Consider the following 53,944-nt stretch of genomic DNA (forward strand, 5'->3'; position numbering starts at 1 on the left):
GTGATCGCCGCCGTCAGGGTCGTCTTGCCGTGTGATCGCCGCCGTCAGGGTCGTCTTGCCGTGGTCGACGTGACCGATCGTGCCGATGTTGCAGTGCGGCTTGTTACGTTCGAACTTTTCCTTGGCCATGGCCAAAACTCCTGTGGCCCTGGAGGGCGGTTGGATCAGCTTAAAATCTTGGAGCGGGTAGACGGGATCGAACCGACATCCTCAGCTTGGAAGGCTGCTGCACTACCATTGTGCTATACCCGCGCGGAGAATGCGTCGGGTCTCCCCTTCGCACCCGGTCCTCATCGAGGTCCGTTCGTCCGGTCTTCATCAGCGCGTGGTGGGGGAAGCAGGACTCGAACCTGCGAAGCTTACGCAGCGGATTTACAGTCCGCCCCCTTTGCCGCTCGGGACATTCCCCCTCGCGCGATGTGAAGACCGATCCGGAACGCCCGAAACCGGTCCAAAGACCGTTCTCGAAACAAAAGCCTTCGAAGTCCGGCAAGCCCTGGTTTAGAGGAAGCGCCTGACCCGGAATGCCCTTGGGCCCCAAATCGGAGGGCGTCTTATAGTGTCGTCGAAAACAGAACGCAACGACCGGAAAACCGGTAAAAAGCCGAGCTTCCGCGGAAGGGGTGAAACCCCCAAATCGCCAGGCTGGACGCCGAATCCGCCGCCGCGAGGCGCCGGCGAGTCGGCTCCCCGCGGCGCCAAGAGCAAGGTCGACCCCGACAACTGGCTGTGGGGTAGGCACCCCGTTTTGGCCGCTTTGGCGAATCCCTCCCGCAAGGGCATGGGCCGGCTGCTGGTCACCGAGGACCGCGCGGCGGAGATTGAGCGCGACAAGCTGGCCCCCAACGGCCACCGCCCCGAGATCGTCGACGGGCCGACCCTGGCGCGCATGCTGCCGCCCGGCGCCGTGCACCAGGGCCTGGCCTTCAAGGTCTCTCCGCTGGAAGGCGTGGCGCTCGACGACATCGCCGAGCCGGCTGAAGGCGTCATCGTCATGCTCGACCAACTGACCGATCCGCAGAACGTCGGCGCCATCTTCCGCTCGGCCCTGGCCTTCGGCGCGCGCGGCATCGTCGTGCAGGACCGTCACTCCCCCGCCCTCGCCGGCGCCCTGGCCAAGGCCGCCGCCGGCGCCACCGAACGCCTGCCATGCGCCCGGGTGACGAATCTCAGCCGGGCCCTCGAGCGGCTGTCCGATCTGGGCTGGCAGGCGGTCGGCCTGGACGGCTCGGCCGAGCAGACGCTGGAGCAGGCGTTGGACGCCCGCCCGACCGTGCTGGTGATGGGCTCCGAGGGCGACGGCATCCGCCGCCTGGTGGCCGAGCACTGCGACGTGCTGGGCAAGATCCCCATGCCTGGCGGCTTCGAGAGCCTGAACGTCTCAAATGCCGCGGCGATCGCTCTTTATGAAGTCGCGCGCGCGCAAGGACGGACCTGAACTCACATCCGGGTTCCACCTGAGAACCACTCGCGCTTGCGGAACAGCCCCGCCCTGCCCTAGAGCGCGAGCATGGAATTTCTGAGCAACCCCGAACTCGCCTCCCAGCTCTCGGCGCTGGGCAAGGTGGTCATGATGGATCTGGTGCTGGCGGGCGACAACGCCGTCGCCGTCGGCCTGGCCGCCGCCGCCCTGCCGCAGGAGCAGCGCAAGAAGGCGATCATGATCGGCCTGATCGCGGCCGTGGTCATGCGCATCGGCTTCGCCCTGATCACCGTCCAGCTGCTGGCCATCGTCGGCCTGCTGCTCGCCGGCGGCCTGCTGCTGCTGTGGGTGTGCTGGAAGATGTGGCGTGAGCTGCAGGAGCAGAAGACCCACAACCAGGAAGAAGCCGAACGCGAACTCGAACTGGCGCTCAGCATCGAGCACGGCAAGGGCCCCTCGCCGGAAGAGCTGGGGCTGAAGCGCAAGAGCTTCGGCGCGGCCCTGGTCCAGATCATGATCGCCGACATCACCATGTCGCTCGACAATGTGCTGGCCGTCGCCGGCGCGGCGCACGAGCACCCGTGGATCATGGTGTTCGGCCTGGTGCTGTCGATCGCCCTGATGGGCGTGGCCGCGACCTATATCGCCAAGCTCCTGCACAAGTACCGGTGGATCGGCTACGTCGGCCTCATCGTCGTGCTCTACGTCGCCCTGCACATGATCTGGGACGGCTACCGCTCCACCGTGGTGCGCACCGAGAACGTCGGCCGTCACAACGCCGCCCTGCCGGCCATGCTCTCGATCGGTCAGGAAGAGGTCGACAAATTCTGCAAGGCCGAGCGCGAAGCGACCCGTCAGGCCTGCCTGACCCAGCCGCTGAGCCGCACGACGCCCGCGCCGGTCACCGTGCCGGCGCCGGCGCCGACCGCCCCAATGCCTGCGCCGACGCCCGCTCCCGCCACGAACTGATCCATGCCCCCTATCGATACGCTTACGCGACAGCTGTCGTTCGCCACCGGCGTGGCTGCGGCCCTGGCCCTGAGCGGCTGTGGCCCCCGCCCGGCGCAAGCCAAGCCCGAAGCCCGCGCCTGCGCCAACGATCGCGGCAATCGCATCCCGGACGACGACTGCAATTCCGGCCGCGGCGGCGCTCGCTGGTACTATGGCGGCAACGCCTATGGCTCGAACTACGGCGATAAGCTGAACGGCGGGTCGCATCAGGCGCCACGTGCGGGCGGTTTCGGCTCCTCGGCGCGCGGCTCCAGCGGCGGCTGATCTCATGGAGCGCCTGCCGCTGACGCCCCGACCCGACTGGCGCGAACGGGTCGAGGCGCTCGGCTTCGTCTGGCACACGGCCGACGGCCAGCCCTACTGGAACGAAGCCGCCTGCTACCGCTTCGACCGCGCCCAGGTGCGCGAGATCGAGCAGGCGACAGAAGAGCTGTACCGCCTGTGCCTCGAGGCCGGGCAGCACATCATCGACCGCGACCTGTTTCACCGCTTCGGCATTCCGGATTTCGCCGTCCCGCTGATCCGCAAGGCCTGGGACGAGGAGCCGCCGGCGCTCAACTACGGCCGCTTCGATCTCGGCTACGACGGCGTCTCGCCGCCCAAGATGTTCGAGTTCAACTGCGACACCCCCATCTCCCTGCTCGAGGCGGCGGTGATCCAGTGGGATTGGCTCGAGGCTGTCTTCCCCGGCCGCGACCAGTTCAACCGCATTCACGACGCCCTGATCGCACGCTGGCGCGAGCTGGCCCCGCGCCTGCCGCTGCGGGTCCACTTCACCCACGCCGAGGAAGGCGCAGCCGAGGACGCGGTGACCGTGGCCTATATGCGCGACGTCGCCCGGGAGGGCGGCGTCGACAGCGTGCAACTGCCGATCGAGGCGATCGGCTGGGACGGCCAGTGCTTCGTCGATCCCGAGGGCCGGCGGATCGTGGCCCTGTACCATCTCTATCCGTGGGAGTGGCTGGTCGCCGAAGACTTCGGCCGCCAGATCGCCCAGGCGCCGACGCAGTGGATCGAGCCGATCTGGAAGATGATCTGGTCGAACAAGGCCCTGCTGCCGATCCTGTGGGAGCTGTTCCCTGACCACCCCAATTTGCTCGAAGCCTCGTTCGAACCCATGGCCGGCGATCATGCGCGTAAGCCGATCCTGGCTCGCGAGGGCGCCAACGTCTCGATCGTCAAGGACGGCCGGGTGGTCGAGGCGACCGGCGGCGACTACGGCGACGAGGGCCATGTCTGGCAGCGGCTGTACGACCTGCCCGACTTCGACGGCCATCGGCCGGTGATCGGCAGCTGGGTCGTCGACGGCGAAGCGGTCGGCATGGGCATCCGCGAGGCCGGGCTGATCACCGGAAACGCCGCGCGGTTTGCGCCGCACCTGATCCGCGGCTGAAGTCAGCCGAGGAGATCGGAGAGGTCGTTCTTGCTGAACGGCTCGGGCATGTCCTGCTGGCGGCAGAAGCGGGCGGACCAGGTCGAGCCGTCGTCGGCGACCACCGCAAATCCCATGTCGCTGGTCACGCGGATCGTCTGGATCGAATCCCGCTCGGGCTCGCCCCGGTCGGAGCAGGTCTCGCTCAGGCGGTAGGTGTCAGGCGCCGTCCGCTCGATCGATCGTGTGGTGCAGGTCGCATAGAAGCCGTCGCCCTTGAACAGCGTCGTGGTGCCGTTGGACGCGTCCGCGCAATCGGTGTCGGCGGCGACGTAATAGCCCCGGCGGAGCGGGATGGACTCGACCCGCTCCACCGCCTGTCCCACAGAAAGCGCCCCGGGAGCTGGCGCCGCCGCCAAACAGGCCGCCGCGAAGAGAAACGCGCGCATGGTCCCTCTCCATTAGGGCGGGAGGTCCAGCGATAGTCCCCTTATCCACAGGGCGTCGAGGGCGCCGAAGCGGATAGCCTGTTCGGTCGACAGGGTTTTCCTGAGGCCTCAGCCCTCGGCGCCGCCGAACCGTTCGGACCATTCGGCGACCTGCTCATCCTCGACCTTGGCGAACAGGACGTTGGCGGCGGCGACCGTCTGACCGACCGGCACGGCGGCCATCAGATCTTCATCCGCCGACGGCCAGCTCAGGTCGGTCGAACCCACCGTCGCGGCGATCTTCTCCGCAGAGGCCGGAATGATCGGCGCCGCAAGGCGGGCGAACTGGGCGACCAGGTTCAGGCCCATCCGGGTGGCGGTGGCGGCCCGCTCGGGGTCGGTCTTCATCGCCGTCCAGGGCGCCGCGACCTGCAGATACTCGTTGCCCAGCACCCAGACCGCGCGGATCGACTGCGCCGCCTTGCGGAACTCCATGTCCTCAAGGTTCGCCGTCGCCTCGGCGACGCCCGCCTTGATCTGGTTCAGGAAGTCTTGGTCGACGTCTGTCAGGGCGGCGCCCTCGGGGACGACGCCGCCGAACTTCGACTCCGCGAACTTGACGATGCGATTGACGAAATTGCCCAGCACGTCGGCCAGGTCCTTGTTCGTCGTCGACTGGAACTGCTCCCAGGTGAAGGCCGCATCCGAATGTTCGGGACCGTAGGCCGTCAGGTGCCAGCGCCAGTAGTCGGCGGGCAGCAGCTCCAGCGCCTGGTCCATGAAGACGCCGCGCTTCTGGCTGGTCGAGAATTTGCCGCCGTACCAGTTCAGCCAGTTGAAGGCCTTCAGCGTGTCGACCGTCTTCCACGGCTCGCCCGAGCCCAGGATGGTCGCCGGGAAGCTGACGGTGTGGAAGGCGACATTGTCCTTGCCCATGAACTGGACGTAGCGGACGTCGTCCGCGCCCTCGTCCAGCCGCCACCAGTCCTTCCAGGTCCGGCCGTTGGCCTCGGCCCACTCCTCGGTGGCGCCGATGTATTCGATCGGGGCGTCGAACCAGACGTAGAAGACCTTGCCTTCCATGCCCGGGCGCGGCCCGCCGTCGGCGCCCACCACCGGCACGCCCCACTTCAGGTCGCGGGTGATGCCCCGGTCGATCAGGCCTTCGTCGAGGTGCTTGTAGGCGATCGAGCGGGCCAGGGTCTGCCAGTCGGTCTTGGTCCCGATCCAGTCGCGGATCGGCTGCTCCAGCTTGGTCTGCAATAGGTACAGGTGCCGCGTGTCGCGCACCTCCAGGTTCCTGGAGCCCGAGACCGCCGAATAGGGATCGATCAGGTCGGTCGGGTCCAGCAGTCGCCCGCAGTTGTCGCACTGGTCGCCGCGCGCCTTCTCATAGGCGCAGTGCGGACAGGTGCCCTCGACATACCGGTCCGGCAGGAAGCGGGCGTCGTCGATCGAATAGATCATCCGGTCGACGCGTTCCTCGATCAGGCCGCGCTCCTCCAGCACCTTGGCGAAATGCTGGGTCAGGCGCCGGTTCGGGGCGTTCGAGGAGCGGCCGAACCAGTCGTAGCTGAGACCGAAGCTGTCGCCGGCGCTCTTCTGGATCTCGTGCTGCTCATCGCAGTAGGTTTTCACGTCCTGGCCGGCGGCGGCGGCGGCCAGCTCGGCCGGCGTGCCGTGCTCGTCGGTGGCGCAGATGTAGAGGACCTCATGGCCCTGGGCCCGCTTGAAGCGGGCGTAGACGTCGGCCGGCAGCATCGAGCCCGCCAGGTTCCCCAGGTGCTTGATGCCGTTGATGTAGGGCAGCGCCGAGGTGATGAGGATGCGGGCCATGGTCGTCCGGAGAGTCTTGGGGAGGGGTCGGATATAGAGGCCGCGACGGCGCACGTCACCACAGGCTGTGCGATTGCCGCAGCGAAGCCTAGTCTGCGGCCATGGCGATAATCCCGACCCTGAAGTGCTCGAACATGGCCCGGTCGCTGGCCTTCTACACGGGAGTGCTGGACTTCGAGTTGCGTGGGGCCTGGCCGGACCAGAGCGATCCCTCATTCGCGGAGCTGGCGCGCGACGGCGACCTGCTGTTCTTGTCCAGCCATTCCGGCGACGGCGTGTTCGGGACGGCGGTGGTGGTCGTGGTCGACGAGATCGACGCCCTGTTCGAGACCTTCCGCGCCCGCGGCCTGGACCCCTCGCACAAGCCGGACTCGCCGGTGCACCAGGGACCGCTGCACCAGACCTGGGGCACGCGGGAGTTCTACGCCGACGATCCTGACGGCAATACGCTGCGCTTTACGCAGGCATGACCTTGAGCCGCCGCGCCACGCGTACGAACCGGCCAGTCAACAAAGTTGCCGAGACCAAGCTGGCGATGATCACCGCCCAGGTCAGGCCATTGACGCCGATGCGGTGGGCGAGGAACCAGCCGAGCGGCATCATGATCGCGGTGTAGGCGACGAAATGCATGATCGTCGGCCACCAGACGTCCCCGCCCGCGCGGTTCGCCTGCGCCGCGACCACCTGGATCGCGTCGGCCACGAAGAACAGGGTGGCCAGGGCCAGGGCCGGGGCGGCCACGGCGATCAGGGCCGGGTCGCGGTTGTAGGCCTGGGTCAGCAGGTGGGCGGTCGGCCAGACGAACAGGGCGATGACCGTCGCCAGGACGGCGACCACGCCGATCCCCGCCAGGCCGGCGCGCATCACGCCGCGCCCATCGCCCGCTCCATAGGCACGCCCGACCAGCACAGCCGTCGCCGAAGACAGGCCCATGGGCACCATGAAGACGATCGCAGAGATATTGAGGACGATGGCCCAGGCCGAGGTCTCGACCGCACCCAGCTGGCCGGCAAAGAAGGTCATGGCGGCGAAAGCGCCGACCTCGATGAAGTAGCTGGAGCCGGCGCCGAGCCCGACCTTGATCTGGTCGCGCGCGGTCTCCGGATCCGGCTGGGGCTTGTCGAACAGGCCGAGCGCCCGCGCCTCCGGCAGGCGCAGGATGTAGACCAGCGGGAAGATCGCGAGGGCCGCCCGCGCCCCGAACGTCGCCCAGGCCGAGGCCACCGCGCCGTTCAGGCCGATGCCGAGAAGGTCAGGCACCAGCACCAGGTTGAGCAGCAGGTTGACGATATTGGCGACCCAGATGGCCGCCATGCTCAGCTTCGGCCGGCCCAGCGCCTCGATGAAGAACTGGCCCGTCGCCGACAGCAGGTAGAAGGGCATCGACAGGGAGAAGATGATCAGCGCCGGCGAGGCGCCTTCGGCCAGGCCGTTCTCCAGCCCCATGTGGCGCAGGCCCCAGGGCCCGAGCGCGATCAGCAGCACGGTCGAGACCAGGGCGATCTGCAGGGCGAAGACGACTCCGCGGCGCAGCACCGCGCCGACATCATGCCGCCTGCCCTCCCCCAGCATCCGGGCGGTCATCACCTGTACGCCCAGCATCAGGCCGACGGCGGTGGTCACCACGATCGAGGTCGGGGCCCAGGCCAGGGCGTGGAAGGCCAGCTGCTCGGACGCGTAGTTGCCGACCACGATGGCGTCGGTCAGACCCATGGTCATGATGCCGATGCGCGCCAGCACGACCGGCCACGCAAGGTGCAGCAGGTCTTTCAGGGTGACGCGGGTCTGGGGGCTCAGCAACGACATGGGACCGGCGACAGGCCACGCCGCGGGCTGCCGGTCAACCCGAGTTTCCCCGAGCTTGGCATAAGCGACCCGAGGGGCTGGGCCGATCCGCACGATCATTGCGGTGCTTCGCATAGGCGTGAGCACGAAATCTGTGGAGCCCGCGCGGAGGGCGCCTTAAACCAACCTCATGCCCAAGCTGACGTCCGCCATCGATCCGAACAGCGCAGCCTTCAAGGCGCTGGACGCCCACAACCGCGCCCTGCGCGACGAGCTGTACGCCAAGGTCTCCCAGGCCGCGCTTGGCGGGCCCGAGGCCAGCCGCGAACGCCACGTCAAGCGCGGCAAGCTGCTGCCGCGCGACCGCGTCGAGCGGCTGCTGGATCCGGGCTCGCCCTTCCTGGAGGTCGGCCAGCTGGCCGCGGGTGGCATGTACAATGACGAAGCCCCCGGCGCCGGCATGATCTGCGGCGTCGGCCGGGTCTCGGGCCGCGAGGTCATGATCGTCGCCAACGACCCGACGGTGAAGGGCGGCGCCTACTTCCCCCTGACCGTGAAAAAGCACCTGCGCGCCCAGGAGATCGCCGAGCAGAACAACCTGCCCTGCGTCTATCTGGTGGACTCCGGCGGCGCGAACTTGCCGCATCAGGCCGAGGTCTTCCCCGACCGCGACCACTTCGGCCGCATCTTCTTCAATCAGGCTCGGATGTCGGCGAAGTCGATCCCGCAGATCGCCTGCGTCATGGGCAGCTGCACCGCCGGCGGCGCCTATGTGCCGGCGATGTCGGACGAGACCGTGATCGTCCGCAACCAGGGCACCATCTTCCTGGCCGGCCCGCCCCTGGTGAAGGCCGCCACCGGCGAGGTCATCTCGGCCGAGGAGCTGGGCGGGGCCGAGACCCACGGCCGCAAGTCCGGCGTGGTCGACTATGTCGCCGAAAACGACGAGCACGCGCTCGAAATCGTCCGCAACATCGTCGACGGCCTCAACACGGTGAAAGAGGTCAAGCTGGATGTCCGCGAGCCGCGCGCCCCGGCCTTCGCCGCCGAGGAGCTGTACGGCCTGATCCCCGACGACGTCCGCGCCCCCTATGACGTGCGCGAGGTCATCGCCCGCGTCGTCGACGGCTCCGAGTTCGACGAGTTCAAGCCGCTGTACGGGAACACCCTCGTCTGCGGCTTCGCCCGGATCTGGGGCTATCCGGTCGCCATCCTGGCCAACAACGGGGTGCTGTTCTCGGAGAGCGCGCTTAAGGGCGCCCACTTCATCGAACTGGCCTGCAAGCGGAAGATCCCGCTGGTCTTCCTGCAGAACATCTCGGGCTTCATGGTCGGCGGCAAATACGAGGCCGAAGGCATCGCCAAGAACGGGGCCAAGCTGGTCACCGCCGTCGCCTCGGCCGAGGTGCCCAAATTCACCGTCCTGATCGGCGGCAGCTTCGGGGCCGGAAACTACGGCATGTGCGGTCGCGCCTATTCCCCGCGCTTCCTGTTCACCTGGCCCAACAGCCGCATCTCCGTCATGGGCGGCGAGCAGGCGGCCTCGGTGCTGGCCACCGTCAAGCGCGACGCCCTGGAGGCCAAGGGCGAGACCTGGGTTGTCGAGGACGAGGCCGCCTTCAAGGCCCCGATCCGCCAGCGCTACGAGGACGAGGGCAGCCCCTATTTCGCCTCGGCCCGCCTGTGGGACGACGGCGTCATCGACCCCGTCCAGACCCGCGACGTGCTCGGCCTGGCGATCAGCGCCTCGCTGAACGCCCCGATCCCGGAGACCACCTTCGGCGTCTTCCGGATGTAGACCGGGAGACCTAGCCGGACTGACGCGTTGAGAATTTGAAGGAGCCCCTGATGACCGACCGCACCACGCCCTCCGAGGCCGACCTCAACGCCCTCGACATCACCGACGCCGAGGCGGCGCAGATCAACGCCATCGCCAACCCGCTGCTGGCGGGCGCGGCGCCGGACGCCAACGACCAGTTGGTCCAGATCGACTCGACGACCGACGGGGTCGTGTTCGTCACCATCAACCGGCCCGAGAAGCGCAATGCCTTCGACGCCGCCACCATCGCGGCCCTCTATGAGGCGTTCGAGACCCTGCACGGCGCCGACAGCGTGCGGGTCGTCTTCGTCCGCGGCGCCGGCGGGACCTTCAGCGCCGGCGCGGACCTGTCCTGGATGCGCGACGCCACCGGCTGGAGCGAGGGCGACAACCGCAGCGACGCCATGGGCCTGGCGAAGATGCTCAAGGCCCTGCACGACGTCCCGGCCCTGACCGTGGCCATCGTCGAGGGCTCGGCCATGGGCGGCGGGGCCGGCATCGTCGCCGCCTGCGACATGGCCGTGGCCGTCGAGGGCACGCGCTTCGCCTTCTCCGAGGTCAAGCTGGGCCTGATCCCGGCGACCATCGCCCCCTATGTGGTCGAGGCCATCGGCGCCCGCCGCGCCCGGCAGTTGTTCCTGACCGCCAACATCTTCGACGCCGACTACGCCGCCCATGCGGGCCTGATCGACCTGGTCCTGCCTGAGGGCTCGGTCGACGAGTTCGTCTCGATGCTGTCCGACAGCCTGACCGGCAACGCGCCCGGCGCCATGGGCGACGCCAAGCGGCTGGTTCACGACGTGGCCGGCCACAAGATCGACCACGGCCTTATGGAAGAGACGGCTCGCCGCATCGCCCGCGCCCGCGTCTCCGACGAAGGCCAGGAAGGCGTCCGCGCCTTCCTGGACAAGCGCAAGCCTCGCTGGGCGGAGTAAGCGGCTAGTCGCCAGCCGTCTCGCCGCCGCCGACCGTCCCTCAACTCCCCCCGCCCGAAGACCCAGCCCCCATGTTCAAGTCCGTCCTGGTCGCCAACCGCGGCGAAATCGCCTGCCGGGTCTTCCGGACCGCCCGCCGCATGGGCATCCGCACGATCGCCGTCTACTCGGAGGCCGACGCGAGGGCTCTGCACGTGCGTGAGGCCGACGAGGCGGTGCTGATCGGGCCGGCCCCAGCGCGCGAGAGCTACCTCGACGCCGACAAGGTGCTCGCCGCGGCCAAGGCGACCGGCGCCGAGGCCATCCATCCTGGCTACGGCTTCCTGTCCGAGAACGCCGACTTCGCCGAGGCCGTCGCGGCTGCGGGCATCATCTGGATAGGCCCCAAGCCGTCCTCGATCCGCGCCATGGGCCTGAAGGACGCGGCCAAGAAGCTGATGATCGAGGCCGGCGTGCCGGTCACCCCCGGCTACCAGGGCGAAGACCAGTCCGAGGCGACCCTGACCGCCGAGGCCGCACGCATCGGCTATCCGGTGCTGATCAAGGCGGTCGCCGGCGGCGGCGGCAAGGGCATGAAGAAGGTCGACCGCGCCGAGGATTTCGCCGCCGGCCTGGCCTCGGCCCAGCGCGAGGGCCAGTCCTCCTTCGGCGACCCCCGCGTCCTGATCGAGAGCTACATCACCCGCCCGCGCCACATCGAGGTGCAGGTGTTCGGCGACGGCGAGGGCAACGTCGTCCACCTCTATGAGCGCGACTGCTCGCTGCAGCGCCGCCACCAGAAGGTGATCGAGGAAGCCCCGGCGCCGGGCATGGACGCGGCGACCCGCAAGGCCGTCACCGACGCCGCCGTCCGGGCCGCCAAGGCCGTCGACTACCGCGGCGCCGGCACCATCGAGTTCATCGCCGACGCCTCCGACGGCCTCAAGCCCGACCGCATCTGGTTCATGGAGATGAATACCCGGCTGCAGGTCGAACATCCGGTCACCGAGGCGGTCACCGGCGTCGACCTGGTCGAATGGCAGTTCCGCGTCGCCGCCGGCGAGCCGATCCCGCTGAAGCAGGACCAGATCCCGCTGAACGGCTGGGCCATGGAAGCCCGCCTCTACGCCGAGGACCCCGCCAACGGCTTCCTGCCGAGCATCGGCAAGCTGGAGCATTTCGTCATGCCCGACGACGTCCGCGTCGACACCGGCGTCATGCCGGGCGGCGAGGTCAGCCAGTTCTACGACCCGATGATCGCTAAGCTGATCGTCCACGCCGAGACGCGGGAAGAGGCGGCCGCCATGCTCGCCGACGCCGCCGGCGAGGTCGAGGTGTGGCCGGTCAAGACCAATGCCGGTTTCCTGGTGCGATGCCTGGAGCATCCGCGCTTCGTTGAAGGCGATGTGGACACGGGATTTATCGCAGCGGAGGAAGCCGAGCTCGCGGCGGCGCCGTTGTCCGAGGTCGGCCTCGAGGACTCTGCCTATTATCTGCGTACGAACGTGCCTGAGGCGAGCGGCAACGATGCGGCCGCCCCTTGGGACGGCTTCGGCGGTGCGGTCGGGCTGCGGCTCAATGCCCCGCCGCGACTGACCCAGTCGCTGGTCGTCAACGGCGCCGGCCGCACGGCCCGTCTTCTGGACGGCGACGAATATCCCGTTAGCCGGTACCTCGAGCTCGAAGACGCCCGGGGCATCTGTTTCGAGAACGGGTCGGCCTTCGAGGTCAGCACCTTCCCCCGTCCGGGGCCGGGCTCCGGCGCCGCCTCCGACGGCTCCCTCCGCGCACCCATGCCCGGCAAGATCGTCGCCGCCCCCGCCATGGCCGGCGAGACCGTCGCCAAGGGCGCGCCGATCGTGGTGCTTGAGGCCATGAAGATGGAGCACGCGCTCGTCGCCCCCTTCGACGGCGTGGTCGAGACGGTCAGCGTCGCCGTCGGCGAGCAGGTCGGCGAGGGCACGGTGCTGGCGGTGGTTCGGCCGAGCGAAGGGCTCAGGGATTAGGGACCGGGATCAGAAAATTACTCCGCTCGCGCTTGCCTCTGACAGGCGTGCCGCCATCTCCCCTGTCCCTCCCTCGTCCCCAGTCCCTCCTCCATGCCTCTCCACATGATCAAGCTGTGCGTCGGCGTCTCCGACGTGGAGACCCTCGAGCGTAACGCCGAGCGTAGCGACTGGCGCGTGGTGCACACCCGCATGACGCCTAAGCGCGCCGCCGAGATCGAGGACGGCGGATCGCTCTACTGGGTGATCAAGGGCTCGGTGCTGTGCCGCCAGCCGATCCTCGACATCTCGACCGTCGGCGAGGGGGCAGCGAGCCGCTGCGAGATCAAGCTGGCGTCGCGCGTCATCCGCACCGCGCCCCTGGCCCGCCGCCCCTTCCAGGGCTGGCGCTATTTCGACAAGGACGTGCCGCCGGACCTGACGGTGCTCGAGGACGGCGACCTGCCGGCCGATCTGGCCAAACAGCTTCAGGAAATGGGCGCCTGGTGACTGCGGCCTCGCTTCGGCGAGCGGAGCAGGTATGGTGAGCTAATCCACTGTTTGGGAAGCCCATATGACCGGCCTGATCTTCGCCGCCCTGCTCGTCCTCACGCCGCCGCAGGACAATCTGTCCGGCTCGCGCAATGCACAGACCGAGGCCGACTTCCGCTGCTTCGCGGCCGGACTGGTGATGGCCGAAGTCTCGGGCGACGACGCCGAGATGGTCAATGCGGGCTCGATGGTCGCCTTCTACTATCTCGGACGGCTTGAAGGCCGGGAGCCTTCGATCGACTGGGTCGCGCGCGGCGTCGAGGTGGGGACCGCCAAGGGCGAAGAACTCCTGCCCGAACTGGCCCGCTGCGGCGAGGAGTTCGCGGCCAAGGGCGAGGACATGGTCAAGAAGGCGGGCGTCCAAGGCTCGTGACGCGCTCCCTCGCATGATCTCCGACTCCCGCTAGGCTCCGTCCATGGCCCCTGCCCGCTCCGCCCAACTGGAAGACGCCCTGCACCGCATCTTCGAAGGCGGCAAGAACACCCGCGCCAGCTGGTTCGCCCTGACCGGCGGCGAGACCCTGTTCGCGGAAGGCGATCCGGCCGACACCCTGTACCTGCTCCGCAGCGGGCGCCTCGGCGTGTTCCGGCGCGAAGCCAACGACCAGCCGCCGCAGTTCGTGGGCGTCATCCGGCCCGGCGAACCGGCGGGCGAAATGGCCATGCTGGCCGGCGGCGGCCACACCGCCGACGTGGTCGCCCTGCGCGATTCCGAAATCCTCGCCCTGCCCCGCGACGCCTTCTTCGAGGCCGCGCGCACCGAGCCGGATCTGATGGTCGAACTGTCCCGGCTGATGATCCAGCGCGCGCGTGACCGGCGCTCCGGCGGCGGCGAGCCCAGCGTCTTCGGCTTCATCTCGGCCCGCCCTCGCCCGATCCGCGCCTTTGTGGAGCGTGTCGCAGCGGCCATCGAGGCGGACGGCTTCACCTGCGAGGTCATCGACCATTCGGCCCTCACCTCGGCCAAGGAATGGTTCAGCCGCGTCGAGGACGCGCACGACTTCGTCCTCTATGTCGCCGAGATGGACGAACCGGTCTGGGCCGCCCTGTGCGCGCGCCAGGTCGACCGGGTCTTCGTGGTCGGGCAGTGCCTGCTCGCCCCGCCCAACCGTCCCCTGCCCCACGCCGGGGTCCTGGACGCCCAGCGCCGCACTGACCTGATCCTGCTGCGCGATCCACGCATGGCCCGCCCCGCCAACACCGCTGTGTGGATCGACTCGATCCAACCGGGGCGCTGGCTCCAGGCCGTCGAGGGCGACGCCGCCGACGCCGCCCGCATCGCTCGGGTGGTCACCGGCTCGGCTGTCGGGGTCGTTATGTCGGGCGGCGGGGCGCGGGCCTATTCGCACATCGGGGCCCTGCGCGCCCTGACCGAGGCCGGCGTGCCGATCGACTTCGTCGGCGGCGCCTCCATGGGCGCGATCGTCGCCGCCGGCCCGGCCATGGGCTGGTCGCAGGAAGAGCTGGAAGAGCGCATCCGCAGCTCCTTCGTGAAGAGCGACCCGCTGTCCGACATCACCTTCCCCATGCTGGCCATGAGCCGGGCCCGGAAGGTCGAGCGGCTGCTCAAGGACGCCTATGGCGACGTCGACATGGCCGACCTGGCCCGGCCGTTCTTCGCCGTGTCCACCAATCTGACGACCGGGCGGATCGAGGTGCATCGCCGCGGCCTGATGCGTCAGGCGATGCGCGCCTCGATCGCCATTCCCGGCCTGCTGCCGCCGATCGTTCTGGACCGCCAGGTCCTGGTCGACGGAGCCGTGCTCAAGAATTTCCCGGCCGAGGTCATGCGACAGATGACCAGCGGGCCGATTGTCGGCATCGACATGTCCGAGGCGCGGGGCGTCGATCCCGATCTGATCGAGCATCCGCCGTCGATCTGGCGGTTGATCGCCACGGGCGCCTGGAAGCGCGGTCCGCCGATCGTGTCCATCCTGATGCGCTCAGCGACCCTGACGACCGACGCGGACCTGGAGAGTTCGCGCGCCGCCACCGACCTGTTGGTGCAGCCGACCCCGGACGGCGTCGATATTCGTGACTGGAAGGCTTATGCACCGGCCGTGGACGCCGGTTATCGCTCGATGCGCGAGGCGCTGGCGACCCTCGACGGTCCGGTCACCGGCCTGCGCCGTCAACGCGCCCTCAGCGCCGCCGCGCCACCAGAAACAGCCGTGGGAACGGCATCAGAGTCACTCCGTCCGCACGTCGGGGGAAGGCCTCAGAAAGCCGTGCGCCGAGCGCGTCGAGGTACGCCTGCCGCATGATCGGGTCCTCAAGCGCAGCGAGATAAGGGCGCAGCGCCGTGCCCTTCATCCACTCCAGCACCGCGTTAGGCTGCCTCAGGACCTGCAAATACGTAGTCGTCCAGATGTCGATCGACTCGCAGGTCTCCGACAGCACGGCGTAATAGGCTTCGGCCGACAGCAGGGGCGCGATCCGGTGTACGCCGGCGAGGGCTTTCGCCCAGGGGCCCTCATCGGCCACCTGGCGCATGATCACATGGTGGCGCGTCTCGTGGGCGATCGGCATCTGCACGGCCAGCACGCCGCCCGGCGCAAGGGTTCCCGCCAGTCGACGCAGCAGGGTGTCATGATCCGGGAGCCACTGCAGTGAAGCATTGGCCAGGATAAGATCAACGGGCCGCTCCGGCGTCCAATCCGCAATGCCGCCCAGACGCCAGTCGACCTCGTCCCGACGCGCCTGCGCCTGGGCCAGCATGGCCTCGCTGGAATCGAGACCGTGCACCCGGGCTTCGGGACGCCAACGCTTGAGCCCGGCGGCGTCGCGACCGCCGCCGCAGCCGAGATCCCAGATCTCATCGGGCTCGAAATCCGCAGGCAGACGGCGCAGCAACTCACGCACGGCGCGAAAGCGCTCGGCCTCAAACAGATCGTATTGCTTGGGGTCCCAGGCCGGACGAGTGTCGGTCATGTCGCGTATCGCCCCCTGGAATGGGCGGGGATGGTACAGCCTCTCAGGATTGAACTGAGGACCTCCGGCTCCACAAACCGGCGCTCTAACCAGCTGAGCTAAGGCTGCACATATCCGCGCGAGCGGCGTCTGTAGCGGGGTCGCGTGCGTCGATCAAGCCGGTTTTGCAGATAGTTTGGCGCCGAGGGCCGAGGGGCGAAGGTCGGGGGTCGAGAGACGCGGTGCAGAGCAGTCCAGACCAGACCCGACGTATCGCCGAAACGTCTGGCCCGCCCAATGACCCCGCCCCTCGACCCGTGACCTCACGCCCAGCCGCGGCTGTCGATGTACTGCTGCAGCGCGGCGATCCGACTTTCGTCCGAGGGGTGGGTCGAGGCGAACTCCGGGGTGCCGCCCTGGCGTTGGGTCTGCATCAGGCGCCACAGGGCGATGGCCTCAGACGGCTTGTAGCCGGCGCGCTGCATGTAATCGACGCCGAGACGATCCGCCTCGAGCTCATCACGCCGCGAGAAGGGCAGCAGGACGCCGAACTGGGCCCCCAGGCCGCCTAGAGCGCCTGCGGCCTGGGCGTAGTCGCCGGCGACGCTCTGGACCCCGCTCAGGGCGATGCTCGTGGCCGCCGTGGTCGAATAGCGCTCGGCGGCGTGGCGAGCGACGACGTGGCCGACTTCGTGGCCGAGGACCGCGGCCAGCTGGTCGTCATTCTGGACAAGGGCCAGCAGGCCGGTTGTGACGCCGATCTTGCCCGACGGCAGGACGAAGGCGTTGGGGCTCTTGCTGACGAAGACAGCGTAGTCCCAGCGACGGTCGCCCAGGCTGGCGGCGTCGACGACCCGCTCGCCCACCCGGCGGATCCGGGCGTTGGCGGCCGCGTCCGACGAGGTCGGCTGGGTGCGCAAGGCCTCGGCCCAGGCGGCCTCCGACTGCTGCGTCAGCGAGCTGTCGTCGACGATGAGAAACTGGTTGCGGCCGAGGGTGTCGTTATAGGCGCAGCCCCCCACGAGGGCGGTGAGCGCGACGGCGGCCAGAATGGGCAAACGGAGGTGCATTGAAGTCTCCTTCCAAGGACTGGCCGCACAACGATCCAGACGCGGCTAAGCTCCGTGCAAAGCAAAACGCCCCGGCCAATGGCCGGGGCGCTCGCTTATCAGGTGGTTCCGTCCGTCAGTCCGCGAGGCGGAAGCGGATGGTGAACCGGGCTTGTCCGCCCTCGGCGACGCTGTCCACGGTCCGCGGATTGAACCGCGCCCGGGACATCGAACGGAGCGCCGCCTGGCCGAAGCCGGCTCCATCCGGGTCTTCGGAGACGATGCTGCAGTTCGAGGCCGAGCCGTTGGACTGCACGGTGCAGAGCAGGGTCACGGAACCTTGCTCGATACCGCGCGACTGGGCGCGATCCGGGAACTCCGGCTGCGGCTGGCGCTGCCAGCTCACATTGTTGATCACCGGAGGACGAGCCGGCGGCGGCGGCAGCGGCGGGGTCACAGGACCTTCGACGCGGCTCGGCGGGACGGTCGACTCGATACGGTCGGCGTCCTTGACCGGCGGGATCGGCAGCGGCGGAACCGGGATGTTGGTCGGGACCGACACCGGCGGACGCGGCTGAATCCGCGGCGGCGGCGCCGTTTCCGGCGGCGGAGGCGGCGGCGGCGGAGGCGGCGGCGGCGGAGGGATCGGTTCGATCAGCTCCACATCCACCGACTCGTCCGAGTAGGTCACTTCCTTCAGCTTGAACTGGGCGTTGATGAAGTAGAACGCCAGAAGGCTGAACAGCAGCAACACGACGGCGATGCTGATCAGGAAGATGTGCGGCGGAACCCCGAAGATGCCTTTGGCCTTCGGCGGGTCGTAGAGGCTGCGATGATATTCGACTTCGCTCATATGATCACCGCTCCTACTGTGCCGATTGGTCTTCGCCGACCAGGGCGACGCTGTAGAAACCGCTGTCCTGCAGCGAGTTCATGACATCCATGAAATCGCCGTACAAAGTGTCCTGGTCTGCGCGGATGAAGATCCGCTCGTCCGAAGGCACCTTGTTGCCGATCTGGCTCAGAAGCTCCGTGCCCACGCTTTCGATCGGCACCTCGTCGTCGCCGATGTAGGCGCGCGAGTCGGCTTGGATCGAGACGTAGAACGGCTTGGGCGGATTGACCTGCGGCGGTGCGACCGCGCGCGGCAGTTTGACCTCCACCGACACGGTGGCGAGCGGAGCCGCCACCATGAAGATGATGAGCAGGACAAGCATGATGTCCACGAACGGCGTGACGTTAATCTCGCTGTTCTGCTCGATGGCGTACTTGCCGCCGCCGCCACCGGAAAGTTTGGCGGCCATCGGTCTTACGCCCCCTTGTCGAGGTTACGCGACACGGCGTTCATCAGTTCGGCGTTGAAGCCGTCCGAACGGGTGCCGTACGCGGCGATACGGGTGTTGAAGTAGTTGTAGAAGATAACGGCCGGGATAGCGGCGAACAGGCCGATACCGGTGGCGAGCAGGGCCTCGGCGATACCCGGGGCGACGACGGCCAGGTTGGTCGTGTTGGTGTTCGCGATACCGATGAACGAGTTCATGATGCCGTAAACGGTGCCGAACAGACCGATGAACGGACCGGTCGAACCGACCGACGCCAGGAACTGCTGACCGCCCGAGAGGCGCTTGGCCAGACCCGCCTGAACCGCGTTCACAGCGGCTTGGGCGCGGCCCAGAGCCGAGTCACGGTGATCGCCGGTGACCGAGAGGCCGGCCTGGCGGGACAGTTCGACTTCGTCGGTCGCCGCGGCGGCCATGTCGGCCAGCGGGTTGCCTTCGAACTCTTCCGAGGTGGCGACACGACGCATGTCAGCGATCGTGCGAGCCTGACGGAAGGACTCAAGGAAGCGGTCGGTGGCGCGGTTCAGCGAACCGAACTCGAACAGCTTGATGAGGAGGATCACCCACGAGAACACCGACGCGAGGAGCAGGCCGATCATGACGACCTTAACGACGATGTCCGCTTCCATGAACATGGCGGCGGGGGTGAGCTTGCCGTGGCTTTCAGCGGCCGGAGCCTCAGCTTCAGCGGCCGGAGTGGCAGCGGCGGCCGGAGCGGCAGCGTCAGCGGCCGGGGCCGAAGCGGCGGCCGGAGCGGTCGCGGCCGGAGCCGCAGCATCCTGCGCGAGGACCGGCGTACCGGCCATCAGCACGGCGGCGCCGGCCATGGCCAGGAGGAGGTTGGTCTTCTTGATATCGAGCATAGTTCGCCAGTTCCTGCGTTCTTTGGTCTGACTAGTGGAACCCTGAGATACGAACGCAGACGACGCCCGTACCCCCGATGAAATTCTCGCCCGCAGCGCAGGGGTACAATGAACCCCGGTCTGCGGAACGCCTCCTAACGCTTCCGGTTGCCTGTTGGCTTCCAGAGCGGCGCCGAGGGCTTAGGGAAATAAAATTCCCCTCGGCCCCCGACCGCTCGCGAAGGAAAGCGGTCAAGCTCCCTTTGGCGAACGGTTACCAGAGCGTCAAGTGCGCAACCGCGCTTTTCCCCTCGTGGGGGAGACAACGCGCCCGGAGCCCAAGATTCCGGCCGAAAGCGACAATTTCATGATGCGCGGAAACGAAGTTCCGGGTCCACACGGAGGGGTGGTGCCTGGGGGCGGATTCGAACCACCGACACGCGGATTTTCAATCCGCTGCTCTACCAACTGAGCTACCCAGGCATGCCGTCCGTCGGACGTTCCCGTGACGGAGGACGCTGGCGTCCCTGTCCTTCGAGAAGGTCTTTCGCACCGACCGATCCCGTAGGAGCGGTCTGGGGAGCGGCGTCTATAAGCGAGCCGCTTTCGGGTGTCCAGCGCCAGATTCAGTCTTCTTCGCCGTCCTCGCCGAGGGGCTCATCCGAGCCGCCCGGAATGACGTACGAACCGCTGAACCAACGCTGCAAGTCCACGTCAGCACAGCGCTTTGAGCAGAAGGGGCGGTATTTGTCGGCCGGCGGCTGACGGCGGCAAACGGGGCACATTGCGGCCATGGTCAGAGATCTTCCCAGCGGAGGGTCCCGGCCGCGAGGGCGGGGTCGGCGATCAGATGGGCCCGCGGGCCGAGTCGCGCCACCAGCGGGGCCGCCCGCTCGGCGTCAGCCGGGGCCGCGCGGACGGCGATCCGCGGCGCAGCGGTGTCCGTCAGCAGGCGCAGATTAAGGGCGCGGACCAGATCCTGGGCCCGGCGCGCCGGGCGACGGCGCCCGTCGGCCCCGTCCAGCGCCTCCTCCAGCGGGGTCAGCCGCCACGGCAGGCTGAGCTGGAGCACGCCGAAGCGGTTCACCGGCCCATATACAATGTCAGGATCGTCGCCGAAGGCGCGACGCGCGGCGGCGGTGACCGCTGCACCGTCGTGGACGGTCCCGACGAGATCGACGGCGACCAGCCCGCCCCAGCGACGCAGCCGGATCAGCCGAGCGGCCTCCGTAAGGCCTTGGCGATTCGCGCGAGCCCGGGCAGGCGGCCCGAACGCCACCCCAGGGGCCGGCGAAAGGTCAAGGTCGACCGCCACCAAGGCCCGCGTCCGCTGGACAGCCAGGTCGAGTCCGGTGTCGGTGAAGGCGTGCAGCGTCGTCAGCGCCTCCTCCTCGGCCTCGAGACCGGCGCGGATGGCGGGAGCGCCGGTGACGATTTCTACGCCGGGCGCCTCGCGCGCCAGTTGTTCGGCCACGCTTGGACCAGGACTCAACAGGCGGGGTTCGCCCTCCCCCGCGCCGATCAGACGAAGGGTCGGTCCCTTGGATTCACGCGGTTCGGCGACGATCTCGACCTGAACTTTGTGACCCACATTGAGCCGGTCCTTGCCCGCGAACGGAAGAAATCCGAGCGGAGCCGGAGCGCCGAGGTCGACGAAAGCGCCCTTCAACCCCGGATGAACGTCGACGATCCGGCCAAGGCAGCGCGCGCCGAGGCGGTGCTCGGGGACATCATCCTCACGCTGTATAAGAAGACGATCAAAGCGGCCGTCCCGGACGACCACGCCGCGCACCTCGCCGGGCCCATCGTCCAGAAAGAGCTCGAGCGCGTTCACCGGGTCAGGCGGCGCGCCAGCCGGCGCCGCCCAGAAGGTTCACGGTTTCATAGAGCGGCAGGCCCATGACCGCCGGGTAGCTGCCGACCAGGCGGGTGACGAAGGCCCCTGCCCGGCCCTGGATGCCATAGGCGCCGGCCTTGCCTTGCCATTCGCCGGAGGCGACGTAGGCGGCGATCTCTGCGTCCGACAGGACCTTGAAGCTGACGCGGGTCTCGACGACGCGGACGCTGGTCTTGCCCTTCGCGGCCACGGCGACGCCGGTCAGGACGCGATGGCCGCGGCCGGAGAGAAGTTTGAGGAACCGCGTCGCCTCGGCCTCGTCGGCGGCCTTTTCAAGAAAGCGGCGTCCGACGGCGACGACGGTGTCGGCGGCGAGCACCACGGCGTCGGGCGTCCGGGCGGACACGGCCTCGGCCTTGCCGACAGCCAGCCGCGCGGCAAGCCGCGGCGGCGTCTCGTCCTTCAACGGGGTCTCGTCGATGTCGGCGGGTTCGATGCGATCGGGCGTCACGCCCACGAGCGCCAGCAGTTCGATGCGGCGCGGGCTGGCCGAGGCCAGCACCAGCTCAGGACGGCTCACAGCGAGCCGGTCCTTACTTGAAGCGATAGGTGATGCGGCCCTTGGTCAGGTCGTAGGGCGTCATCTCGACCAGGACCTTGTCGCCGGCCAGCACGCGGATGCGGTTCTTGCGCATCTTGCCTGCCGTGTGGGCGATGATCTCGTGATCGTTCTCGAGCGTCACGCGGAACGTCGCGTTCGGCAGCAGTTCGCTGACGACGCCGGGAAACTCGAGCAGTTCTTCCTTAGCCATGCGGCCTCTCGCGCCCAGTTTCGTCGAATCGAGGGCGCGCGCCGGGCCAGCGCGAACCGTAGGGAGCGGGCATATGCCCCAAAACGCGCCGATAGTCGAGTTCAGCCGCGCCGATAGAGCGCAGTCACCAGCGTGAACAGCCGCCGGGCGGTCTCGTGGTCGATGGCGATCTTGCCATCCAGACGGGTCCGCAGCAGGTCCGCGCCTTCGTTGTGCAGGCCACGACGGCCCATGTCGATCGCCTCGATCTTGCCCGGATCGACCCCGCGCAGGACCTCATAATAGCTGTCGCAGATGGCGATATAGTCCTTCACCACCTTGTTCATCGGCGACATCGACAGGCCGTGCGCCTTGGCGAAACCGGGGCCGGCGACGTCGAAGACCAGCCGGCCGTCCTGGAATGACAGTTTCAGGGCGTAGGGGCCGCCCTCGGCGCCCGCCGGCTCAAAATTGTTCTTTTCGACCAGGTCGAAGATGGCGACTCGCCGCTCATGCTCAATCTCGGCCGTCGCGGCCGGAAGCGTTGCGGCGTCGAGGTCGATGGAGGCCAGGCGGTGCTCGCTCACGCGGGATCGGGCCCTTCCGCCAGATGGGTCGGGGCGACCCGCGCCGGCCAGCGTTCCGAAAGATCTGTCAGGACGGCGTCGAGGCATTCGACGTCGATGCGAAGGTCGCCGCCGCCGGCGAACATCAGAAGTACCCGGCCGCCGGGGGCCTCCCCGGGCTCGAAATCCATGGCCAGCAGTTCGAGAGCATTGTCGGGCGAGCGCGGCAGGCGACGGCTCTTCACCGCCACCACGTCCCCGAATTGCATGCCGGACATCACGCGGGTGCCGCCGCATTCCCAGCAAAAGCGGCTGAGTTGCAAAGTCACTCGGCGGGCCGAGGGCTCCCAGATGATGTCCTTCGGGCGAAGGATCGCATCCTGCAGAGCGGCGGAGATGATGTGCAGATCGTCCGCGTCCTCAGCGAGCAGGCGCAATGGCTCGATGGCCGCGCCCGGCAGCATTTCGTCAGCGGCGGTCGGCTCAGTGTTCATCACCCTCGCCCTTGATACGGCGAATCTTCGCGCCACAGGCGCTGAGCTTCTCTTCGAGACGCTCGAACCCGCGATCCAGATGATACACCCGGCCCACGGTCGTCTCACCCTCGGCGACAAGTCCGGCGATGACGAGGCTGACCGACGCCCGCAGGTCGGTCGCCATCACCTGGGCCCCGTGCAGGACCTCGACGCCCTTCACGGTCGCCTCGCCGGCCTGGACGTGGATATCGGCCCCGAGGCGCGCCAGCTCCGGCGCATGCATGAAGCGGTTCTCGAAGATGTTCTCGTGGATGACGCTGTCGCCGTCGGCCGTGGTCATCAGGGCCATGAACTGGGCCTGCAGGTCGGTGGCGAAGCCCGGATAGACCTCGGTGGCGACGTTGACGGCCTTAAGACGCTTGGCCGGGTCGCGCTTGATGATCACGCCGTCTTCGGTCGGGATCACCTCGACGCCGGCCTCGACCATCTTATCGGTCAGGGCCTGGATCAGCTCGGCCCGGCCCTTGGTCAGCCGGACCTCGCCGCCGGCCATGGCCGCGGCCACGGCGTAGGAGCCCATCTCGATGCGGTCGGGAATCACCGACCAGGTCGCGCCGCCCAGCGACTTCACGCCGGTGATGGTCAGGACGTCGGTGTCGACGCCCTCGATCTTGGCGCCCATGGCGGTCAGGCAGCGGGCCAGGTCGCCGATCTCGGGCTCGCGGGCCGCCCTGCGCAGCACGGTGACGCCCTCGGCCAGCACGGCGGCCAGCAGGGCGTGCTCGGTGGCGCCGACCGAGACGAACGGGAACTCGATCTCGGCGCCCTTGAGGCCGTTCGGGGCGCGGGCGGTGACATAGCCCTCGTCCAGCTCGATCTCGGCCCCAAGCGCGGTCAGCGCCTGCAGATGAAGATCGACCGGGCGCGCGCCGATGGTGCAGCCGCCCGGAAGCGAAACCTTGGCCTCGCCGGTGCGGGCCAGCAGCGGGCCCAGGACGTTGAACGAAGCCCGCATCTGGCGGACCAGGTCGTAGGGGGCGAAGGTCGAGGTGATCTCTGCGGCGTGGAACAGGGTCTCCTGACCGTCGGCGCCGTCACGCTCGGTGACCGCGACGCCGAGCGCCTCCAGCAGCTTGCCGAGGAATTTGGTGTCCGCCAGGCGCGGCATGTTGGTCAGCAGCAACGGCTGATCCGTCAGAATCGACGCGGCCATCAGCTTGAGGGCGGAATTCTTGGCGCCGCTGACGGGAATGATTCCGTTCAGCTTGGCGCCGCCTTGGATGGCGATGCTGTCCATGTCGCTTTCTATCAGCCGCTGGGCGGCGTCGGGGGGGTCGGCTATCTAGCCCGGACCGCCGCTGTTGCGAAAGGCCGCGAGAGAGTCGCGACCGATGACATTCAGTTGCTCGGTTTGACGGGCCGGGCGATGCGGCTGGCGGCCTTGCGGCGCTTGAGGTTGTCGCGCAGGGCCGAGGCCAGGCGCTGGGCCCGCTCAGTCGCGGCGGACCGCGCAGGCGTCGCCGTATTCGGGCTGCCGGAATCCGGCTGGGGCGTGATCGCTTCCGAGTCGTCCATGAGCCGATGATGGCGCGCCAAAAAACTTTTCCGCAAGCGCGCACATTCGGGGCTTGCCCCCGACGCATGCCCTTCGCTATACGGCCGCTTCCTCAGTTTCCGCCGCCGTAGCTCAGTGGTAGAGCGCATCCTTGGTAAGGCTGAGGTCGGCAGTTCAATCCTGCCCGGCGGCACCACTACAGCGAAGGCCCGATCCTCACGGATCGGGCCTTTTGCTTTGCGCATCAGGTCGCGAATCGACAAAGGAGCCCCGCCGCGCGGCCGAGCCGGCGACGGGGCGAGCGCCGGCCCCAAAAGGCGCTCGGCGGACCGAGCCCCCGATCTCGGCCGGCAGCAGTTGGAAAATCTGTGAAGAGCCCGGGAGGTTCCCCGGACGGATCTAGTCGACCAGGCGAGGCGAAGGACGGCGGAAGCCCGGTAGCGCCTCCGGCCGACCGGCGCTCGGTTCGTAGTCAGCCGGAGCGTAGGCTTTGTAGCCGGGCGCGGCATACGCCGGACCGCCATAACCGTAGCCGTAGCCGCCGTAACCGTAGCCGTAATCGTAGGGATAGCCGTTCTCGACCTGGCGGAAGCTGAGATCCAGGCGACCGCTTTCGCCGATCGGCATGGTCACCGCCACGCCGTAGCTGCGGAAGCCGTCGGTGCCGACGCCGACATCGACCATGCCGTGGACCTTGCGATCATCCACGTAAGCTTCGCTGAACGGTTCGGCCGTCGGATCCCGGTCCGATAGCCAACGCTCGATCTGCTGGTCGGTCGTCAATCCGTGAGGCGCCGCGGCCTGGGCGGCGGCGCCGACCGGCGGAGCCACAGGGTGAACGGCATGAGCGTCCAGGACCACGGGGGTCTCCCGCGCGGTAGCCACGACGCCGTCCTGGTCGCTGGCCGGCGCTCCGGTCAGGGCCAAGGTCATCATCAGCGTCGTCAGCAGCATGATCGCCTCCAGTCGCGCTTAGCCTAACGGCAAATGCGGCGGGACCGTGATCGAAATCTCGCGCGTCGCCTCAAGCCGTCCCGTCGCCGCGGCCGAGAGGGTCCGGAAGGGCCTCGCCTTCGGGGACGAAGGTCAGGGCGACGGAGTTGATGCAATAGCGCAGGCCGGTCGGCGGCGGCCCGTCGGGAAAGACGTGCCCCTGGTGGCTGCCGCAGCGGGCGCACTGGGTCTCGGTCCGGACCATGCCGTAGGAGCGGTCGGTGATGGCCGTAACATGCGCCTCATCCACGGGCTGGGTGAAGCTGGGCCAGCCCGTGCCGCTTTCGAACTTGGTTCCGGCGCGGAACAGCGGCAGGCCGCACTCCCGGCAGCAGAACACCCCGGCTCGCTTCTCGCCCAGCAAGACACCGCAGAAGGGCGCCTCGGTGCCGTGAGCGAGCAGGACCCGCTTTTCTTCCGGGGAAAGGTCCGCCTCGAGGGCCTCGCGCTCACGATCGTCGGGGGGCGTCAGGTCGAAGCCGGAGGCGGAGCGAAGGGTCGGGGCAGGATCGGTCATGGGCCCGAAATAGGAAGGGCCGGACGGAGGTTCCACCCCGTCCGGCCCCAAGCCTTGCAGCGCTGTGGCGGGATCAGCCGCCGAACAGGGTGGCGACCCAGGCGCGCACCGCGTTCTCGTCGACCGGGTTGCCCGTGTAGACGAGGCCTTGGCCCGGCGTGAACGGCTGATTGTTGCCGCGCTCGCGCGAGGTCCACGCCTTATGACCGTAGGCCAGGTCGGCGTAAGTCGAAGGCAGGCGCATCGTGGTCTGCTCGATGAAGATCGAGTCGGCGGCCGTGGTGGCGCCGGCGATACGGACGTTCGGCAGACGGGTCAGCAGGTCGACGGTGTCGAGGCAACCGCCCGAGCAGCTGGCGTCGACCAGAACGACGACCGGGCCCTGCACCGGGTTGCCGGCCGACGCGTCGGCGGTCGACGGGGCCAGCGGGCTGGTGAAGGTGGTCTGGCCGGCGGCGGCGGCGGCGTCGAAGGCGGCCACGATCGCCTCGGTCTGGGCGATCACGCCCGGGGCTTCATAGACGAAGCGGGCGTCCTGCTTCATCCGGCCGAGGACGTCGGAATACCACTGCCGGTTCGCGGGCGTGACGCGGTAGGTCAGCTCGCCGCCGCTCGGCTGGCGGCTCTGGGCGAAGCCCGGCGTCCAGATGCGGTTCAGCACGCTGTAGCCGCGAGCGGCCGAACCAAGGTTCGAGGCGCCGCTGCCGCCACGCAGGTCAAGGACAAAGCCCTGCGGGCCCCGGATCGCTTCGACCTGGCCTTCCAGGGCGGTGTTGAAGGCTTCCCAGCCGGCGTCGTCGGCGAAGGAGTGGACGTTGATCCACGGACGGCCGTTGACCGTCTCGATCGAAAGCTGGGTGGCGCCGGGGGTGTAGACCGTAGCGCGGTACGCGGCTTCCAGAGCGGCGGGATCCACCGCCTGCGGCTTGAGCTCGACCTCACGGGTGCGGCGGCCACGCTGGAATTCGCACAGCGACGGCACGCCGGCCGCGTACGGGTTGTTGCGGTTCCACAGGAGGTAGGGCGCGGTGGTGACCCGGCCGGCTTCGGTGTTCAGGTCGCCTTCCCAACGGTCCAGCTTGCCACGGGCGAACTCGTCGATCGGGATGTCATTGCAGCTGACCACCACGTCGCCGATTTGCGGCGCGTTGCGCAGGCCCTGCTGGACGTAGGTCACGACGTATTTGCCGTCGCGCCAGCCGGTGGCGACGCCCGGCCAGTTAATGGCGAAGAAGCGGCTCGACGGCGTGTCGTAGCTGGGGCGGGCGACGATGTTCGAATCCCGGAAGCCAGCGGCGTAATAACGCAGCAGATAGGCGTGGCTCGAGCCGCTGTTGGCCTGGCCGGACTTGGACAGGGCGTCCTGTAGGCCCGAGTCGAGCCAGCCCTGGAACGACTGGCTGGCCGCGCCCGAAATGGCGGGAGCCGGATGGTTGGCGGCCAATTCGTCGTGAGCGGCCTGGAGATCCTGGCGCGCCAACGCCCGCCAATCCTGGGCGAGAACGGAGCCGGCGCTCAGCGCCAGCGTCAGCGCCGCAGTCGCGGCGACGGGGAGGATACGGGACATCAAGGCTGGCTCCGGGCCGATGAACAGGGAGTGGTCAGCGTTAAACTCCAGCGGACAAGCCTTGCCAAGCCCGTATCCCCGTTCAGTAGAACGCCCCCATCCGGTTTACTCCGCAAAGATCGCGGCCTAATCGGGGCGCATGTTCAAGAAGATCCTGATCGCCAACCGCGGCGAGATCGCCGTCCGCATCATCAAGACCTGCCGCCGCATGGGCATCCAGACGGTGCAGGTCTACTCGGAGGCCGACGCCGGTTCGCTGGCCGTCGAGATGGCCGACGAGTCGGTCCTGATCGGCCCCGCCCCGGCGGCGCAGAGCTATCTGCTGGCCGACAAGATCGTCGAGGCGGTGAAGCAGACCGGCGCCGAAGCTGTGCATCCCGGCTTTGGCTTCCTGTCCGAGAACGCGGGCTTCGCCCGGCGTCTCAAGGAAGAGGGCATCGCCTTCATCGGCCCGAACCCCGAGGCGATCGACGCCATGGGCGACAAGATCACCTCCAAGAAGTTCGCGGCGGCGGCCGGAGTCTCGACCGTCCCAGGCCACATGGGGCTGATCGAGTCGACCGAGGAAGCGGTGAAGATCGCGCGCGAGATCGGCTATCCGGTGATGATCAAGGCCTCCGCCGGCGGCGGCGGCAAAGGCATCCGCGTCGCCCACTCCGACGACGACATGGCCGAGGGCTTCGCCGCGGTGAAGGCCGAGGCGCTGAACGCCTTCGGCGACGACCGGGTCTTCCTCGAGAAATTCATCATCGACCCGCGCCACATCGAGATCCAGGTGCTGGGCGACAAGCACGGCAACGTCGTCCATCTGTTCGAGCGCGAATGCTCGATCCAGCGCCGCAACCAGAAGGTCATCGAGGAGGCCCCCTCCCCGCTGCTCGACGACGCCACCCGCGCCGCCATGGGCGCCCAGGCCGTCGCCCTGGCCAAGGCCGTGAGCTATGACTCGGCCGGCACCGTCGAGTTCGTCGCCGGCCAGGACAAGAGCTTCTACTTCCTGGAGATGAACACCCGCCTGCAGGTGGAGCATCCGGTCACCGAACTGATCACCGGCGTCGACCTGGTCGAGCAGATGATCCGCTCGGCCTGGGGCGACAAGCTGGCCTTCGAGCAGACGGACCTGTCGATCAACGGCTGGGCCATCGAGAGCCGCATCTACGCCGAAGACCCTTATCGCGGCTTCCTGCCATCGATCGGCCGCCTGGTCCGCTACGAGCAGCCCGAAGAGGGCGAGCACGAGGACGGCTATGTCGTGCGCAATGACTCCGGCGTCCGCGAGGGCGACGAGATCAGCATGTTCTACGACCCCATGATCGCCAAGCTGTGCGCCTGGGCTCCGACCCGCGAAGAGGCCATCGACGGCATGGCCCGCGCGCTGGAAGACACCCACCTGGCCGGCCTGGGGCACAACGTGCCCTTCCTGGCGGCGGTGATGGACCAGCCGCGCTTCCGCTCGGGCGAACTCTCGACCAGCTATATCAAGGATGAGTTCCCGGACGGCTTCCACGGCCTAAAGCCGGACCTCCGCCAGACTCACATCCTGATCGCCGCCGCCACCGCGATGAACGAGATCATCTCGGAACAGGACGGCGATCCGTCGGACCGCACCGACTGGGTCGTGCTGATCGAGCAGGGCAAGGGATCGGGGGACCCGCACGGCGTCACCCTGTCCTACGACGCCGACGAGGCCCTGCTGCTGGGCCTGACCGGCGGCGGTCACCTGCGCTTGTCGGAGATCGACTGGCGACCGGGCCTGGCCCAGTTCCAGGCTGAGCTGGACGGCGAGGCGTTCACCGCCGAGGTCAAGCGCGTCGCCGACGGCTTCATCATTCGCCACCGCGCCGCCAAGGCCCGGGTCCGCGTCCTGACCCCGCGCCGTGCCGAGCTCTACGCCCGCCTGCCCGAGAAGGTCGCCGCGGACACTTCCAAACTGGTGCTGTCTCCGATGCCGGGCCTTGTCGTCGCCATCCCGGTGGCCGCCGGCCAGGAGGTCAAGTCGGGCGAAACCGTCGCCATCATCGAAGCCATGAAGATGCAGAACATCCTCAAGGCTGAGCGCGACGGGGTGGTGAAGGCCGTCTCGGCCAAGGCCGGCGACCCTGTGGCGGCGGACGACGTGCTGGTCGAGTTCGCCTGAGCGGCGGCCGTCAGGCGCCCGTTCGGGCAGGGGCGCCGCTGGGCGGCCGCCTCTCAGCGCCCCTACGCACCGCCTCCACCACTCGGTGCAGAGGTTCCTGACTCACCTCGACCAGGCCAGTCCTCGGTCGATCCAGGTCGATGATCAGGGCGAAGGCCAGCGCCAGCAGAATGAACTGGATCGATGACGCCACGAAATACCGACGCTTGATTGGGTGGCTGTAGCCCATGAAAGTCACGGCGATTACCGCATAAAGCAGCAGCGCCAGCAGGATGGTGCGCGGAATCACCGCCTCGATGGCTGCCCGTCGCGCCGCCGCAATATTGAACATGGCGTTGAGCGCATCGAGATAGGTGCGCAGAGCGAAATCCGTCGCGTCGGCCTCGCGAGCCGCCGCGGACCAGACCGCCTCCCCGAGTTCGTCGCTGCGCTTTTCGGCGTCATGGAGCTCTGCCGGCGAACTGGCTTGTGAGAAGGCCCAGCGGGTTTCGACATAGGCGGCGAAATCATCGACCAGCACGGCCTTGTCAGCCGTCGGAAGGGCGTCCAACCGCCGCCAGGCGGTGCTGATCAGATTGGCCTCCTCGCGCACCAGCGCCGACCGGCTGTTGTATCGCTCGACTCCCATGCTGAAGCTGAACGCGACCAGCAGGGCTAACAGGCTGAGGCTGGCGGTGAGGTAGCTGCCGCCGACCGCTTCGACCCCGTCGGCGTCAGCGTCGACCGACCGGGTCGTGCGGCGGCGAATCTGGACGCCCGCCTCGTGCCCGATCAGCAGCACCGCTGTGACGATCAGAAAGATCGCCCAAAGCGGAAGGGCCCAGAATAACGGGGGCATCAGACGGTCGCCGCCCGGGCCGACTGGGATCGCATCGCCGCCTCGCCAACTGGAAAGGATCGAGGCGTTCAGCTTGCCAGTCCGCCCGGGCGTCTCCCATCCGGTGCAACCCTGAGCACCGGGCCTTCTCGCGCCTTGGGATGCGACCTAAGCCAGCGCCGCCCTCGCGCGGACTATGACGTCGACCCAGTCATGGAAAGCATCGGCCAGCTTGCCGACCAGGTCCTTGAGCGGACCTTCCTTGAGGCAGCCGTCTTCGCCGAAGCTGTCGTCCGAGACCTGACCCAGATAGGCCTCAGGCTGCTGCATCACAGGCATGTCGAGGAAGACGCAGGCCTGGCGCACCTGATGGTTGGCGCCGAACCCGCCAATCATGCCCGGTGAGGCGCTGACGATCGCGGCGGGCTTCTTGTAGAAGACGCTCTGCCCGTACGGTCGCGAGCCGACATCGATGGCGTTCTTCAGGACGCCGGGCACGCCGCGATTGTATTCCGGCGTGACGAACAGCACGCCGTCTGCGGCCGCGATCGCCTCCCGGAAACGGGTCCATTCCGCCGGCGGCGTCGCCTCCAGATCCTGATTGAACAGCGGCAGGTCGCCGATCTCGACGATGGTGCAGTCCAGGCGATCGCCGGCGAGGCGGCAGATCGACTTGGCGACCCTGCGGTTCAGGCTGTCCTTGCGGAGACTGCCGACGACGATGGCGATGCGATGTGCGGGCATGGGGCCGCAACGCCCGACGCTGCGATCAGTTTCGGTCCCGGCGTCAGCGTCGCCCGCCGGTCAGGTCCGACCACCGCCAGGCGGCTGTGCCGAGAGCGACCCGCGGCGCCCCCGGGGTGTCGGCCAGGGTGATCACAGCAAAGCCGCGCACCGCCTGCGACCGACAGGCCGCCGGGGCGAACGCCACCTCCAGCCCGATCGCCTGACGCACGCCTGCCAGCCCCTTGCCCGCCTGTCCCGGGTTCTGGATCCAGTCGCCGTTCCAGACCAGGAGGGCCCGTCCGGAGCCCTCGGTCCGATGGGCCTGGGTGATGGCGGACCGGACCTCCGGATCAGAGCGCAGAGCCTCCTGGATGCGTTTGACCATGTCGCAAGGGCCGCCGGCGCCCGAACCGCTGCCCGCTCCCCCGGCGCCCGATCCTCCGGAACCGGCAGAGCCGCCGGCGCCCGCGCCGGCGGTCAGGGCACCCGCCAGCTGGGCTTCGCCGAGCGTCGGGAAGCGCGCTGGAACAGCTACCGCCGGGATCGGCAGGGTCGCGACCGCCGGCGGTGGCGGGGTCCGCGGCGGGCGGGGCCGGGTGGCGGCGCGGGCCGGTTCGCGGACGGCGGGAGCCGAAGCCTCCTTCGGCGCCGGCCCGGGGTCAGGGGAAGGCTCAGGCGCCGCCTCGGGTTCGGGCGGGGGCGGCGGCGGCGGCGGGGTGAGACGATGCAGGCTGACGATGACGGGCGCAGGCTCGACAGGCGCCACCACCGGCGCGGGCGCGCTATCGATCGTCAGGGCGCCCAGAACGACGACATGCACGCCCGCGCTGACCGCTGCGGCGACGATGTAGGGATGCCGCGCCAGACGTTTGCGTGAACGTCCCGGCTCACGCCCGGTAACATCGTTCTGATCGATCATTGAAATCCCGACTCGCGACGAAATACGCCGACAGACGTTGAAGATCATCATCAAACGTCAGGATCGTGGCACGCGAAAACAATGTTACAGCAAGCTTGGCTGCAACTAATCGCCGAGCTGTCGATTTCTCACGCAACCGAGGAACCAGTTCGCCGTTCCTGCATCGGCACCAATGTACGGTGCGCGAATACCGGCGTTCGCACCGTCGGCAACTAGGAGAATGGAACTTGACCAGAACGACACTCAGGAGCGCCACCCTCCTCGGAGCCGCCGCCCTCGGCCTTGCCGTCAGCGGCTGCGCTACCGAGCAATATGTGCGCGATCAAACCATGCTGGTGGATTCCCGAGTCAGCCAGGTCGACGCGCGCGTCACCCAGGTCGAAGGCACCGCTGGTCAGGCGTTGGACCGCGCCAACGCGGCCCACAAGCTCGCCGAAGGCAAATTCCTCTATGAGGTCGTGCTTTCGGACGACTCCGTGAAATTCCCGACCGACGTGAATGCGCTGTCGCCGGAAGCCGAGTCCCGTCTGGCGGAGCTGGCGCAGCGGCTGAAGGCCGAGAACCGCAACGTCTTCCTGGAAATCCAGGGCCACACCGACTCCGTCGGCGATGCAGGCCACAACGATCGCCTCGGCGCGGCCCGGGCCGAATCCGTGCGGCGCTTCCTCAGCCGTGACGGCGTCGCGCTGAACCGAATGGCGACGATCTCCTACGGTGAAGAGGCGCCGGTTGCGTCGAACGACACCCCGGAAGGCCGATCGCAGAACCGTCGGGTCTCCATCATCGTCCTGAACTGACGAAAACGGCCGTCCCGGAGGCTCCGGGACGGCCGCGCTTGTCGCAGGTCGAGTGCAAAAACTAAGTCAGCGGCCGTCGTGCGACGCGTCGCCGGGATCAGGCCGCGCCGGCCATGAAGTCGTAAACGTCCGCGGGGCGCGTGACGGTGATGGCGATGCGATCCTCGCGGATCTCGATCTCGCCGCGCGCCACCGGGTGATTGTTGGCCAGGATCCAGACCTCGTCGGACTCCGAGGCGTCCAGCGGAATGACCGCGCCGCGGCCCATGCGCAGCAGCTGGCTCATCGGCAGCACCGAGCGTCCCAGGACGACCGAAATCTCGACTTCGACGGCATCGATCTGTGACAAGGGGGGCTCTGTCGGGGCTGTCTGGACTTGCATGGCGCTTCCAGTCCCCACATTGGGTCCATCATGCTTTCCCAGTCCTTAAGCGAGACCGCCTCCAAGCTGATTCCTGCGGAAGGACGCCCCGTCGAGTGGGCCGTGTCGACCGGCTACGTCGACTACCCGCTTGCCGTGGAGGCGATGGAGGCCCGCGCCGCGGCCATCGCAGCCGGCGACGCCCCGGAACTGGTCTGGCTGCTGGAGCATCCGGCGCTCTACACGGCCGGTGTGTCGTCGAAGGACGAGGACCTGCTGGATGCGGGTCGCTTCCCGGTCCACCGGACCGGTCGCGGCGGCCAGTTCACCTATCACGGGCCCGGCCAGCGAGTGGCCTATGTGATGCTGGACCTGAACCGGCGCGGCAAGGACGTGCGGGCCTTCGTCCGCGGTCTCGAACAGTGGATCATCGGCGCCCTCGGCGAATTCGGCGTCCCGGCCGATGTGCGCGAGGGGCGCGTCGGCGTCTGGGTCGAACGAAAGGGCCCCGGCTGGAGCCGCGAGGACAAGATCGCCGCCATCGGCGTGAAGGTCCGCAAATGGGTCAGCTTCCACGGCATCAGCCTGAACGTTGAGCCGGACCTGAACCATTTCGGCGGCATCGTCCCGTGCGGCATCGCCGAACACGGCGTGACCAGCCTGGTCGACCTGGGCGTGCCGGCGACGATGGACGAGGCGGACGAGGCGCTTCGCACCAGCTTCCGACGGATTTTCGGAGCCGTTGAGACCGGCCGTCCGCCGCTCGCCTGAACCTCAGGGAAAAGTCGGGTTCTTTCCCCTTCCCTTTCTTTCCGACCTCCGCTATCAGCCCCGCTCCGATGCGAGCGGTCGTGGCGGAATTGGTAGACGCGCAGCGTTGAGGTCGCTGTGGGGCAACCCGTGGAAGTTCGAGTCTTCTCGACCGCACCATCGATATTTGCCGTGTGTCCCCCTACCAAGGGACAGGCAGTCACTTCAGACGGGAACGGCTATCGTTTCCAAGGGCGAATCATCGGCTTACAGCTGATCTGACAGATTGAGGGAGGCCGAGCGTGAGCAACACCGCAACCGCCCCCCTGCCGCCTGAAGACGACATCGAACACATCGCGCTGGACGAGGACTACGTCCTGACGCCCGCATTCGTGGAGAAGGTGGTCGACGCCGCCGACGACGGCGACGGCCTGCGCCTGCGCTCCCTGCTGGAAGACCTGCACCCGGCCGACGTGGCCGACCTGATGGGCTTCCTGACGGCCGAGCATCGCGCCGTGGTCACTGTCTGGCTGCCGCCGGACCTGCTGGCCGAGACCCTGCCCGAACTGGACGACGGCATCCGCGAAGAGGTGCTGGAGCGCGTCCCACACCTGACCCTGGCCGAGGCGCTGCAGGAGCTCGACTCCGACGACGCCGCCGCCGTGGTCGAGGACCTTGAAAAGGGCCAGCGGGAAAAGGTGCTCGCGGCCATGCCCGAGGTCGATCGCGCCGCGATCGAAAGCTCGCTGGGCTACGCCGAGGATTCCGCCGGCCGCATGATGCAGCGCGAGGTGATGGCCGCGCCGCAGTTCTGGAACGTCGGCGACACCATCGACCACATCCGCAAGCAGGGCGAAGATCTGCCCGAGCTGTTCTTCGACATCTATGTCGTCGACCCGATCAACAAGCCGGTCGGCGGCGTGGCCATCAGCCGCCTGCTGCGCGCGCCGCGCGCCACGGCCCTGACCGAGATCATGGACCCGGTGAACGAGATCGCCGTCGACCAGGACCAGGAAGAGGTCGCCTACATCTTCGAAAAATACCACCTGATCTCAGCGCCGGTGGTCGATTCCGCCGGCCGCCTGGTGGGCCAGATCACCGTCGACGATATCGTCAACATCATCCAGGAAGAGAACCGCGAGGACATCCTGCGCCTCGCCGGCGTCGCGGATGAGGACCGTGGTTCGTCTGTGCCCGAGATCGTCCGCGGCCGCGTGCCCTGGCTGGCGATCAACCTGGCCACCGCCACCCTGGGCGCCAGCGTCATCGGCTGGTTCGAACCGACCATCCAGGCGATCGTCGCCCTGGCCGTGCTGATGCCGATCGTTTCGGCCATCGGCGGCAACGCCGGCACCCAGGCTCTGACCGTGACCGTGCGCGCCCTGGCCACGCGCGAGCTGAACAGCTCCAACGCCCCGCGCACCTTCTGGCGTGAACTGGCTGTCGGCCTGGCCAACGGCCTGGTTCTGGCTCCGTTGATCGGAATCGCCACCGCTCTGTGGTTCCGCGACGAGGACTGGCGCATCGGCCTGGTCATCGCCGCCTCCATGGTGCTGAACCTGCTCGTGGCCGCCTCTATCGGGGTGCTCACCCCGCTGACTCTCTCGAAGTTCAAATTCGACCCGGCCGTGTCGTCGGCCGTGTTCGTGACTGCGACCACGGACTTCTTCGGCTTCCTCATCTTCCTCGGTCTGGCCACGATCGTCCTGCTCTAGGAACGGGACGCCCGGTTGGTGCGGGCCTTGCTGGCTCTCCCATCGGGCGAGCGCGCCCGTATCGATTTGGGTCAGTCCGTGTCCGAAGCGACCAAGCCAACGCTGAAAGTCTCCCGCGAGGGGGTCATTCTGATCAAGAGCTTCGAGGGATTCCGCCCTCGGGCGATTCGCGGCGACGATGGTCGCTGGGTGATCGGCTACGGCCATAAGCGGTCAGCCCGCGAGGGCCTGACGGTCGGCGAACAGGACGCTGAACTGCTGCTGCAGTACGACCTGCTGCCGGTCGTGAAGGCCCTGAACGAGCAGATCTCGGCCGAGCTGAACCAGCACCAGTTCGACGCCCTGGCCAGTTTCGCCATCTCGATCGGCGTCGAACGCTTCGTGACCTCTGACGTCCTGCACCGCCTGAACGAGGGTCTGGCCCACGAGGCGGCCGAAGCCCTGGTCGGCTGGCCCGAGGCGACGCCCCCCGACGCCCCGCTGCGCCGCCGCGCAGCCGAACGCGCCCTTTTCATCGCCGATCCTGGCTCGCCGGTGCACCTGGCCGAACTGCTGGCCGCGCCGCTTCCTTCGCCCGCCGAGGTCGAAGCCTCCGTGATCCAGCCGGTGTTCAGCCCGCCCGGGGACGCGCGCGCCGCGGCCGTGGCCACCCTGCTGGGCGAGACGCAGGCCGAGAACCCCGCAGCCGAGCCGATGGTCGTCGAAGAGACGCCCGCTCCGCCCGCGTCCGAGCCGCAGCCGGTCCCTCCGCCGTCCGCCGCAGCCATGCAGTTCCAGCGCTACTCGCCCTACGCGGCGGCGCTGATCGGCCCCCTGCCGGGCTTCCCATCCGCCATGCCGAAGAAGTCCGCCGAACCGGCGCCGGCGGCCGCAGAGCCTGTGAGCGAACCTGAACTGGCGGCCGCCCCCACTCCCGAGCCGGCGCCCGCCCCTGCTCCGGCGGCCTTCCCCTCCCCCCTTCCCATCGGCATCGCGGTTCCGGCGGCGTTTCCGCCGGTCGTGCTGGCTGCGCCCGCACCGGTCGCGCCCGTCGCGCCGGTCGCACCCGTCGCGCCTGTCGCGCCTCTGGTGCCGCCTGCTCCCGGCCCGTCACCCTTCCCGCCGATGGACGAACCGTTGGTGCTGACGCCTGCGACCGAGGCCGACTTCCATGAGGTCATCCGGCCGATCTGGGGCGAAACGGACCGCAGCGGCGCACAGGCGCAAGACACGGTCCTGTTCGAGGACGAGCCGGCGCTGTCGGTGCTTCGCCACGAAATCGAGCCGACCGAACCGCGCCGTTTCGACTGGGGCGAAACCGGCGCCTACATGATCATGGGCGGCCTGGGCCTGGCGTCGTGCGCCTTCTCCGCCGGGGCCTTCCGCCTGTCGGTCGAGCAGCCGTCGCCGATGGGCGAGACGACCCTCATCGCCTGGGTCCTGGCCCTGATCGGCGCCATCTGCGTCGGCGTGTCGTCGTGGAACCTCTATGTGCGGTGGGGCAAAGCCCAGTGACTTTGCCCGGGGCGCGGGCGGTGCTACCCCCCTGCCATGAGCATTCCCAACGCCCCCCAATCGATGGAATTCGGCCTCGGCGAGACCGCTGACGCGATCCGTGACACCACCGCCCGCTGGGCCGCGGACCGCCTGGCCCCCTTGGCCGCCGAGATCGACGAGAAGAACCAGTTCCGCCGAGAGCTGTGGCCCGAAATGGGCGAGCTTGGCCTGCACGGCATCACCGTCGAGGAAGAGTTCGGCGGCCTCGGCCTCGGCTACCTCGAGCATGTGGTGGCCATGGAGGAGGTGTCGCGCGCCTCGGCCTCTATCGGCCTGAGCTATGGCGCCCACTCCAACCTCTGCGTCAACCAGATCCGCCGCTGGGGCACAGCTGAGCAGAAGAACCGTTACCTGCCCAAGCTGATCTCGGGCGAGCACGTCGGCTCCCTGGCCATGTCCGAGGCCGGTTCGGGCTCGGACGTCATGTCCATGCGCACCCAGGCGGTGAAAAAGGGCGATCGCTACGTCCTGAACGGCACCAAATTCTGGATCACCAACGCCCCCTCGGCCGACACCCTGGTGGTCTACGCCCGCACCGGCGAAGGCAACGGCGGCGTCACCGCCTTCCTGATCGAGCGCGGCATGAAGGGCTTCAGCGTCTCCAAGAAGCTGGACAAGATGGGCATGCGCGGCTCCGACACCGCCGAACTGGTGTTCGAGGATTGCGAAGTCCCGGAAGAGAACGTCATGGGCCCGGTCGGCGGCGGCGCCGGCGTGCTGATGAGCGGCCTGGACTATGAGCGCGCCGTGCTGTCGGCGGGCCCGCTGGGCATCATGCAGGCGGCGCTCGACGTGGTCCTGCCCTACGTCCGCGAGCGCAAGCAGTTCGGCAAGGCGATCGGCAGCTTCCAATTGATGCAGGCCAAGGTCGCCGACATGTACGTCGCCCTCAACTCGGCCCGCGCCTACGTCTACGCCGTGGCTCGCGCCTGCGACCAGGGCAAGACCACCCGCTACGACGCGGCCGGCGCGATCCTGTTGGCCTCTGAAAACGCGGTGAAGGTCAGCCTTGAGGCCGTTCAGGCCCTCGGCGGCGCCGGCTACACCAAGGAATGGCCGGTCGAGCGGCTGGTGCGCGACGCCAAGCTCTACGACATCGGCGCCGGCACCAACGAGATCCGCCGCTTCCTGATCGGCCGCGAACTACTGGGCTGAGGCCGGGCAATCCCCGAGACGCTCGGCGGTCATCGTCATCGTCATCGAGCCCGACTCGGGCGTCGGCGCCGGCGTCGCCGTCGAGCGGATCTCCATGGTGTAGCGCTTCGAGAGGTCGCCGGTGAGCCGGAAGTCCGCCTCCATCCGCCGCTCGCCCGTGGTGCAGACCGATCGACCGACGATGGCGCCCCCTTCGCGACGGAACGGTTCCTGGGTGCAATCCATGCCTCGCATCCCGGGCAACTCCAGATCTTGGCTCCCGCCCGTCACGCAGGTCTCCGTGACCGGCGCCTGGGCCCCTTCCGGCAGGCCGGCAAATCGGGTCGTGACCCGCCAGAGGCCGGGCCGGGGCCCTTCGATCGCCGCGGCGGCGGCAGTTGGCGTCGGCTCGGCGGTCGGCGCCGGTTCGGCGGCGGGGCCGGCGGCGTCCTTCTTCTCGGCGTCTCCCCCCTGACCGCAGGCGGGCAGCAACAGAACGGCCAGGGCGGCCAGAACGATCTTGGTTCGCATGGAAGTCCCCTCTGTGAGCCCCTCGCCCACCTCGCGAACGGTTTTGACGAACCGCCGTTCCTTGGGCCGTGCGGGGAACCTCCCCGCGGGGCGTTGGTTGCTGGCGCTCGGAAGGAGACCCGTCATGCCCGCAAAGTCCGCAGCCCAGCAGAAGGCCGCCGGCGCCGCCCTGTCCGCCAAGCGCGGCGACACCCCGAAGTCCGAACTGAAGGGCGCCTCGAAGCACATGGTCGAGTCGATGACCGAGAAGCAGCTGGAGGAGTTCGCCCACACCAAACGCAAGGGCAAAGCCGAGCACGTGCGGCATTGAGCGCCGCTACACGGCGGTTTGCGACCATGGACTTTTGTTAAGTGGCGCGGGAGCGTAGCCGTGCCTAGATCAACAAGCCCCGTCGCTCGAGTCCTGCAGGCGCCCATGCCCGACTACGACTACCAGAGCGACACGCGGTCGTTCTCACAGGTGATCGAAGACATCGGACACAAGGCCGACCCGCGCCTGTATCTGGGCGAGTTGGTCAACGCCTTCGGCGAGCGCGGCTTCGGCGCGCTGATGCTGTTCTTCGGCGTACTGAATATCGCCATCGGCATCATTCCCGGAACGACCACCCTCCTGGGCCTGCCCTTGCTGGTGATGGGGTTCCAGCTGGTGATCCGCCAGGACCAGCTGTGGCTGCCTCGCTGGGCGCTGAAGCGCTGGATCGACCGCGAGGCCTACCGGACGGGCGTCGAGAAGGTGATCCCGCGCCTGCGCCGGATGGAGCGCATGTCCCGGCCGCGCCTTGAGGCGATGACCAGCGAGCTGTCCGAAGTCCTCATCGGCCTCGTGACCATGATGCTGGCCTTCATCCTGATTCTGCCGATCTGGGGCGGAAACTTGATCCCTGCCCTGATCATCGCAACCTTCGGCTTCGGCCTGATGCAGCGAGACGGCCTGGCGATTCTGCTGGCGTGGTGCGCCGTCGCCCTTATCGGCGTGGCCGGCCTGGTGGTCTGGCTGGCCTGGACCCAGGTGTCGCCCTACGTCCTGCCGGTGCTCGAATGGGTGCAGGGCCTGCTGCCCCAGGCCTGGGCTTGGCTGACCGGCCTGTTCGGGGGCTGAAACGCGAGACGCCGGAGAGGTCTCCCCCTCCGGCGCCTGCGAGAGCCTGAATAGAATCAGCCGCGGAACAGCGACATGATCAGCTGCGGCGTCTGGTTGGCGATGCCCAGCGCCTGGACCCCGAGCTGCTGCTTCGTCTGCAGAGCCTGGAGCTTGGCGCTTTCCTTCGCCAGATCGGCATCGACCAGATTGCCCACGCCGGCTTCCAGAGCGTCCGACAGCTTGCCGACGAACGTCAGGTGGGTGGTGAGCGCCTTCGACTTGGTGCCCAGACGCGCCAGGGCGCCCGAGACCTTGTCGATGGAGTTGGAAACGGCCGTCAGGGACGCCGTCGCCTTGGTCAGGGTGTCGATCGATTGCGTCGTCGCAACCGAGACGTTCGCCCCGCCCAGCGCCAGCACTTCGCCGCTAACCGTAAGGGTCGCGGTGCCCGCCGCGTTGGCCAGAGCCGTGAAGCCGGTGGCGCCGGTCTTCAGCAGGTTGATCCCGTTGAAGTCAGCGTTGCCGGTCACCGAAGCGATCTGGTCACGAAGGGCCTTGAAGTCCTCGTTCAGGGCGGCGCGGGCCGCGGTCTTGAGCGACGCATCAGTCGCCGCGAGAGCCTTCTCCTTCATCTGGAGCAAGAGGTCAGAGACCGTCTCGCCCGCCGCCAGAGCCACATCCACCGCGGCGACGCCGCGATCGAGCGATTGCTTCACCGCGCTCAGCGCCCCGATGTCGGCACGTTGGCCCTGGGCGATAGCCCAGATGGCCCCGTTGTCCTTTGCGGTCGCCACAGACTTGCCGGTGTTGATCCGGTTCTGCGTGACCGCCAGCTGGGCGTTGGTCGCGTTCAGGTTCTGGAGCGCAACTTGAGCGCCCACGTTGGTGTTGACCGACATAACCATCGGGTAGTTCCTTCCATTCTGGTCGGTTGTGAACGGCCTTCTGGCCGTAGAACCGGTTCTAGGTTCGGAAGGGGCTACGCAAGGAACGGGCCTCGCCGAGATCGACGAGGCCCTATTGTTTTCAATGACTTATAAGGTTAGCGGAGCCGGTAGATCGGCAAGGACTGACGCCTGGCGGTCAGACTTTGCCTACCGGATCAGGCAGCTTGCGCCGGGGCGCCGGCGAGGCCCTGCATGATCATCTTGTTGATGTCGATCAGGGCTTCAAAATCGTCTTCGCCGCGCATCACCGCCGACGAGTGACGGCCCACGAACAGGCTGATCGAGATGATCGATGCCCGCAGGTTCTTGTCCATCTGGTTGTCAGGATTCGAGCAGTCGGTCGCCAGCGTCGACCAGAGTCGACGGTTCCAGTCCAACGCGTCGATACGGGTGGCGATATCCGACGCATCCGCGGTCGAGGCGTGCACCAGCGCCCGGGTCACCTGCCCGAACAACCGATACTCGGCCTCACGCGGGGTCTCAGCCCGCGTGGCTGCGGTCTTGTACGCCTGAAGCGACATTCGCCAGACCTTCCTCGTAATCAACAAGCTTTCGGGCGGCCATCAGCGCCTTGTAGTACTCGCGCGCCATGACGTGACGAGACGCGGCGACGCAATCGGCCAGCACCTCGGGATTGCGGGTCGCCCCCATGAACTCCGTCAGGCGCAGGGCGAACTCGTCGAACACCTTGGGCGCGGAGGCCTCGTCCAGGTACATCATCATGACCGGGAAATAGACGCGCTTGGCAGGGGTGTTGGCGTCCTCCGGCTGGAGGATGTCCTTCTCCCGCAGCACGCTGGCCTTGTTCTGAAGGATCAGGACGCCGCGACGATCGCCATTCTGGACGACAGCGCCGTTGAGAACGAATTTCTCGCCGGGCTTGAGCGACAGCTTCAACGGCATTCAGGGCGACTCCTCAGGCGCCCGGCGACGTTAGGAAGCCGGGGACCAACACAGGCTAAACAGACGTGGTTAACCATCTCTTGTGATCCCGACGGCATGTTCGCCGGATCAACACGGAACCGCTCATGTCCGCCGTCGAACTGTCGCCTGAAGAAATCCACGGGGTCGCCCCCGCCGCCCAGGGTCTCGTCGGCGATTCCGCCTCTCCAGAGGCGATCCGCAAGCTGTCGCACCAGCTCGCCAGCCCCAAGCTGGGGGTCAAGAGCCAACGCAAGGCGCTTGAAAAGCTGAAGGCCGCCCTGATGGCCATCCGCGCCGGCGACTTCGACCTCGGCGGTCGGCGCGCGATGGACGCGCTGAAGATCGACGAAACCAACGGGCTCGGCTGGCACGTGCTCGCGATCTGCCGCGAAAAACAGGGCGAACTCGGCCAGGCCCTGCTGGCCTATGAGGCGGCGCTGAAGCTGCTGCCGAACGAGACCGACGTGGCCCACGACCTGGGCCGCCTGGCGCAACAGATGGGCTATCTCGAGATCGCCGAGAAGCTGCTGATCAAATATCTGGCCGCCGACCCGGGGCACATCGAGGCGACCAACAACCTCGCCTGCGTGCTGCGCGACCAGAAGCGCTACGGCGACGCCATCGAGACGCTGCGGGCCCTGCTGGGCGTCGAACCGGAATCGCCGGTGCTGTGGAACACGCTCGGCACGGTCCTGAGCGATCAGGGCGACATGGGGACGGCCCTGACCTTCTTCGAGGAGGCGCTGCGCCACGATCCGACTTTCGCCAAGGCTCGCTACAACCGCGCCAACGCTCGCCAGCCGTTGGGTGACGCCCTGGGCGCCCTGGAGGACATCGACGCCGCCCTGCCCGGCGCCGAGAGCCCCTACGAACGCGCCATGATGACCATGGCCCGCGCCATGCTGCTGATGACGCTGGGCCGTATTCCCGAAGGCTTCGAGGCCTATGAGGTGCGCCTCGATCCGCACCTGCCGGAAGCCATGCGCGTCGCCGTCGACGCGCCGCGTTGGGATCCCAAGACCGAGGACCTGGCCGGCAAGCGCCTGCTCGTCGTCGGCGAACAGGGCATCGCCGACGAAATGGTCTTCGGGACCTGCATCGGCGACGCCATCGAGGCCGCCGGCCCTGAGGGCAAGGTCTTCGTCGCTGTCGAGCCACGCCTGGTGGGTCTGTTCCAACGCGCCTATCCGAGCGCCATCGTCGGCGGCCACAAGGCAGTCAAGCTGGAGGGCCGGATCACCCGCTACGTCCCCTTCGTCGAGGAGCTGTCGGCGACCGAGGGCAAGATGGACGCCTGGATCCCGATGGCCTCGCTGCTGGCGGCCTATCGCCCTACGGTCGAGAGCTTCCCCGAGCGCCGCGGTTATCTCGTGCCCGACGCGGAAAAGGTGGCCTACTGGAAGGCGGAGCTGGAAAAGCTGGGCCCCGGCCTCAAGGTCGGCCTGCACTGGAAGAGCCTGGTGCTGACCGGCTCGCGGGCTCGCTATTTCTCCAGCTTCGAGCGCTGGAAGCCGGTGCTGACCACGCCGGGCGCCCTCATGGTCAACCTGCAATGCGGCGACGTTTCCGAAGACCTGGCCCAGGCCGAGGCGGCCGGGGTGACCATCTGGACCCCGCCGATCAATCTGAAGGACGATCTGGAGGACGTGGCGGCCCTGTCGGCGGCGCTGGACCTGGTCGTCGGACCAGGCATCGCCGGGACGAACCTGGCGGCGGCGGTCGGCGGAACGACCTGGATGATCACCGCTCCGGACGACTGGCACTACCTGGCGACCGACAAATACCCCTTCTACCCGCACGTCCGCTTCTTCCGCCGCGACAGCTTCGGCGACTGGGAGGGCGTCATCGCCCGCATCCGGACAGCGCTGGACGAAGCGGTCGCACTCGGCCGAGCGGACTAGTCCGTTCCGGGAACACCGGACGGAACCGGGGCGTTGAGCAGCGGACAGGAGGTTCGCAATGCCCGTGCTCGACGACTACTCGGACGATCAGGAACAGTCTGAAACCTTTGACGAAACCCACATCGACGATGAGGGCGACGGCGAGGTCATGCTCGACGAGGCTGACGACGTCCTGGACGTGACCCAAGCCGACGGCGACGCCGACGAGGAAGAGTTCGATGAGGACGCGGATCCCGACCTCGACGAGGAGCTCGGAGCGTCCGGCATAGAGGCCGAGGCGGACGCCCTGCTTGGCGTGGACGGCGAACGTGTCAACGAGATCGACGGCGAGAGCAATGGGGCCCTCGGGCCCGATGAAGTCGAGCTCGTCTATTCCGGGCTGATGCGAAACTCGAAAGGCGCCCAGGCCAGCGCGGCCCACTGGGAAGCCAAACGCCTGTCAGACGACGACATCGCCGACCTGGGCTACGGCCCGGACGGCGATGAAGACCATCCCGCGCACTAAGGAACGCTTATGACCACCCACACCCCCGGCCAGACGGACCACCAGCAGGCCCCGGCCGACGACGCCCCGCACGCCCGTTCGGCGCCCCGCGAAACCGGGAAACCCGATCAACTGTGCGAGGAAGAGCGCCAGGCGGAAGATCGCCAGGAAGCTCTGGTCGACGAAGGGATCGAGGAGACCTTCCCGGCCAGCGACCCGGTCAGCGTCAAGCGGATCACCTGACCGAACTCAGCCTTTCAGGCGCCAGGTCGCGCCCTGGGGTCCGTCCATCACCACGACATTCAGAGCATTGAGCCGATCGCGGATACGGTCGGCCTCAGACCAGTCCTTGGCGGCCCGCGCGGCGGCGCGCTGCTCGAGCAGGGCCTCGACCTCGACGCGCAGGTCGTCGGAGACGTCGCCCTCCAGCCACTCGCCCGCATTGGCCTGCAGCACGCCGAGCAGGGTCGCGGAGGCGATGAGTTGGCCCTTGGCGGTCGCCACGGCGGCATGGTCGCCCGCGGTCATGCCGCGCTCGATCTCGCTGGACAGGCCGAACAGCACGGCCATGGCGCCGGGCGTGTTCAGATCGTCCTCGATCGCCTTGAGGAAGTCGGCCGGCGGCTGGTCGGTCGACGCCTCGACAGCGGCGGCGCGGTGCAGGGCGCCGTAGAGGCGGTCCAGCGATTTGCGGCTTTGATCGAGCAGGCCCTGATTCCAGTCCAGCGGCTGGCGGTAGTGGGCGCTGAGCAGGGCCCAGCGGACCACCTCGCCCGGCATGTTCTGGACCAGGTCGTGCAGCAGCAGGACGTTGCCGATCGACTTTGACATCTTCTCGGCGTCGACGGTCAGGAAGCCGTTGTGCATCCAGTAGCGGCTGTATTCAGCATGCGGCTGGTCGCCGTGGGCGTGGCCGTGAGCGCAGACCCCCTGGGCGATCTCGTTCTCATGGTGCGGGAAGACCAGGTCGATGCCGCCGCCGTGGATGTCGATCGGGAGGCCGAGATTCTCCTCGATCATGGCCGAGCACTCGATGTGCCAGCCCGGACGCCCCTCGCCCCAGGGCGACGGCCACGACGGCTCGCCTTCCTTGGCAGGCTTCCACAGCACGAAATCGTGCGGATTCTTCTTGTAGGGCGCGACCTCCACGCGGGCGCCAGCGATCATGTCGTCCAGGTTCCGTCCCGACAGGCGGCCGTAGTTCTCATAGGCCGAGACATCGAACAGCACATGGCCCTCGGCGGCATAGGCGCAACCGTTGTCGAGGATGGCGGCGATCTGCTGGATAATGGCGTCCATGTGGTCGGTGACGTGCGGGGCCAGATCCGGCGGCGAGACGTTCAGCCGGCCCATGTCCTCGAGATAGGCGGCCTCATAGCGGGCCGTGACCTCGCCGATCGGCGTGCCTTCCTTGGCCGCCTTGGCGTTGATCTTATCGTCCACGTCCGTGACGTTGCGGGCGTAGATCACCTTGTCGGGGCCGTAGGTGCGGCGCAGCAGGCGGACCAGCACGTCGAACACCACCGGCGGGCGCGCATTGCCGATATGGGCGAAGTCATAGACCGTCGGTCCGCAGACATAGAGGGTCACCCGGTTCGGATCGCGCGGTTCGAAGACGCGCTTTTCACGGTGAAGGGTGTCGTGGATCGTCAGCGGCATTGGGCTGCAGTCGCCTCAGTTTTCTTGCGGAACGTACGGGATCGCCCATATAGCCGCCTTGCCGCATACTCGACAGGGTTACGGCCGAGAATAACAAGGGAGAGCGGCGCGCGTCCTTCCGGTGGCCATCGCCCCGGCGCTACTTCGCCGCTTCAGAGATCGAGAATGAGCGTCACCCCCGTCAAGCCCGTCCTGGTCGGCGAGAACGACGAAGTCATCCGTCCCAGCCGCGAGCAGGCGCTCGAGGCCGTGCGCACCCTGCTGGCCTGGGCCGGCGACAACCCGGACCGCCCCGGCCTGATCGACACCCCCAAGCGCGTGGTCGACGCCTATGGCGAATGGTTCGACGGCTATGACGCCGACGCCGCCAAGGAGCTCTCGCGGACCTTCGAGGACGTGCAGGGCTATGACGACATGGTCCTGCTGCGCGACATCGAGGTCGAGAGCCACTGCGAGCACCACATGGCTCCGTTCCTGGGCAAGGCCTACGTCGCCTACATTCCGAATGAGAAGGTGGTCGGCATCTCCAAGCTGGCCCGCGTCGTCGAAATCTATTCGCGCCGCCTGCAGACCCAGGAAGTCCTGACCAACCAGATCGCCGAGGCCATCGAATCGAATCTGCAGCCGCAGGGCGTGGCCATCCTGATCGACGCCGAACACCAGTGCATGACGACCCGCGGCGTCCATCATCGCCACGTTTCGACCATCACGACGCGTTTCACTGGCGTCTTCAAGTCCGACGCGGCGCTCAAGGATCGCTTCCTGAAGCTCGCCAAGGGCTGATTTGGCTCGCTCTACAGGCGTAAAGTGAAGCTGGATCCCTCTCGGGAACCGACTTCCACCCGAACCCGCTTTACAAGCCGGGCCGGGAACGCCAAGAGACGTTCCGAAGCTTTAAGCGTCGCTCGTCGCCTGTTGCGCCGGGCCTGATGGAGAACCAGCGCATGGGCGCCAAACTTTCCGGACCGGGTGGCGGCAAGAGCCACACGATCAGCCAGAACGCGGACATCAACGTCACGCCGTTCGTCGATATCATGCTCGTGCTGCTGATCATCTTCATGGTCGCGGCGCCGATGGCCACCGTTTCGATCCGTCTCGACCTGCCGCCGGCGGTCCCGCCGCCGCCGGATCAGGTGCAGAAGGAGCCGGTCAACGTCTTCATCCAACGTGGCGGCGAAATCTTCATCAAGGGCACCCCGACCACCCTCGAGGGCCTCGCGGCCGACGTCTGCGCCGCCCTGGGCGGCGGCGACCCGGCCTGTAAGGAAGAGCGCGTGTTCGTCCAGGCCAACCAGGACGTGACCTACAACCAGTTCATGGAAGTCATGAACGAGCTGCAGGCCAAGGGCTTCTACAAGGTCGGCCTGATCAACGAAGAGTTCCAGTAAGGCTTCACCGCCCTACCGAAAATCAAAGGCCGTCGCCCTCGGGCGGCGGCCTTTTTCCTTGCCTCGCTCCCGCCCCCTCCCCGCCCTGCAAATGACGCGGACCGCGCTCGACATGCCGGTACGGCCGCGCTTGGCGGTCGGACAGGAGGAGACCATGGGAGCCAGACTTTCAGGCGCGTCAGGCCATGCCGGCGCAGCCGTCCAGCAGAACGCCGAGATCAACGTCACACCCTTCGTGGACATCATGCTGGTGCTGCTGATCATCTTCATGGTTGCGGCGCCGATGGCCACCGTGTCAGTCCGGCTCGACCTCCCGCCCGCCGAATTTCCGAAGCAGCCGGTCAGGGAGCCGGTCAATGTGACGCTCCAGAAGGACGGCGGCCTCTACATCAGCGGGCGGGAGACCAGCCTGGCCAATCTCGCAGCCGATCTCTGCACGGCCCTGGGCGGCGGGGCCTGCACCGAAGAGCGCCTGTTCGTCCAGGCCCAGCCGGACGCCTCCTATGAGCAGTTCATGACGGTGATGAACGAGCTGAACGCCAAGGGCTTCCACCAGGTGGGTCTAATCAACGAGGACTTCCCCGCCCGTTGAACGAAGAAGGCCGCGCCCGAGCCGGGCGCGGCCTTCTCAAGTCTCAACGAACAGCGAGCCTACTGCACCGATTGGCGCGGCTGGTTCGCGGCGGCGGCCGGCGGGGTCGCCGCAGGCGCTTGATAGGGCTGGGGACCCGACGGCTGGGCTTGGGCCGGAGCAGCGGCCGGAGCAGCAGCGGTCTGCGGTCGACGCGCGGGCGGACGGGCCGGCGGACGGGCCGGCGTGCGAGCGGCCGGACGCGCGACCGGCGGCTTGGCGGCCGCCGGAGTCGCCACGGCCGGCGTCGGAGCGTCGGCGGCCGGCTCGGCGGTCGCGGCGGCGGCGCGGGCCGCCAGCTGCTGCTGGGCGGCGAAGCGGCCGGCGAGCTTCTCGGTCAGCACCCGGGCGGCGTTCGGATCCATCTGAGCCATGATGGCGGCCAGGGAGCGCGGGCGCATGGCGGCGGCGACGGGAAGGCGGACATCGTCATTCAGGGTTGAGAAGACCCGGGCGGCGTCGCGCGGACGCATGGCCGAATAGACGGCCACGAGACGATCGATCTCGGCCTTTTCCTTCTCGTCCACCTGCCCGAGCATGGCGGCCACCTCGGCCTTGACCGATTCCAGCGCCGCCACCTTGGCGTCCAGCTTCTGCTCGGCCGCAGTCATCAGCGGCAGCATGGAGGCCATGTCCGCGTCGCGGGCGTCCAGCTCCGTGCGGCGGGCGGAAAGAGACTGGATGATGCGCAGTTCGGCGGGCGAGATGCCGGCCTGCTGGGCCAGCTGTTCCGGGGTCAGGGCGCAGACGGCGGGCGCCGCCGGAGCCGCCGCGGCGGCCGGAGCCGCTTCCTCGGCCCACGCCTTGGCGCCGTCGAACAGCTCAGGGGCGACCCCCGCGGCGCGGACGACCACCACGCCGCCGATGGCGACGGCGATCAACGGCAGGAGGCGGGGAATCTTGCTCATGAGCGTTCTCGAAATGGGTCCGTAGCGGCCGATCAGGCGGCGAACAGATCTTCGTCCAGGGTGCGGCGGGCGCGGTTGACGGAGTCCTTCGCCGATTGGTTAGCGGTCAGGACGGACAGCAGGGCGACCAGATTGTCACGGTCGGACTTCGAGGCGGCCGGCGGGGCCTTGCCGGTGATGCGCTCGGCCAGGGCGGCCATGCGGCGGTCCCGCTCGGCGTCAGACACGGCGGCAGGGGCGATCTGGCCCCGGGCGGCGGGGGTCGGCGCGGGGCGCGGGGCGGCCACGGGAGCAGCGACCGGCTGCGGGGCTTCTTCGCGGAGCCCGCGCGGTTCGGCCGGAGCGCGAGCGATCAGGGCCTCCAGCTGCGCCTTCACTTCGCGCGCCTTGACGATGCGGTCGTGCAGCAGGTCGGTCTCGTGGCCGGAGTCGCGCAGCGAGCCCAGGGCCGCTTCGGCGCGGCCGGCGGCGGTGTTCAGCTCGACCACGGCCGAGGCGAAGGCCAGCTGGCCGGCGCGCAGGGCGGCGAGTTTCTTCTCGAGCCTGACGCCGTAGCCGAGGGCGGCCACCAGCAGGATCATCAGAACGCCATCGAGGATCATGCCGGTCATCAGCGTTTACCCTTCGTCAGACTGGAAGCGGCCTCAACATTGATCGGCGCCTCGACGCGCACCGCGATGTGTTGACCTTTGCGGCCCATGCGGCCGACCGTGAGCGGAATGGCGCCCGCGCGAACCGAAATCTCGGAGTCCGGCGTGGCGTTGAGCATCAAGGTATCGCCGACCTTCAGGTCCAGGACCTGCGACAGCGGCACCTGTTGTTCGTCAAGAACGGCGCGGACCTCGGTGTGCGTGGTCCAGAGCTCGGTGGCCAGGTGGCCTTCCCAGATGTTGTCGCGGCCGAACTTCTCACCCATGAACTGCTGCAGCAGCATCTTCCGGATGGGTTCGAGCGTGGCGTAGGGCAGCAGGAGCTCGATGCGGCCGCCGCGGTCTTCCATGTCGATCCGCAGCTTGACCAGGATGGCGGCGTTGGCCGGCCGGGCGATGGCGGCGAAGCGCGGGTTGGTCTCGAGGCGATCAAGGTTGAAGTGGACCGGGGTCAGCGGCTCGAACGCGGCGCGGGCGTCGGCCAGCACGACCTCGATCATGCGCTGCACCAGCACCCGCTCGATCGTCGTGTAGGGCCGGCCCTCGATGCGCAGGGCGGCGGTGCCGCGGCGGCCGCCGAGCAGGACGTCGACGATCGAATAGATCAGGTTCGAGTCGACCGTCAGCAGGCCGTAGTTGTCGAGCTCCTCGGCCCGGAACACCGCCAGGATGGCCGGCAGCGGGATCGAGTTGAGGTAGTCGCCGAAGCGGATCGACGAAATGTTGTCGAGGCTGACCTCGACGTTGTCCGAGGTGAAATTCCGCAGGCTGGTGGTCATCAACCGCACCAGGCGGTCGAAGACGATCTCAAGCATCGGCAGACGCTCGTACGAGACGAGCGCCGAGTTGATGATCGCCCGGATGCCGGAGCGTTCGGCCGAATCGTCGTCGCCGAGGTCGAAGCCGAGCAGACTGTCGATTTCGTCCTGGTTGAGGACGCGTTCCGACATCATCGCGCCGGCGAAGGGATCGGCCTCCGGCTGCGGGTCCGGATCATCGGCGAAGGCGGCGTCGCTCATTGCACCAGCATTTCTTCGATGAGGACGGCGTCGACCTTGCCGGGCGCGGCGATCAGGTTGACGCGACGCAGAATCTCCGCGCGCAGTTGGAAACTTCCGGCCGAGCCGGCCAGGTCGTCAGGACGCAGTTCGCGCAGGAAGCCCTGGAACATGTCCTGCATCCGCGGCATCTCGCCCTGCAACTGCTCGGCCAGGCCGTGGTCCTTCATCTCCAGCGTCAGCTTGAGCTTGAGATAGGTCGGACGGCCCTCCGGGCCCTGGATGTTCACCACCATGTCCGGCAGGGTGTAGAAGACCACGCCGTCCGGGCCCTCGCTGATGACGCCCAGGGACGGATCGGCTTCCTCGCCGCCGCCGCCGTGACCGCCGCCCTTCTTCTTCTCGGACTTGCCGTGGTCGCCGCCCTTCTTCTCGGCGCCGTGGCCGCCGCCGGCGTCAGCCGCTTCGGCCTTGGGCTGCATCAGGAAGAAGGCCGCGCCGCCGCCGCCGCCCAGCACGACCAGCGCGGCCGGGATGGCGATGAACAGCAGAGGCAGCTTCTTCTTGGCAGGCGCGTCGCCGCCCTCACCTTCCACGCCGTCGCTGACGGCGGGCAGGTTGGCGTCATCGCCCTTCTTCTTAAGGAACTTGAACATGCCGCGCCCCGGAATCTCTTGATCCCATTCGAGCGTTTTTTGGTTAACGACCCGTTTAGAGCCGGCAAATCCTGCCGGGCGCCGGGGCTAGCTTAACGGGTCAAATGCCCGCCACCACTGGATTAACCGTGTTGGCACATCCGTTGCGAAGGGGTTGGCGAAAGGAGCCGCCCCGTGGAAAACGCCGCTTACGTTGGACTGTCACGCCAGATGACGCTGCGCCGCGAGCTCGACATCGTGGCGAACAACATCGCCAATGCCGACACGAACGGCTTCAAGGTCGAGCAGCTGCTGCTCGGCACGGAGGTCGGCGAGCGGGCTCGCAACGCCTTCGTCAAGCCGGGCGTCAGCTTCGTGCTCGATAACGGCGTGGGGCGCGACTACGGCCAAGGCTCCCTTGAGCAGACGGGGCGCTCGCTGGACTTCGCCATCGAAGGCGAAGGCGCCTTCTTCAAGTTGCAGGACGGCGCCGGCGAAGCCTACACCCGTGACGGGGCCTTCACGCTGGACGCAGAGGGCCGCCTGACCACCCAGGGCGGCGCGCCGGTGCTGGGCGACGGCGGCGAGATCATCCTCGACCGCAGCCTGGGCGAGGTCTCCGTCGCCTCCGACGGAACCATCAGCCAGAACGGCCAGCCGGTCGGCCGCCTGGCCGTGGTGCGCTTCGACGCTCTGGCCGCCCTCGAGAAGGGCGGCGACGGCCTCTACCGCAACGCCTCCAACGCCGCGGCCCTCGAGGCCAACGACGTGCAGGTCCGTCAGGGCATGCTGGAAGGCTCGAACGTCAATCCGATCCTCGAGATCACCAACCTCATCGAGATCCAGCGCGCCTACGAGAGCGTGACCCGGATGATCGAAAACAACACCGACCTGTCGCGCCGATCTGTCGAGCGCCTCGGCCGGGTTTCGTAAGGGAGCACTGAGACATGCGCGCGCTCAGAACCGCCGCTTCGGGCATGGCCGCCCAGCAGCTGAACGTCGAGGTCATCTCGAACAACATCGCCAACATGAACACGGTCGGGTTCAAGCGGCAGCGGGCCGAGTTCCAGGACCTGCTGTACCAGAACGTCGAGCGGATGGGCGCGCAGTCGTCCAGCCAGGGCACTGTCGTCCCGACCGGCATCCAGATCGGCGCGGGCGTGAAGGCCGGCTCGGTCTACCGCGTCACCGAACAGGGCACCCCCAGCCAGACCGGCAACCGCTACGACATGGCCGTCGACGGCCGCGGCTATTTCCAGATCATGCTGCCCTCGGGCGAGACCGCCTACACCCGGGCCGGCAACTTCTCGGTCAATGGCGAGGGCCAGCTGGTCACCGACGACGGCTACGCCGTGCAGCCGAACATCTCGATCCCGCAGGACGCGGTCGACGTCTCGATCTCCAAGGCCGGCCAGGTTCAGGTGCTGACCCAGGGCGAGACCGAGCCGCAGATCGTCGGCCAGATCGAACTGGCCACCTTCTTCAACGACGCGGGCCTGGAAGCCATCGGCGACAACCTGCTGCTCGAAACCGCAGCCTCGGGCCCGGCCAACGTCGGCGCGCCGGGCGACGTCGGCTTCGGCGAGGTCCTGCAGGGCTATACCGAGTCCTCGAACGTCGACGCTGTGGCCGAGATCAGCGCCCTGATCGTCGCCCAGCGCGCCTATGAGATGAACTCCAAGGTCATCACCACCGCCGACCAGATGCTGTCGGTCAGCGCGCAGGTGAAATCGTGAAGTCCCTGATCCTCGGCGCCGTCGCCGTCGCCGCCCTCGCCTTCGCCGGTTCGGCCTTCGCGGGCCCGGTGACGCTGAAGTCCAATCCGGTCGACGTCGACGGGCGCATCACCCTGGGTGACCTGTTCGACGGGGCCGGAAACGCCTCGGACGTCGTCGTCGGCCAGCGCAATGGCCCATCCATCGTCTTCGAAGCGGGCCAGCTGCAGGCCCAGGCCCGCCAATCGGGCCTGGAGTGGGCAAATCCGACCGGGCTGCGCCGCGTGGTCGTCCGTCAGGCCTCGGCCCCGGTCGCCGCTGACGAGCCCCCCGCCCCGACGGCCGTCGCCGCCGCGGCTCCGGCCCGTCCCGCTGTGGCCCGCCCCGCCTACGCCGACCGCGTCATCAGCCGCAACGACATCGTCGAAGTCGCCTATGAGGCCGGCGGCGTCCGCCTGACGATCAGCGGCCGTGCTGAAGGCAATGCCGCCGAAGGCCAACGCCTGGCCGTTCGCAACCTGCAGTCGGGCCGTATCATCGACGCTGTCGCTGTGGCCCCGGGCCAGGCCGTCGCCGGTCCCGCCGCCCAGTCGATCCGCACCCAACAGTTCGCCGCCCGATAGAGGGAAGAGTACCGATGCGCACCATCCTGACCATCACCGCCCTGACCGCCGCCGCCCTGTCGCTGGGCGCCTGCTCGACCGCCGTCGAAGCCGTCCGTGGTCCTGAACTGGCCCCGATCGCCTACCCGGCGGCCCTGGTTCCGGCCAACCAGATGTACGTCCCCAGCGCCCAACAGCAGCAGGAAGACCGCGCCGCCAGCGCCAACAGCCTGTGGCGCACCGGCACCCGCACCTTCTTCGGCGATCAGCGCGCGCGCCGCATCGGCGACATCGTCACCGTCAACATCGACATCGACGACCGCGCCCAGACCCAGAACACCACCCAGCGCAGCCGCTCGAACGAGATCAACGCCGGAGTGACCAACTTCTTCGGCCTCGAGACCGCCATGGGCCAGGCCTTCCCGGCCGG

General features: G+C 68.0%; 61 protein-coding genes, 6 tRNA genes and 1 pseudogene (1 of these 68 cut by a window edge). 31 read left to right on the forward strand and 37 right to left on the reverse strand.

Annotation, left to right across the window (positions count from 1 at the left end; all coding sequences use genetic code 11):
* The 3 genes from ASC65_RS16875 to ASC65_RS15325 form a co-directional block, all read right to left on the reverse strand.
* On the reverse strand, positions 1-129 hold a 129-nt coding region (locus tag ASC65_RS16875; RefSeq protein ID WP_235561529.1), incomplete at its 3' end, for a GTP-binding protein.
* Positions 130-178: 49 nt separating this feature from the next.
* Positions 179-252, reverse strand: a tRNA-Gly gene (locus ASC65_RS15320).
* 74 nt (positions 253-326) lie between these two features.
* Positions 327-410: transfer RNA gene (locus tag ASC65_RS15325), tRNA-Tyr, on the reverse strand.
* A 149-nt stretch (positions 411-559) separates the two neighbouring features.
* Here ASC65_RS15325 and rlmB point away from each other — a divergent pair.
* From rlmB to ASC65_RS15345, 4 genes are all read left to right on the forward strand, one after another.
* Positions 560-1,438 carry a 23S rRNA (guanosine(2251)-2'-O)-methyltransferase RlmB gene (gene rlmB / locus ASC65_RS15330; protein ID WP_056455274.1) on the forward strand — a complete coding sequence of 293 codons (879 nt, stop codon included), beginning with the start codon at positions 560-562 and terminating at the stop codon, positions 1,436-1,438.
* Between the two features lie 72 nt (positions 1,439-1,510).
* Entirely contained in the window at positions 1,511-2,392 is an 882-nt protein-coding gene (locus ASC65_RS15335) for a TerC family protein (protein ID WP_082526091.1), read from the forward strand.
* Positions 2,393-2,395: 3 nt separating this feature from the next.
* Positions 2,396-2,698, forward strand: coding sequence for a hypothetical protein (locus ASC65_RS15340; protein WP_056455276.1), 303 nt, complete (start codon positions 2,396-2,398; stop codon positions 2,696-2,698).
* A gap of 4 nt (positions 2,699-2,702) precedes the next feature.
* Entirely contained in the window at positions 2,703-3,827 is a 1,125-nt protein-coding gene (locus ASC65_RS15345; protein WP_056455278.1) for a glutathionylspermidine synthase family protein, read from the forward strand.
* A gap of 2 nt (positions 3,828-3,829) precedes the next feature.
* On the opposite strand, the gene ASC65_RS15350 is transcribed toward ASC65_RS15345, so the two are convergent.
* Positions 3,830-4,255 carry a hypothetical protein gene (locus ASC65_RS15350; RefSeq protein ID WP_156459707.1) on the reverse strand — a complete coding sequence of 142 codons (426 nt, stop codon included), beginning with the start codon at positions 4,253-4,255 and terminating at the stop codon, positions 3,830-3,832.
* Between the two features lie 108 nt (positions 4,256-4,363).
* Positions 4,364-6,070 (reverse strand): methionine--tRNA ligase, encoded by a 1,707-nt coding sequence (metG, locus tag ASC65_RS15355; protein ID WP_056455282.1) that lies wholly within the window; start codon positions 6,068-6,070, stop codon positions 4,364-4,366.
* Positions 6,071-6,171: 101 nt separating this feature from the next.
* Between metG and ASC65_RS15360 the strand changes: the two genes are divergently transcribed.
* Positions 6,172-6,540 carry a glyoxalase superfamily protein gene (locus tag ASC65_RS15360; protein WP_056455284.1) on the forward strand — a complete coding sequence of 123 codons (369 nt, stop codon included), beginning with the start codon at positions 6,172-6,174 and terminating at the stop codon, positions 6,538-6,540.
* Here the strand turns inward: ASC65_RS15360 and ASC65_RS15365 are convergent.
* Positions 6,527-7,876, reverse strand: coding sequence for an MATE family efflux transporter (locus ASC65_RS15365; RefSeq protein WP_056455286.1), 1,350 nt, complete (start codon positions 7,874-7,876; stop codon positions 6,527-6,529). The two genes, ASC65_RS15360 and ASC65_RS15365, sit on opposite strands and share 14 nt — an antisense overlap.
* Positions 7,877-8,045: 169 nt before the next feature.
* Between ASC65_RS15365 and ASC65_RS15370 the strand changes: the two genes are divergently transcribed.
* The 6 genes from ASC65_RS15370 to ASC65_RS15395 all read left to right on the forward strand — a co-directional run bounded on the left by ASC65_RS15370 (position 8,046) and on the right by ASC65_RS15395 (position 15,389).
* Positions 8,046-9,653: a carboxyl transferase domain-containing protein gene (locus ASC65_RS15370; protein ID WP_056455289.1), complete on the forward strand. Its 1,608-nt coding sequence runs from the start codon at positions 8,046-8,048 to the stop codon at positions 9,651-9,653.
* A gap of 50 nt (positions 9,654-9,703) precedes the next feature.
* Positions 9,704-10,609 (forward strand): enoyl-CoA hydratase-related protein, encoded by a 906-nt coding sequence (locus ASC65_RS15375; protein ID WP_056455291.1) that lies wholly within the window; start codon positions 9,704-9,706, stop codon positions 10,607-10,609.
* A gap of 71 nt (positions 10,610-10,680) precedes the next feature.
* Positions 10,681-12,594: an acetyl/propionyl/methylcrotonyl-CoA carboxylase subunit alpha gene (locus ASC65_RS15380; protein WP_056455293.1), complete on the forward strand. Its 1,914-nt coding sequence runs from the start codon at positions 10,681-10,683 to the stop codon at positions 12,592-12,594.
* A gap of 93 nt (positions 12,595-12,687) precedes the next feature.
* Complete coding sequence (locus tag ASC65_RS15385) at positions 12,688-13,083, forward strand: DUF1489 family protein (protein ID WP_056455295.1); 396 nt, start codon at positions 12,688-12,690, stop codon at positions 13,081-13,083.
* Positions 13,084-13,147: 64 nt separating this feature from the next.
* Positions 13,148-13,498 (forward strand): hypothetical protein, encoded by a 351-nt coding sequence (locus ASC65_RS15390; protein WP_056455297.1) that lies wholly within the window; start codon positions 13,148-13,150, stop codon positions 13,496-13,498.
* Between the two features lie 43 nt (positions 13,499-13,541).
* Positions 13,542-15,389 carry a patatin-like phospholipase family protein gene (locus ASC65_RS15395; RefSeq protein WP_056455299.1) on the forward strand — a complete coding sequence of 616 codons (1,848 nt, stop codon included), beginning with the start codon at positions 13,542-13,544 and terminating at the stop codon, positions 15,387-15,389.
* A 247-nt stretch (positions 15,390-15,636) separates the two neighbouring features.
* Here ASC65_RS15395 and ASC65_RS17675 read toward each other — a convergent pair.
* The 15 genes and pseudogenes from ASC65_RS17675 to ASC65_RS17500 all read right to left on the reverse strand — a co-directional run.
* A pseudogene (locus ASC65_RS17675) lies at positions 15,637-16,056 on the reverse strand (methyltransferase domain-containing protein); the annotation flags it as partial.
* A 31-nt stretch (positions 16,057-16,087) separates the two neighbouring features.
* Positions 16,088-16,164: transfer RNA gene (locus ASC65_RS15400), tRNA-His, on the reverse strand.
* Positions 16,165-16,358: 194 nt separating this feature from the next.
* A complete protein-coding gene (locus tag ASC65_RS15405) occupies positions 16,359-17,105 on the reverse strand; it encodes a M48 family metallopeptidase (protein ID WP_056455301.1) in 747 nt (248 codons plus the stop codon).
* 115 nt (positions 17,106-17,220) lie between these two features.
* A complete protein-coding gene (locus tag ASC65_RS17765; RefSeq protein WP_056455303.1) occupies positions 17,221-17,937 on the reverse strand; it encodes an energy transducer TonB in 717 nt (238 codons plus the stop codon).
* Positions 17,938-17,950: 13 nt separating this feature from the next.
* On the reverse strand, positions 17,951-18,388 hold the full coding sequence (locus ASC65_RS15415; RefSeq protein ID WP_056455305.1) for a biopolymer transporter ExbD: 438 nt from the start codon (positions 18,386-18,388) through the stop codon (positions 17,951-17,953).
* 5 nt (positions 18,389-18,393) lie between these two features.
* A complete protein-coding gene (exbB, locus tag ASC65_RS15420; protein WP_056455307.1) occupies positions 18,394-19,287 on the reverse strand; it encodes a tonB-system energizer ExbB in 894 nt (297 codons plus the stop codon).
* Between the two features lie 386 nt (positions 19,288-19,673).
* A tRNA-Phe gene (locus tag ASC65_RS15425) sits at positions 19,674-19,749 on the reverse strand.
* 143 nt (positions 19,750-19,892) lie between these two features.
* Complete coding sequence (locus tag ASC65_RS16885; protein WP_082526093.1) at positions 19,893-20,060, reverse strand: DNA gyrase inhibitor YacG; 168 nt, start codon at positions 20,058-20,060, stop codon at positions 19,893-19,895.
* A 2-nt stretch (positions 20,061-20,062) separates the two neighbouring features.
* The gene (locus tag ASC65_RS15430) at positions 20,063-21,100 is read right to left on the reverse strand and encodes an RNA-binding protein (protein ID WP_056455309.1); all 1,038 of its coding nucleotides are present in this window, start codon (positions 21,098-21,100) and stop codon (positions 20,063-20,065) included.
* 4 nt (positions 21,101-21,104) lie between these two features.
* Complete coding sequence (locus tag ASC65_RS15435) at positions 21,105-21,683, reverse strand: Maf family protein (RefSeq protein ID WP_056455311.1); 579 nt, start codon at positions 21,681-21,683, stop codon at positions 21,105-21,107.
* Between the two features lie 13 nt (positions 21,684-21,696).
* Positions 21,697-21,915 (reverse strand): translation initiation factor IF-1, encoded by a 219-nt coding sequence (gene infA / locus ASC65_RS15440; protein ID WP_003164348.1) that lies wholly within the window; start codon positions 21,913-21,915, stop codon positions 21,697-21,699.
* 101 nt (positions 21,916-22,016) lie between these two features.
* Positions 22,017-22,481 carry a UPF0262 family protein gene (locus tag ASC65_RS15445; protein WP_056455313.1) on the reverse strand — a complete coding sequence of 155 codons (465 nt, stop codon included), beginning with the start codon at positions 22,479-22,481 and terminating at the stop codon, positions 22,017-22,019.
* Positions 22,478-22,924: a DUF2948 family protein gene (locus tag ASC65_RS15450; RefSeq protein ID WP_235561520.1), complete on the reverse strand. Its 447-nt coding sequence runs from the start codon at positions 22,922-22,924 to the stop codon at positions 22,478-22,480. Before ASC65_RS15450 ends, ASC65_RS15445 begins: the two co-directional genes overlap by 4 nt.
* Before the next feature lie 19 nt (positions 22,925-22,943).
* Positions 22,944-24,233: a UDP-N-acetylglucosamine 1-carboxyvinyltransferase gene (murA, locus tag ASC65_RS15455; protein ID WP_056455317.1), complete on the reverse strand. Its 1,290-nt coding sequence runs from the start codon at positions 24,231-24,233 to the stop codon at positions 22,944-22,946.
* Positions 24,234-24,334: 101 nt separating this feature from the next.
* Positions 24,335-24,511, reverse strand: coding sequence for a hypothetical protein (locus ASC65_RS17500; RefSeq protein ID WP_200939857.1), 177 nt, complete (start codon positions 24,509-24,511; stop codon positions 24,335-24,337).
* A gap of 101 nt (positions 24,512-24,612) precedes the next feature.
* Here ASC65_RS17500 and ASC65_RS15460 point away from each other — a divergent pair.
* A tRNA-Thr gene (locus ASC65_RS15460) sits at positions 24,613-24,687 on the forward strand.
* Between the two features lie 203 nt (positions 24,688-24,890).
* On the opposite strand, the gene ASC65_RS15465 is transcribed toward ASC65_RS15460, so the two are convergent.
* The 3 genes from ASC65_RS15465 to ASC65_RS15475 all read right to left on the reverse strand — a co-directional run bounded on the left by ASC65_RS15465 (position 24,891) and on the right by ASC65_RS15475 (position 27,568).
* Complete coding sequence (locus tag ASC65_RS15465; RefSeq protein WP_056455319.1) at positions 24,891-25,445, reverse strand: hypothetical protein; 555 nt, start codon at positions 25,443-25,445, stop codon at positions 24,891-24,893.
* Positions 25,446-25,515: 70 nt separating this feature from the next.
* Positions 25,516-26,001, reverse strand: a complete 486-nt coding sequence (gene msrB, locus ASC65_RS15470) for a peptide-methionine (R)-S-oxide reductase MsrB (protein WP_056455321.1) — start codon at positions 25,999-26,001, stop codon at positions 25,516-25,518.
* A 73-nt stretch (positions 26,002-26,074) separates the two neighbouring features.
* Positions 26,075-27,568 (reverse strand): hypothetical protein, encoded by a 1,494-nt coding sequence (locus ASC65_RS15475; protein ID WP_056455323.1) that lies wholly within the window; start codon positions 27,566-27,568, stop codon positions 26,075-26,077.
* Positions 27,569-27,707: 139 nt separating this feature from the next.
* On the opposite strand from ASC65_RS15475, the gene ASC65_RS15480 reads away from it, so the two are divergent.
* Entirely contained in the window at positions 27,708-29,705 is a 1,998-nt protein-coding gene (locus ASC65_RS15480; protein ID WP_056455325.1) for an acetyl-CoA carboxylase biotin carboxylase subunit, read from the forward strand.
* Positions 29,706-29,715: 10 nt separating this feature from the next.
* Here ASC65_RS15480 and ASC65_RS15485 read toward each other — a convergent pair whose 3' ends face one another.
* The 3 genes from ASC65_RS15485 to ASC65_RS15495 all read right to left on the reverse strand — a co-directional run bounded on the left by ASC65_RS15485 (position 29,716) and on the right by ASC65_RS15495 (position 32,167).
* A complete protein-coding gene (locus tag ASC65_RS15485; RefSeq protein WP_156459708.1) occupies positions 29,716-30,486 on the reverse strand; it encodes a bestrophin-like domain in 771 nt (256 codons plus the stop codon).
* Positions 30,487-30,690: 204 nt separating this feature from the next.
* Positions 30,691-31,266: an NADPH-dependent FMN reductase gene (locus ASC65_RS15490; RefSeq protein ID WP_056455329.1), complete on the reverse strand. Its 576-nt coding sequence runs from the start codon at positions 31,264-31,266 to the stop codon at positions 30,691-30,693.
* Positions 31,267-31,309: 43 nt separating this feature from the next.
* Complete coding sequence (locus ASC65_RS15495) at positions 31,310-32,167, reverse strand: hypothetical protein (RefSeq protein ID WP_056455331.1); 858 nt, start codon at positions 32,165-32,167, stop codon at positions 31,310-31,312.
* A gap of 227 nt (positions 32,168-32,394) precedes the next feature.
* Between ASC65_RS15495 and ASC65_RS15500 the strand changes: the two genes are divergently transcribed.
* Entirely contained in the window at positions 32,395-32,964 is a 570-nt protein-coding gene (locus tag ASC65_RS15500) for an OmpA family protein (protein ID WP_056455332.1), read from the forward strand.
* 97 nt (positions 32,965-33,061) lie between these two features.
* Here the strand turns inward: ASC65_RS15500 and ASC65_RS15505 are convergent, their stop codons facing one another.
* Positions 33,062-33,313, reverse strand: coding sequence for a FliM/FliN family flagellar motor switch protein (locus tag ASC65_RS15505; protein WP_056455334.1), 252 nt, complete (start codon positions 33,311-33,313; stop codon positions 33,062-33,064).
* Between the two features lie 63 nt (positions 33,314-33,376).
* Between ASC65_RS15505 and lipB the strand changes: the two genes are divergently transcribed.
* From lipB to ASC65_RS15530, 5 genes are all read left to right on the forward strand, one after another.
* Positions 33,377-34,096 carry a lipoyl(octanoyl) transferase LipB gene (gene lipB, locus ASC65_RS15510; RefSeq protein WP_056455336.1) on the forward strand — a complete coding sequence of 240 codons (720 nt, stop codon included), beginning with the start codon at positions 33,377-33,379 and terminating at the stop codon, positions 34,094-34,096.
* A 74-nt stretch (positions 34,097-34,170) separates the two neighbouring features.
* Positions 34,171-34,255 (forward strand) — tRNA-Leu (locus ASC65_RS15515).
* A 122-nt stretch (positions 34,256-34,377) separates the two neighbouring features.
* Positions 34,378-35,790, forward strand: a complete 1,413-nt coding sequence (mgtE, locus tag ASC65_RS15520) for a magnesium transporter (protein WP_056455338.1) — start codon at positions 34,378-34,380, stop codon at positions 35,788-35,790.
* Between the two features lie 78 nt (positions 35,791-35,868).
* A complete protein-coding gene (locus ASC65_RS15525; RefSeq protein WP_162245687.1) occupies positions 35,869-37,284 on the forward strand; it encodes a lysozyme in 1,416 nt (471 codons plus the stop codon).
* Between the two features lie 36 nt (positions 37,285-37,320).
* The gene (locus ASC65_RS15530; RefSeq protein ID WP_056455342.1) at positions 37,321-38,481 is read left to right on the forward strand and encodes an isovaleryl-CoA dehydrogenase; all 1,161 of its coding nucleotides are present in this window, start codon (positions 37,321-37,323) and stop codon (positions 38,479-38,481) included.
* Here ASC65_RS15530 and ASC65_RS15535 read toward each other — a convergent pair.
* Complete coding sequence (locus ASC65_RS15535; RefSeq protein WP_056455344.1) at positions 38,470-38,991, reverse strand: DUF3617 domain-containing protein; 522 nt, start codon at positions 38,989-38,991, stop codon at positions 38,470-38,472. The two genes, ASC65_RS15530 and ASC65_RS15535, sit on opposite strands and share 12 nt — an antisense overlap.
* A gap of 124 nt (positions 38,992-39,115) precedes the next feature.
* Between ASC65_RS15535 and ASC65_RS15540 the strand changes: the two genes are divergently transcribed.
* Both ASC65_RS15540 and ASC65_RS15545 read left to right on the forward strand, forming a co-directional pair.
* Positions 39,116-39,301: a DUF3008 family protein gene (locus tag ASC65_RS15540; RefSeq protein ID WP_056455346.1), complete on the forward strand. Its 186-nt coding sequence runs from the start codon at positions 39,116-39,118 to the stop codon at positions 39,299-39,301.
* A 105-nt stretch (positions 39,302-39,406) separates the two neighbouring features.
* Entirely contained in the window at positions 39,407-40,090 is a 684-nt protein-coding gene (locus tag ASC65_RS15545; RefSeq protein ID WP_056455348.1) for an exopolysaccharide biosynthesis protein, read from the forward strand.
* A 56-nt stretch (positions 40,091-40,146) separates the two neighbouring features.
* Here the strand turns inward: ASC65_RS15545 and ASC65_RS15550 are convergent, their stop codons facing one another.
* The 3 genes from ASC65_RS15550 to flbT all read right to left on the reverse strand — a co-directional run bounded on the left by ASC65_RS15550 (position 40,147) and on the right by flbT (position 41,922).
* Complete coding sequence (locus tag ASC65_RS15550; protein ID WP_056455350.1) at positions 40,147-40,977, reverse strand: flagellin; 831 nt, start codon at positions 40,975-40,977, stop codon at positions 40,147-40,149.
* Positions 40,978-41,174: 197 nt separating this feature from the next.
* Positions 41,175-41,540, reverse strand: a complete 366-nt coding sequence (gene flaF / locus ASC65_RS15555; protein WP_056455352.1) for a flagellar biosynthesis regulator FlaF — start codon at positions 41,538-41,540, stop codon at positions 41,175-41,177.
* A complete protein-coding gene (flbT, locus tag ASC65_RS15560) occupies positions 41,500-41,922 on the reverse strand; it encodes a flagellar biosynthesis repressor FlbT (protein ID WP_056455354.1) in 423 nt (140 codons plus the stop codon). The genes flaF and flbT overlap by 41 nt, the downstream gene beginning before the upstream one ends.
* Before the next feature lie 125 nt (positions 41,923-42,047).
* Here flbT and ASC65_RS15565 point away from each other — a divergent pair, with 125 nt between their 5' ends.
* From ASC65_RS15565 to ASC65_RS15575, 3 genes are read left to right on the forward strand one after another with little or no spacing between them, the layout of a single operon-like run.
* Positions 42,048-43,844, forward strand: a complete 1,797-nt coding sequence (locus ASC65_RS15565; RefSeq protein WP_056455356.1) for a tetratricopeptide repeat protein — start codon at positions 42,048-42,050, stop codon at positions 43,842-43,844.
* A 58-nt stretch (positions 43,845-43,902) separates the two neighbouring features.
* The gene (locus ASC65_RS15570) at positions 43,903-44,349 is read left to right on the forward strand and encodes a hypothetical protein (protein ID WP_056455359.1); all 447 of its coding nucleotides are present in this window, start codon (positions 43,903-43,905) and stop codon (positions 44,347-44,349) included.
* A gap of 9 nt (positions 44,350-44,358) precedes the next feature.
* Complete coding sequence (locus tag ASC65_RS15575; RefSeq protein ID WP_056455362.1) at positions 44,359-44,571, forward strand: hypothetical protein; 213 nt, start codon at positions 44,359-44,361, stop codon at positions 44,569-44,571.
* A gap of 6 nt (positions 44,572-44,577) precedes the next feature.
* On the opposite strand, the gene cysS is transcribed toward ASC65_RS15575, so the two are convergent.
* Positions 44,578-45,987, reverse strand: a complete 1,410-nt coding sequence (cysS, locus tag ASC65_RS15580) for a cysteine--tRNA ligase (RefSeq protein ID WP_056455364.1) — start codon at positions 45,985-45,987, stop codon at positions 44,578-44,580.
* 165 nt (positions 45,988-46,152) lie between these two features.
* On the opposite strand from cysS, the gene folE reads away from it, so the two are divergent.
* From folE to ASC65_RS15595, 3 genes are all read left to right on the forward strand, one after another.
* Positions 46,153-46,770, forward strand: coding sequence for a GTP cyclohydrolase I FolE (gene folE / locus ASC65_RS15585; RefSeq protein ID WP_056455366.1), 618 nt, complete (start codon positions 46,153-46,155; stop codon positions 46,768-46,770).
* Between the two features lie 161 nt (positions 46,771-46,931).
* Complete coding sequence (locus ASC65_RS15590; protein ID WP_056455368.1) at positions 46,932-47,375, forward strand: biopolymer transporter ExbD; 444 nt, start codon at positions 46,932-46,934, stop codon at positions 47,373-47,375.
* A gap of 154 nt (positions 47,376-47,529) precedes the next feature.
* Positions 47,530-47,967 (forward strand): biopolymer transporter ExbD, encoded by a 438-nt coding sequence (locus tag ASC65_RS15595; protein ID WP_056455370.1) that lies wholly within the window; start codon positions 47,530-47,532, stop codon positions 47,965-47,967.
* Between the two features lie 59 nt (positions 47,968-48,026).
* On the opposite strand, the gene ASC65_RS15600 is transcribed toward ASC65_RS15595, so the two are convergent.
* The 4 genes from ASC65_RS15600 to ASC65_RS15615 form a co-directional block, all read right to left on the reverse strand.
* Entirely contained in the window at positions 48,027-48,914 is an 888-nt protein-coding gene (locus ASC65_RS15600) for a MotE family protein (RefSeq protein WP_056455372.1), read from the reverse strand.
* A gap of 32 nt (positions 48,915-48,946) precedes the next feature.
* Entirely contained in the window at positions 48,947-49,525 is a 579-nt protein-coding gene (locus ASC65_RS15605; RefSeq protein WP_056455374.1) for a DUF6468 domain-containing protein, read from the reverse strand.
* Complete coding sequence (fliM, locus tag ASC65_RS15610) at positions 49,525-50,517, reverse strand: flagellar motor switch protein FliM (RefSeq protein ID WP_268750070.1); 993 nt, start codon at positions 50,515-50,517, stop codon at positions 49,525-49,527. Before fliM ends, ASC65_RS15605 begins: the two co-directional genes overlap by 1 nt.
* Positions 50,518-50,579: 62 nt before the next feature.
* On the reverse strand, positions 50,580-51,218 hold the full coding sequence (locus tag ASC65_RS15615; RefSeq protein WP_056455378.1) for a flagellar basal body-associated FliL family protein: 639 nt from the start codon (positions 51,216-51,218) through the stop codon (positions 50,580-50,582).
* A 174-nt stretch (positions 51,219-51,392) separates the two neighbouring features.
* Here ASC65_RS15615 and flgF point away from each other — a divergent pair, with 174 nt between their 5' ends.
* The 4 genes in view from flgF to flgH are tightly spaced (at most 14 nt apart) and all read left to right on the forward strand, a layout consistent with a single transcriptional unit that may run on beyond the window.
* A complete protein-coding gene (gene flgF, locus ASC65_RS15620) occupies positions 51,393-52,130 on the forward strand; it encodes a flagellar basal-body rod protein FlgF (protein WP_056455380.1) in 738 nt (245 codons plus the stop codon).
* A gap of 14 nt (positions 52,131-52,144) precedes the next feature.
* Positions 52,145-52,933: a flagellar basal-body rod protein FlgG gene (flgG, locus tag ASC65_RS15625; RefSeq protein WP_056455382.1), complete on the forward strand. Its 789-nt coding sequence runs from the start codon at positions 52,145-52,147 to the stop codon at positions 52,931-52,933.
* Positions 52,930-53,535 (forward strand): flagella basal body P-ring formation protein FlgA, encoded by a 606-nt coding sequence (locus tag ASC65_RS15630; protein WP_056455384.1) that lies wholly within the window; start codon positions 52,930-52,932, stop codon positions 53,533-53,535. Before flgG ends, ASC65_RS15630 begins: the two co-directional genes overlap by 4 nt.
* A 14-nt stretch (positions 53,536-53,549) precedes the next feature.
* On the forward strand, positions 53,550-53,944 hold the 5' portion of the coding sequence (gene flgH, locus ASC65_RS15635) for a flagellar basal body L-ring protein FlgH (RefSeq protein ID WP_056455386.1). The gene runs 349 nt beyond the window's last position; 395 of the gene's 744 nt are visible here — the first part of the coding sequence; its start codon is at positions 53,550-53,552; its stop codon lies beyond the right edge, outside the window.

This window comes from Brevundimonas sp. Root1279, from assembly GCF_001425945.1.
Taxonomy (GTDB): domain Bacteria; phylum Pseudomonadota; class Alphaproteobacteria; order Caulobacterales; family Caulobacteraceae; genus Brevundimonas.

Bases quoted from the DNA above. Each gene is read 5' to 3' on its own strand.
- ASC65_RS15335 (WP_082526091.1), top strand. From the start codon at position 1,511: ATGGAATTTCTGAGCAACCCCGAACTCGCCTCCCAGCTCTCGGCGCTG.
- ASC65_RS15340 (WP_056455276.1), top strand. From the start codon at position 2,396: ATGCCCCCTATCGATACGCTTACGCGACAGCTGTCGTTCGCCACCGGC.
- ASC65_RS15345 (WP_056455278.1), top strand. From the start codon at position 2,703: ATGGAGCGCCTGCCGCTGACGCCCCGACCCGACTGGCGCGAACGGGTC.
- ASC65_RS15350 (WP_156459707.1), bottom strand. From the start codon at position 4,255: ATGCGCGCGTTTCTCTTCGCGGCGGCCTGTTTGGCGGCGGCGCCAGCT.
- metG (WP_056455282.1), bottom strand. From the start codon at position 6,070: ATGGCCCGCATCCTCATCACCTCGGCGCTGCCCTACATCAACGGCATC.
- ASC65_RS15360 (WP_056455284.1), top strand. From the start codon at position 6,172: ATGGCGATAATCCCGACCCTGAAGTGCTCGAACATGGCCCGGTCGCTG.
- ASC65_RS15365 (WP_056455286.1), bottom strand. From the start codon at position 7,876: ATGTCGTTGCTGAGCCCCCAGACCCGCGTCACCCTGAAAGACCTGCTG.
- ASC65_RS15370 (WP_056455289.1), top strand. From the start codon at position 8,046: ATGCCCAAGCTGACGTCCGCCATCGATCCGAACAGCGCAGCCTTCAAG.
- ASC65_RS15375 (WP_056455291.1), top strand. From the start codon at position 9,704: ATGACCGACCGCACCACGCCCTCCGAGGCCGACCTCAACGCCCTCGAC.
- ASC65_RS15380 (WP_056455293.1), top strand. From the start codon at position 10,681: ATGTTCAAGTCCGTCCTGGTCGCCAACCGCGGCGAAATCGCCTGCCGG.
- ASC65_RS15385 (WP_056455295.1), top strand. From the start codon at position 12,688: ATGCCTCTCCACATGATCAAGCTGTGCGTCGGCGTCTCCGACGTGGAG.
- ASC65_RS15390 (WP_056455297.1), top strand. From the start codon at position 13,148: ATGACCGGCCTGATCTTCGCCGCCCTGCTCGTCCTCACGCCGCCGCAG.
- ASC65_RS15395 (WP_056455299.1), top strand. From the start codon at position 13,542: ATGGCCCCTGCCCGCTCCGCCCAACTGGAAGACGCCCTGCACCGCATC.
- ASC65_RS15405 (WP_056455301.1), bottom strand. From the start codon at position 17,105: ATGCACCTCCGTTTGCCCATTCTGGCCGCCGTCGCGCTCACCGCCCTC.
- ASC65_RS17765 (WP_056455303.1), bottom strand. From the start codon at position 17,937: ATGAGCGAAGTCGAATATCATCGCAGCCTCTACGACCCGCCGAAGGCC.
- ASC65_RS15415 (WP_056455305.1), bottom strand. From the start codon at position 18,388: ATGGCCGCCAAACTTTCCGGTGGCGGCGGCGGCAAGTACGCCATCGAG.
- exbB (WP_056455307.1), bottom strand. From the start codon at position 19,287: ATGCTCGATATCAAGAAGACCAACCTCCTCCTGGCCATGGCCGGCGCC.
- ASC65_RS16885 (WP_082526093.1), bottom strand. From the start codon at position 20,060: ATGGCCGCAATGTGCCCCGTTTGCCGCCGTCAGCCGCCGGCCGACAAA.
- infA (WP_003164348.1), bottom strand. From the start codon at position 21,915: ATGGCTAAGGAAGAACTGCTCGAGTTTCCCGGCGTCGTCAGCGAACTG.
- ASC65_RS15450 (WP_235561520.1), bottom strand. From the start codon at position 22,924: ATGCTGCCGGGCGCGGCCATCGAGCCATTGCGCCTGCTCGCTGAGGAC.
- murA (WP_056455317.1), bottom strand. From the start codon at position 24,233: ATGGACAGCATCGCCATCCAAGGCGGCGCCAAGCTGAACGGAATCATT.
- ASC65_RS17500 (WP_200939857.1), bottom strand. From the start codon at position 24,511: ATGGACGACTCGGAAGCGATCACGCCCCAGCCGGATTCCGGCAGCCCG.
- ASC65_RS15465 (WP_056455319.1), bottom strand. From the start codon at position 25,445: ATGCTGCTGACGACGCTGATGATGACCTTGGCCCTGACCGGAGCGCCG.
- msrB (WP_056455321.1), bottom strand. From the start codon at position 26,001: ATGACCGATCCTGCCCCGACCCTTCGCTCCGCCTCCGGCTTCGACCTG.
- ASC65_RS15475 (WP_056455323.1), bottom strand. From the start codon at position 27,568: ATGTCCCGTATCCTCCCCGTCGCCGCGACTGCGGCGCTGACGCTGGCG.
- ASC65_RS15480 (WP_056455325.1), top strand. From the start codon at position 27,708: ATGTTCAAGAAGATCCTGATCGCCAACCGCGGCGAGATCGCCGTCCGC.
- ASC65_RS15490 (WP_056455329.1), bottom strand. From the start codon at position 31,266: ATGCCCGCACATCGCATCGCCATCGTCGTCGGCAGTCTCCGCAAGGAC.
- ASC65_RS15495 (WP_056455331.1), bottom strand. From the start codon at position 32,167: ATGATCGATCAGAACGATGTTACCGGGCGTGAGCCGGGACGTTCACGC.
- lipB (WP_056455336.1), top strand. From the start codon at position 33,377: ATGCTTTCCCAGTCCTTAAGCGAGACCGCCTCCAAGCTGATTCCTGCG.
- ASC65_RS15530 (WP_056455342.1), top strand. From the start codon at position 37,321: ATGAGCATTCCCAACGCCCCCCAATCGATGGAATTCGGCCTCGGCGAG.
- ASC65_RS15535 (WP_056455344.1), bottom strand. From the start codon at position 38,991: ATGCGAACCAAGATCGTTCTGGCCGCCCTGGCCGTTCTGTTGCTGCCC.
- ASC65_RS15540 (WP_056455346.1), top strand. From the start codon at position 39,116: ATGCCCGCAAAGTCCGCAGCCCAGCAGAAGGCCGCCGGCGCCGCCCTG.
- ASC65_RS15545 (WP_056455348.1), top strand. From the start codon at position 39,407: ATGCCCGACTACGACTACCAGAGCGACACGCGGTCGTTCTCACAGGTG.
- ASC65_RS15550 (WP_056455350.1), bottom strand. From the start codon at position 40,977: ATGGTTATGTCGGTCAACACCAACGTGGGCGCTCAAGTTGCGCTCCAG.
- flaF (WP_056455352.1), bottom strand. From the start codon at position 41,540: ATGTCGCTTCAGGCGTACAAGACCGCAGCCACGCGGGCTGAGACCCCG.
- flbT (WP_056455354.1), bottom strand. From the start codon at position 41,922: ATGCCGTTGAAGCTGTCGCTCAAGCCCGGCGAGAAATTCGTTCTCAAC.
- ASC65_RS15565 (WP_056455356.1), top strand. From the start codon at position 42,048: ATGTCCGCCGTCGAACTGTCGCCTGAAGAAATCCACGGGGTCGCCCCC.
- ASC65_RS15570 (WP_056455359.1), top strand. From the start codon at position 43,903: ATGCCCGTGCTCGACGACTACTCGGACGATCAGGAACAGTCTGAAACC.
- ASC65_RS15575 (WP_056455362.1), top strand. From the start codon at position 44,359: ATGACCACCCACACCCCCGGCCAGACGGACCACCAGCAGGCCCCGGCC.
- cysS (WP_056455364.1), bottom strand. From the start codon at position 45,987: ATGCCGCTGACGATCCACGACACCCTTCACCGTGAAAAGCGCGTCTTC.
- folE (WP_056455366.1), top strand. From the start codon at position 46,153: ATGAGCGTCACCCCCGTCAAGCCCGTCCTGGTCGGCGAGAACGACGAA.
- ASC65_RS15590 (WP_056455368.1), top strand. From the start codon at position 46,932: ATGGGCGCCAAACTTTCCGGACCGGGTGGCGGCAAGAGCCACACGATC.
- ASC65_RS15595 (WP_056455370.1), top strand. From the start codon at position 47,530: ATGGGAGCCAGACTTTCAGGCGCGTCAGGCCATGCCGGCGCAGCCGTC.
- ASC65_RS15600 (WP_056455372.1), bottom strand. From the start codon at position 48,914: ATGAGCAAGATTCCCCGCCTCCTGCCGTTGATCGCCGTCGCCATCGGC.
- ASC65_RS15605 (WP_056455374.1), bottom strand. From the start codon at position 49,525: ATGACCGGCATGATCCTCGATGGCGTTCTGATGATCCTGCTGGTGGCC.
- fliM (WP_268750070.1), bottom strand. From the start codon at position 50,517: ATGATGTCGGAACGCGTCCTCAACCAGGACGAAATCGACAGTCTGCTC.
- ASC65_RS15615 (WP_056455378.1), bottom strand. From the start codon at position 51,218: ATGTTCAAGTTCCTTAAGAAGAAGGGCGATGACGCCAACCTGCCCGCC.
- flgG (WP_056455382.1), top strand. From the start codon at position 52,145: ATGCGCGCGCTCAGAACCGCCGCTTCGGGCATGGCCGCCCAGCAGCTG.